We start from the raw sequence: 55,970 nt of genomic DNA, 5'->3' as shown, positions 1-55,970 counted from the left end.
AGCGCGCCAGTGGCCGCACTTCGCAGCACTGGTGCGGGCGGTCGGACGGACCCAGCCTGCTGCGCATCCCGCTCGGCCGGAGGAGACGGACGAGCCGGGGGCGCGGGACGGCATCGTGGACGGGTTCGAGCGCCTGGAGGTGGAGGGGCTCAGCGCTCGGTGGCCCGGGATGCACCGCGAGGCCTTCTCGCGGCTCAGCGGGCAGATCCGTCCGGGACGCTGGTGGGGCATCACGGGGCCGTCGGGCTCCGGCAAGTCCACCGCGCTGGCCGTGCTGCTGGGCTTCCTCCCGCCGAGCTCCGGGACGATCCGCCTCGACGGGCAGCCGGTGCCGTCGCAGCGTCTGCGCGGTGTCTCCGCGTGGTGCCCGCAGGACGCATACATCTTCGACTCCACCCTGCGCGGCAACCTCTCCCTGGCCCGGGAGCGTGCGGAAGCCCCCACCGACGCGCAGATGCTCGAGGCGCTGGAGAGGGTGGGCCTGGGTGGATTCGCGGCCGGTCTGCCCGAGGGCCTCGAGACGAAGGTGGGAGCAGGCGGTCAGCGGCTCTCGGGAGGACAGCGCCAGCGACTGGCCGTGGCCCGCGCCATGCTCACGCGCTCGCCGGTGCTGCTGCTGGACGAGCCCACGGCGCACCTGGACGCGCCCACAGCACGTCAGGTCATGGCCGCCCTGCACGAGGGCGCGCATGCGGCCGACGCCCAAGGCGTGGTAATCATCTCGCACCGGCCGGAGGACGTGCGCCGCTGCGATGCCCTGACCCGGCTGAGCTGAGCAGGGCTCCGCTCGTCCTGGGAGGGGCAGGGCTCAGACGAGGCCGCCTCGGACGGGCTTCAGAGCCGCGCGGCGCGCAGGAAGTCGCTGTGCACCTGAGCACCGAGCTGGAACGTGGCCGTCCCCACCCGCTGCAGCCCGGCGCGCTCGTAGAAGGCGTTGGCGCGCTCGTTGCGGTCGTTGACCTGCAGCCACAGGAAATCGGCGCCGATCCGCCGCCCCAGCTCGAAGCACTCCCGCATCATGGCGGTGGAGGCTCCCGTGCCGCGCGCCTCGGGCAGCAGGTAGAACTTGGACAGGAACAGGCCCCTGCCCTGCACGAGCGGCTGGAAGCGGTCCAGGCCGTCGTCATCGGGCGGGGCCTTGTCGAGCAGCAGCAGGGCGTAGCCGATCGGCGTGCGCTCCTGGCGGGCGATCAGCACCCGGCTGGCCGCAGCGTCCAGGTGGCCGCGGAAGGCCTCCTCGGACAGACTCGTGGCCACGAACTCGTCGATCGCGGCCGGGTCGGCATCCTCGGGCGTGGCGTGCACGAAGGTGCGCCGGGCGATCTCGTGCAGCGCGGCGGCATCATCCAGCTCCGCGCGCTCGATCACGACCTGGGGCTGCTCGGGGCTCATGCCTGCTCCTCGCTCTCGGCATCGCCGTCGGCGCCCTCGGCAGCGGACGCGGCGGAGGACACCGGGCTCCACGCAGGGCCGATCGCGTCCGGCAGCTGCTCCACGCCCACGCCGGAGCCGTCGCGGCGTCCGAACTCGGTGGGCAGGCTGCGGGCCACGCCGGCGGCGGAGACCGCCTTGGCGGGCCCGTGCCCGGCCCAGGCGAGCACGAGGCCGGTCTCTCCGCTGAGCAGCCGCTGGCAGCGCACACCGGCGGTCGCGCGGCCCTTGGACGGGTACTCGGACAGGGGAGTGACCTTCACGGAGTAGCCGCCCATCTCTGGCAGGGCCTCGGAAGAACGCGCGTAGGTGACCACGCGGGCGTCGGGATCCTGCGAGGCCACCGGCCCGAAGAACACGACGGAGTCGTCGTCGGCGAGCTTGATACCCGCCACGCCGCCGGCGGTGCGGCCCTGGGCGCGCACCAGCTCGGCGGAGAACGTCAGCAGCTTGGCCTGCGCGGTGATGAACACGAGCTGGGCCGAGTCGGGAGCCGGGCCCATGCCCACGACCTCGTCGCCGTCCTTGAGGCTGATGACCTCCCAGTCGTCGCGGTTCAGCGGGTGATCCGCGTTCAGCCGCTTGACCACACCCTGACGGGTGCCCATGGCCACGACCTCGTTCAGCGCGGCGAGTCCGATCAGGCGCTCGCCCTTGGCCAGGGACAGGAAGTCCTTGGCGGCGGTGCCCTCCTCGAGCCGGGGCGCGCCGTCGTAGGAGCTCAGCGCCGGAAGGTCCATCACGGGCACGCGGATCATCCGACCGCTCGAGGTCAGCGCGCCGATCTCCCCGCGGGCGGAGGTGGCCACCACGGAGCGGAGGGCATCGTGCTTGAGCCGGCGCCCCGGCTCGGCCAGCGGCGTGCGGTCGTTCGTGCGCGCCATGCGCCCGGTGCTGGAGAGGAAGACCCAGCAGGGGTCGTCGGCGATCTCCAGCGCGGGCCCGGCCGCGGCCTTGGCGGCGGGGGCGGCCAGCAGCGCGGGAGCCTCATCGGCCTCGAGCAGGCGGGTGCGGCGGTCGTCGCCCAGCAGCTCGGCGACGGCGGCGAGCTCGCCGGAGACGACCTCGCGCAGCCGGTCCTCGGAGGCCAGGATGGCCTCGAGCTCTGCGATCTCCCGCTCCAGCTCCTCCCTCTCCCGCTCGAGCTCGATCCGGGAGAACTTCGTGAGCTGGCGCAGGCGCAGCTCGAGGATGTGATCGGCCTGCAGCTGCGTGAGATCGAAGATCGTCATGAGGCGCTCGCGGGCCTCGGCAGTCTGATCCGAGCTGCGGATGATCTGGATGACCTCGTCGATGTCCACGATCGCGATCAGCAGGCCCTCGACCAGGTGCAGCCGGTCGCGGCGCTTGCCCAGGCGGTGCGCGGTGCGACGGCGCACGACCGTGAGCCGGTGCTGGTTGTACACGCGCAGCATCTCGAGCAGCCCCAGCGTCTGGGGGCGGCCGTCGACCAGGGCCACGTTGTTGATGCCGAAGGACTCCTCGAGCGGCGTGTGCTTGTACAGCGCCGCGAGCACCGCCTGCGGGTTGAAGCCGTTCTTGATCTCGATGACCAGGTTCAGTCCCTTGGTCCGGTCGGTCAGATCCACCACGTCCGAGATGCCGGTGAGCTTCTTGGACTGCACCGCGGACTTGATCCGGTCGATGACCTTCTCCGGGCCGACCATGTACGGCAGCTCGGTGACCACGATGCCCTGCTTGCGGGGGGTGACCTGCTCGATCGAGACGGCGGCCCGCGTCTTGAAGGAGCCGCGGCCGGTGCGGTAGGCGTCCCGGATCCCGTCCAGGCCCACGATCTGACCGCCGGAGGGCAGATCGGGTCCGGGGATGTGCTTCATGACGTCCTCGAGGCTCGCCTCGGGGTGCTCGAGCAGGTGGCGCGCGCCGGCGACGGCCTCGCGCAGGTTGTGCGGGGCCATGTTCGTGGCCATGCCGACCGCGATGCCGGTGGTGCCGTTGACCAGCAGGTTCGGGTAGGCGGCCGGCAGCACGGAGGGCTGCATGAACTGGTTGTCGTAGTTGGGCACGAAGTCGACGACGTCCTCGCCGAGATCCGCCGTGAGCTGCAGCGCCGCCGGCGCCAGCCGGGCCTCGGTGTAGCGCGAGGCCGCCGGGCCGTCGTCGAGGGAGCCGAAGTTGCCGTGCCCGTCCACCAGGGGCATGCGCTGGGCGAAGGGCAGGGCCATGCGCACCATGGCGTCGTAGATCGCGGAGTCGCCGTGGGGGTGCAGCTTGCCCATGACCTCGCCGACCACGCGGGCCGACTTCACATGACCGCGATCCGGGCGCAGGCCCATCTCATCCATCATGTAGAGGATGCGCCGCTGGACGGGCTTGAGGCCGTCGCGGGCGTCGGGCAGGGCCCGGGAGTAGATCACGGAGTACGAGTACTCGAGGAACGAGTCCTCCATCTCCCGCGTGACGTCGATGTCGACGACGTTGCCCTCGAAGTCCGCGGGCAGCTCGTCGAGCGCGGACTTCTGGGCCTTGCTCCTGCGTGGGGCCATGGGGTGGTGCTTCTCCTCAGCCGCGGTCCGGCGCCGCGATCGATGCGCGCGGAGACCGCGCGCGGAACTGTTGCCCGAGACCAGTGCTCGGGAGCGCATCCTCTGTAGCCTTCAGTCTATGGTCCCGGATACCGCACCCGCCGACAGCCCCCAGCCCTCCGGCCAGCAGGCCGCGCCCGACCCGGGCTATCCCAAGCACTGGGAGGCGGACGTCGTCCTTCGCGACGGCGCCACCGCGCACCTGCGGCCCATCCGCCCGGAGGATCAGCAGCTGCTGCTGGACATGTTCCACCAGCAGTCCGAGAACACGATCTACCTGCGGTTCTTCTCCCACAAGACCACGCTGACCCGCCGCGAGCTGGCCCGCTACACCACGGTGGATCACCGCGACCGCGTGTGCTTCGTGATCCTGCTGGGCACGCAGCTGATCGGCGTGGGCCGCTACGACCGTGCGGGCAGCGCCCCGGAGGCCGAGGTCGCGTTCCTGATCTCGGATGCGCACCAGGGCCGCGGGATCGGATCCATCCTGCTCGAGCACCTGGCGGCCGCCGCCCGGGAGAACGGCATCGACCGCTTCACGGCGGAGGTGCTGCCCGAGAACCGCTCGATGCTGAACGTGTTCGTGGAGGCCGGCTACGACGTCGCCCGGCGCTTCGACGACGGCGTGGTGGCCCTCGACTTCTCGATCGACCCCACGGAGCGGTCCCTGTCCGTGATGGCCTCGCGCGAGCACCGCGCCGAGGCCCGCTCCACCGCCCGGCTGCTCACCCCGAGCTCGATCGCGGTGGTGGGCGCGTCGTCGGATCCGACGAACGGCGGGCACACGGTCGTGGCGAACCTGGTGGCCGGCGGGTACACGGGCAGGCTCTACGGCGTGAACCCCACGCCCTTCGAGCAGGAGGGCATGACGTACGCTGCGAGCCTCGAGGACATCGACGGCGAGCTGGACCTGGCGATCGTCACGGTGCCCATGGACGCGGTGCTCGAGGTCGTCGAGGCGTGCGGGCGCGCCGGTGCCCACGCGGTCGTGGTGATGACCGGCGGCTGGGCGGAGTCCGGCCGCGAGGGCGCCCAGCGCCAGCAGCGGCTCGTGGCCGTCGCCCGCCGCCACGGCATGCGGGTCGTCGGGCCGGCTTCGCTCGGCGTGGTCAACCACAGCGCGGAGATCTCCATGGACGCCACGGTGCTGCCGGCCGTGCCGGGGGAGGGAACCCTGGGGCTGTTCAGTCAGTCCGGCGCTCTGGGCATGCTGCAGACCTCGGCTGCGCTGCGGCATCGCGTGGGCGTGTCGACCATGGTCTCGGCCGGCAACCGCGGCGACGTCTCCGGCAACGACATGATGCAGTTCTGGGAGGACGACCAGGCCACCGCGGTGTGCGGGCTGACCCTGCAGTCCTTCGGCAACCCCCGCAAGTTCTCGCGCATCGCCCGTCGCCTGGCCCTGACCAAGCCGGTCGTGGTCGCCAAGTCGGACGTCGCCGGGCTGCGCCTGCCGCCCGGGCACACGGGCCGCACCACCGAGGCCCCCGCTGGGGCGCTGGATGCCATGCTCGACCAGGCCGGGGTCATCCGGGTGCCCACCTCCGATCTGCTGATGGACACCGCGGCGGTGGGCACCTCCCAGCCGCTGCCGCGCGGTCAGCGCACCTCCCTGGTCTCCAACGCCATGGCACTGGCCAGGCTCATGGAGGACACCGCCACGGGGCTGCAGATGCCGCTGGCCCGCCTGCGCGACCGCGTGGACACCTCCATGGGCGGCCAGCAGGCCCTGCAGGCCCTGGTGCGCGAGGTCGCCGAGGCCGTGGCGGATCCGCGCAGCGACGCCGTGGTGGTCGCGACCATGCCGATCCGCGGCATCTCCGGCGACGAACTCGCCGACGCCGTGTGCGCCGCGATCGCGCAGCGGGGCGAGGACGACGAGCGCGCCGCCAAGCCCGTGTTGCTGGCCGTCACCGGCGATATCGCCGACGGCGCCTCCTCGCGGGTGCACACGGACCCGCAGGGCCGCACGCTGCCGGTCTTCCAGGCGCCGTCGACGGCCGTCTCCGCGCTGCACGGCCTCCAGCGCTGGGCCCGTTGGCGCGACGAGGAGGACGATCTGGCCACCGTCCCGGAGGACATCGACGCCGAGGGTGCCGAGGCCATGATCGAGCGCTGGTCGCAGGAGGTGCGCGGCGAGATGCTGCTGCGCCTGGACCGGGAGCGGACGGCGCAGCTGCTGGACGCCTACGGCATCTCGGTGCTGCCCACCGCGCGCTTCACGGACATCGACGACGGCCTGGCCGCCGCGGCACGGATGGGCTACCCCGTGGTCCTCAAGGCCGCCGACGAGCATCTGCGCAGGCGCCTGGATCTGGGCGGCGTGCGTCTGAGCATCGACACGCCCGAGCAGCTGCGCGAGGCTGCGACCTCCATGCGCAGGGAGGTCGGCGCGGGCACCGAGCAGCTGGACGTCCAGGCCATGGCACCCACCGGCCAGGCCGTGGTCCTCACGGCCACGGAGGACCCCCTGATCGGCCCCGTGCTCTCCTTCGGCGTCTCAGGAGACGCCGTGTCGCTGCTGGATGACCTGGCCCATCGCGTGCCGCCGCTGACCGATCTGGAGATCCGTCGCATGGTGCGCGAGCCCAAGGCCGCGCGGAAGCTCTTCGGCCACGAGGGACAGCCGCGGCTGGACGTCGCCCGGCTCGAGGAGCTGATCATGCGGGTCTCGCTGCTGAAGGATCGCCACCCGCAGATCGCCCGGCTCGAGCTGAACCCGGTACTGTTGTCCAGTCAGCGGCTGACGGTGCTGGATGCCGCCATCCGACTGGGCAACGCCCAGGACCGAACGGACAGTGCACGACGAGCGATGCGGAGGTGAGCGGGCCATGAGCGATACCATCGCCGGCCGGTACACGCTCATCGATCCCATCGCCCGCGGCGGCTCCGGGACGGTCTGGCGGTCCTGGGACCAGCGGCGCAACCACGTGTGCGCCGCAAAGGTCCTGCGCCAGCGCGACTCCGCCGACCTCCTGCGCTTCGTGCGCGAGCAGTCCGTGAAGATCGATCACCCGCATGTGCTGGCCCCCTACGGCTGGGCGGCCGAGGACGAGCACGTCGTGATCGCCATGGATCTCAGCGACGGCGGCACCCTGGAGAACGCGATCCAGGACCACGGCGCCTTCTCGGACAGGGTGGCCGAGGAGATCCTGCGCCAGCTGATCTCGGCTCTGCAGTTCGTGCACGCGGAGGGCTGGATCCACCGCGACGTCAAGCCCGCCAACCTCATGATGGATGCCACGGGCACGGGGCGGCCCCTGGCTCGACTGGCCGACTTCGGCATCGCCACGCAGGGCGAGGACGCCCGCCTGACCCGCATCGGCACGGTCGTGGGAACACCCGGCTACATCGCCCCCGAGCTTCTCGAGGGAGCGGATCCGGATCCCTCGCAGGACCTCTTCGCCGCCGGCGTGGTGGCCATGCGCATGGTCCGCCCGGACGCCGAGCGCGGCATCACCCCCACCCCCGAGGACGCCCTCGAGGCCTTCGGCGAGGACTCCCTGCTGGGTGCCGAGGTGGCGGCGCTGCTGGACCCCGATCCCGCGGTGCGCCACGACGGCGCCCTGTCGCTGATGGAGCGGCTCGAGTCCTCTGCCGGGGAGGACTTCGGGCAGGCGACCACCCGCGACGGCGAGACCTTCGAGATCTTCCAGACCCTGGACCCGCTGCCGGAGGCCTGGCAGGACATCGTCTCGGGCCACGCCGAGCCGCCCAAGCAGGAGCGCACCGGGGAGGACATCTCGCAGTCCGGTGAGGCCGGAGAGCGCACCCTGAGCACCACGGTCGTCCCGCAGCAGCCCGGCGCCCAGCAGATCGACGCCCCCGCGGGCGGCCGCCTCAGCGGAGGCTTCGGCACGCCTCCGCCCGGTGGCGTGCCGCTCGTCGGCCCCAGCTCAGGCCCGGCCGGCACGGCGCTGAGCGGCATGCCCTCGGGCCTGGGCGGCGATGGCCGCGAAGTCCCGGCGCAGGCCCCGCCCGTGGGCGGCGGGACGGCGAGCGCTGCCGTGCTGGGTCCGCTGCCGCAGGGCCAGCACAGCCGAGCTGCTCTGCTGGGCGCCGTCCCGGTCGCGGATTCGGGCCGTGCGACGGCCCCTCAGCGCAGCATCTCGTGGGCCGGCGCCCACACGCCGGCCTCGGTCCCCGTCCGCCCGCAGGATCAGCCCGCCCACGTGCCGGGCGCTGCGGGAGGAAGCGCCGGGGCGACCCTGCGCGAGCAGCCCTCGAGCCCCAGCACCGCCCCCGGGGCGCAGGTGCCGCTCGGCGGGGCGTCCCAGGGCAGCGCCCCTGCTGGCGGCGCCTCCCGGACCACCGGCTACACGGCGGCGCCGGCCTATTCCGGGGGTGCCTCAGGGAGGCCGGCCGCGGGGTCGTCGCGCTCTGGCGCCAAGAGCGGTCCGCTGTCGTTCATGGGAGTCAACGGCGCCGGCGGTTGGGTCGTCATCGGCTGCGTGGGCGCGGTGCTCCTCGCGGCCGCGATCCTGATCGTGGTGCTGATGAGCCCCGGGGGCAGTGAGGACCCGCCCCCGACCGATCCCACCTCGAGCGGCACGGAGGAGTCCACCGGCGTTCCCACCACGTACGTCACCCAGGACCCCGAGGACGGCGGCATGGGCGGCACGCAGCTCGGCGGCTCCGGCGGCAACTCCTTCGGCGGCTGATCCCCGGCAGGCGGTGACAGGGCGAGGACCCACAGCACGAGCAGCGCCCTTCTCGCAACTCGCAGACACGTCCCTTCAGGAGGGAACCAGGCAGATGACGCAGTCAGGACCGCGCGGCGAGCAGCTGCGCCAAGACATCGAGCGCGCCGGCTACTACCCGCAGCTCGTGATCGACGTGATGGCCGACGCCCTGGACGGGGCGGCCCCGGAGTCGCACCTGGTCCAGCTGGAGACCACCTTCGACCGCGATGAGGTCCACCGCCACATCACAGTGCTCGTGCTCGCAGAGGGCCTGCTGCACATCACGCACGTCGATGATCAGGAGTACGACCAGGAGGGTCAGGAGGTGCTGGCCCTGGCCTCGACCGAGTCCGTGGCCGCCTCCCGGGTGAACTCCGTGACGCTGACCTACGCGTACTACAAGCCGCAGCAGTACCGCACCGGCCACCCGATCAGCGAGGTCAACCTCAACATCGCCTGGACCGGCACCCGGAACATCGATCTGCAGCCGGCCGGCTGCGAGGACCCCCAGTGCGAGGCCGACCACGGCTACACGGGAGTCAGCGCCGTGCAGGACGTCGCTCTGCGGATCAGCGCGGAGGCCGACGGCGTCGAGGCGGTCGAGGGCGCCCGCGAGTTCGCCCGCAGCCTGCGCCGCAGCGCCGTGGAGCGGGTCGGACGATGACCGGCTCCGCCGGCGACTCAGCCGGGGCGGACTTCTGGGCCGTCCCGCCGGAGCAGGAGCCTCAGGCCGCGATCGCGCGCCCTCCTCGCTACGGATCCCGCAGCATCGCCGACGTCATGACCTCGGCGGCCGCAGCGATCGGGGCCGAGGGCTTCGAGGACGTGCTGGGGCTGCCGGCCTCCCAGCGCATGGTGGTCGTGCTGGTGGACGGGCTGGGGCTGGAGCAGCTCGAGGCCCGCAGCTCGTACGCCCCGTTCCTGCGCGGTGCCGAGGACCTCGGCGAGCTCGACGCCGCCTTCCCGTCCACGACCGCCTCGTCGCTGGCGGCGCTGGGCACCGGGCTGCCGGTGGGCGTGCACGGTCTCACCGGCTACGACTCCTATTCCCCGCAGCTGGGGCAGACGGTGAATATGCTCGGCGGCTGGGATCCGCGGGTGGATGCGCTCGGGTGGCAGCCGCGCGACACCGTGCTGCAGCGCCTCGAGGCGCAGGGCCTGGACGCCGTGACGGTCAGTCGCGGCAAGTTCCAGGACTCGGCTCTGACGCGAGCGGCGCTGCGCGGCGGGCGCTTCGTGGCAGCGGACGGCGTGTTCGCCCGTACCAAGGCGGCCCAGGAGAACCTGCGGGCCGGTCAGCGCGCACTCATGTACTTCTACTGGGACGACCTGGACAAGACGGGGCACCGCCACGGCTGGGGCTCCTCAGAGTGGATCCACGAGCTGGAGGAGCTCGACAGCTCCCTGCGCCGCCTGTGCGCGCGCCTTCCCGGGTCCACCTCCGTGGTGCTCACCGCCGATCACGGCATGGTCGACGTCCCCCGAGAGGGCCGCGTGGATCTCACCCAGGTGCCCGGTCTGCTCGACGACGTCCGCACCAGCGCCGGTGAGCCCCGCTGCCTCCAGCTGCACCTGGAGCCCTGCGAGTCCGCGCAGCAGCGTCAGCAGCTGCAGGAGCGGGTCCGTCAGCGCTGGGAGGCCTCGGAGCTGGGGGAGCGGGTGCGTGTTCAGACGCGGGAGGAGCTGCTCGACGGCGGCTGGTTCGGCCCCGTCGAGGACCTGCGCCCCGAGGTCGTGGGACGCATCGGCGACCTGGTGATCACGCCGCTGGAGGATGACCTGGCGCTGCATGATCTCTCCCGCATCGGTCCGCAGACGCTGCAGATGGTCGGTCAGCACGGCGCCGTGACGCCGGCCGAGACCAGGGTCCCGCTGCTGCGCCTGGCCTGAGGCCGCAGACGAGCCTCCGACAGGCGTTCGGCCCCCTTCCTCCTCGAGGAGACAGGGGGCCGATGCGCATCCCGGGAGGGTCCTCAGTCGTTCTTGGCGCCGAAGACGATGTCGTCCCAGCTGGGCACGGACGACCGGGTGCGCTTGGCGCCGCCGACCCGACCGCGCGGGCGAGGACGACGATCGCCGTCCTGCTGGCTGTCCTGCGACTCGTCCTCGGGCTGATCCTGCGGGGAGGCCGCAGCCTGGGTGGGCTGCTCCCGAGAAGCGTCGCGCCGATCGTCGGCAGCGGAGGCGGAGTCCTCGTGATCGTCAGCGGCAGGCTCGGACCGCACGGTGCTCAGGCGAGGCGCTGCGGGTCCGGTGTCCTCGTCGGTGATCTCCACGATGTCGGCGTGGTGCTGCGGGGCACCGGCATCCGCCCGGCCCAGGTGGTGGATCGTGGCCTCGTGGTGGTGCGTGGGATCCGAGTCCTCGACCGGCTCCGACGGCCGGTCCTGATCGACCGGCCGCTGGATGCGCGCGTCCTCCTGGGACTCGGCGGGGGAGGCGCTGCGGTCCTGGTCCGCCGACTCGGCCGGCTCGACGGGGTCGCCGCCGGCGGAGGACTCGGGCTGGGCACGGTGGCCCGGCTGGATCGTCCGGTCGAAGAGCCGAGCATCGTCCGGGGCGGAGATCGGGCGCGGGCGGGAGTCCACGTGGCCCATGGAGCGGCCGAGGATCTCTGCGAGCTGGTCGTCGGAGCCCTCGTCGGCCCCCAGGCGCTGGCCGCGGCGGGTCTCCAGGACCTCGAGCAGCTCCTCGGTGGTGCGGGCCTCGTCCTCGCGGTGCAGGCGATCGGCACCCGGGTGCGATCCGCCCTGCGCCGCCGGGGCGGGCTCGTCGGCGCTTGGAGCTGACGAGGCGTCGCCGTCGGAGGTGCCCGGATGGGCGTCCTCGGTGGAGGAGGCCGTGGGGGCGGCAGTCTGGCTCGAGGCGGACGGACGGGCGGCGTCGTCGCTCGCGGTGCCGACAGCGGCTGCCGAAGCCGCCGGGCGGCGCTGGCCGAAGACATCGTCGCGCGGGGCCTCGGGCTCGTCGTCCCCGGTGAGGTGCTGGGCCCAGCCGGGCTCAGGGCTCACGGAGAGGTTGGCGGGGTTGAAGACCCACTGCGCCAGCGACTGCTGGTCCACGAGGTCCTGCGGCGCTTTGGCGGGATCGACCACCCGGAAGCGCACGGCCACGGTCCACAGCAGATCGGGACGCTGCCAGGCATCCCAGTCGAAGGAGGTGGGGGCGATCCCGAGCTGAGGGGCACGGGACTGCAGCGTCTGGGCCAGGCTCAGCGGCGCGCTGTCGAAGGCGGAGCGGTAGCCCTCGGTGCGGCGCGCTCCGAGCTCGACCTTCTGGGCCTCTCGGGCCATGTGCGAGCGCTCGGCGATGATCGGCCATTCGTAGCGGCGCACGCGCTCCGGCTCCCAGCCGGACTCCTCGACGATCTCCTCGACGGACGCGCCCGAACGGAACCGGGCCTGGATGTCGCGGGGGCCGAAGTCAGCGCCCTGGCGCTGGCGGCGCGCCGGGACGCGGCGTGCTCGCTGGACCGCCTGGCGCAGCTGCTGATCCACTGCCAGGAGGCTGCGGCGTCCGGAGGAGTCGCTGAGCACCAGGTGCTCGCCGTCGTCGTGGACGCCTTCCAGGCGCAGCTCGTCCATGCTCATCCAGCCTTCCGCAGGTCTCTTGCTCCGGGGGACGCCGTGGTCGGCTCCGCCTCTCGGGGGAGCCGGTGCCGGCCCAGCCGGCGGACGCGTCCCGGTCCGCATCTGCGCAGAGTCTAGTGGTCGTGGGCAGACTGCGCGCATCGGTGGCCTGCACGGCGCGCTGCGCCCGGACTCCACGGACCCTTCGGAGCCGGCTGGAAGCCGCACAGAGGCAACCGACCGGCAACAATTCTGTCGTGAGCGGACGCATTGGTCTTTCCGAGGCCCATAGTGAACAATCCTCCTCACGTGAGGCAGGTATGCGCCCGCGAGCCCGCCCTCCACGGACCGCGGCCGGCTGTCGCCGCGCCTCATGTCGACGTCTTCACTGCAAGGATTAGGGATCACATATGGCAACTGATTACGACGCTCCCCGCAAGCAGGAGGAGGAGCTCAAGGAAGACTCGATCGAGGAGCTGAAGACTCGCCGCAACGAGACCCAGCACCCCAATGCGGACGAGGACGATGAGGCCACGGCCGCTGACAGCTACGAGCTGCCCGGTGCCGATCTGTCCCACGAGGAGCTCTCCGTCGTGGTGCTTCCGGCTCAGGAGGACGAGTTCACCTGCGGGTCCTGCTTCCTGGTGCGCCACCGCTCCCAGATCGCCGAGGAGAAGGACGGGATGAAGATCTGCGTGGAGTGCGCAGGCTGAATCCGACGAAGACTGACTGCCGGATCGCAGGCCGCTGAAGCCTGAGACCCGCACAGGACAGAAGAAGCCCTCGACCGCCGCGGCGGTCGAGGGCTGTTTCGTCTGCGCGCCCGTCGGCTCGAGGGCCTCAGCCGACCAGGGCCTGGGCGAGCTCGTGCGGATGGCGAGTGGCGGTGAGCCAGTACGGGGTGGGATCCACGGGGTCGATGATCTCGATGCGGCACATTCCCGAGGCCGAGGCCGAGAAGTTCATGTAGGCCCGGGCATCCAGCTCGGGACCGCGGACGCGGCGGACGTCGTCGGGATCGGTGAAGGCCTCCACCTCACCCACGAATCGGCGCTCGATGCTCGCCCGGCCCACCCGCAGGAGATCCTCGGTGACCACGATCGAGGAGGCCCGGGAGTAGACGATGACGGGGGCCAGGATCAGCGCGATGACACCGCCGAGGATCCCGAGCCAGGTCGCGATGGGGGCCAGGGCGATCACCACGGAGCCGGCCAGGCCCAGGAACAGCAGCCACATCCACCACGCCGGGTTCAGCTTCTCCCGGTAGAGCACCTCGTCGTCAGTCATGGGCACCATCATCCCATGAGCGGATGGCTCGGCCGGACGACCGGGTCCCGTTCCCGAGTGGCTGGAGGCGGCGCGGCGTCTACAGTGGGGCACTGTGCTGACCGACCCCTCACGCCCCCAGGACCACGACGACTCCGCCGCGCTGCGGATGCAGGTGCGCCGGCTGGACGCCGATCTGCCGCTGCCTCGCTATGCCAAGCCCGGCGACGCGGGGCTGGACCTGCGCGCCAGCTCCGATGCCGTGCTCGATCCCGGTGCCCGCGCCCTGATCGGCACCGGGCTGGCCATCGCCGTGCCCGTCGGCTGGGTGGGCCTGGTCCATCCGCGCTCGGGACTTGCCGCCAAGCACGGCATCACCGTCCTCAACGCGCCGGGCACGGTGGACTCCGGGTACCGCGGCGAGATCATGGTCACGCTGCTGAACACCGATCTGCACACGCCCTTCCGCATCGAGCGCGGCGACCGCATCGCCCAGCTGCTGCTGCAGCGCGTCGGCACGGTCGAGCTGGTCGAGGTCGACGAGCTCGAGGACAGCGACCGCGGCGAGACCGGATTCGGGTCCTCCGGGACCCGCTGAGTACGCGCCGCGCCCCGCGCGGCCACTGACAGGCTCCGGGCCGTTCCCGGGCACCGCCGCCCCGACCGGGCGGCGCATGACGCATCGAGGAGGCACCGACGTGTTCGGACGCAAGAAGAAGGACGCCGAGCCCACGGCTCCGGCAGAGGAGCAGGTCGAGCAGGACGGCGCCGAGGCGCAGGACGACGTGCACGCCCGCGGGCCGTGGGACATCTCGGAGATCGAGGACAGCGAGGGGCGCATGGACTTCGGCTCGCTGCTGATCCAGCAGCAGCAGGGGATCGGCATCCGCCTGGAGGTCACGGAGAAGGGCAACCGCCCGCGGGCGGTGAACCTGGATCACAAGGGCTCGACCGTGCAGCTGCAGGCCTTCGCCGCCCCCCGCACGACCGGGATCTGGGCGGAGATCCGCAAGGACCTCGTGGACTCGCTCAAGCGCAGCGACGGCGCCCCGCAGGCCGTCGAGGGCCCGTTCGGCACCGAGCTGCGAGCCCGCTTCCCCGCGACCACCAGCGACGGCACCAAGGGCTACCGGCCGGCGCGCTTCATCGGGATCGACGGCCCCCGCTGGTTCCTGCGCGCCGTGATCTCCGGTCCGGCGGCGATCGAGCCCACGGCCTCCGCCGAGTTCGACGAGCTGATCCGCACCGTGATCGTGCGTCGCGGCGGGGACCCCATGCCTCCGCGCGATCTGCTGCCGCTGCAGGTCCCCGAGGGCGTGGAGCCCAAGGCCGTGGCCAAGCGGCGCGCCGTCCGCAGGCAGGCCTCGGGCCAGGGTCAGTCCCAGGGCACCGGCTCAGCCGCAGGCGGTCCCGCTCCGAAGGCGCCGCCACAGCGCGGGCCGGAGATCACCGAGACGCGATGAGCACCCAAGCCACCGGCGACGCCGACTCCCGGCTCGGCAGCGATCACGAGACCGCTGCCGAGGACTGCCTGCACCCCGGTCCGGCACCGGTCACGGCCTCGCACCCGCGCATCGTGGCGCTGGAGGAGCCTGCGGCCTCGCTGGCCGAGGCTCGGGCGGCATGCGGCGAGGACCGCGCCTCGCGCGGCGGCGCGCGCCGCCGCGTGCGCGCCACGGGGCGGGTCGCCGAGATCCGCGTGGCAGCGGCCACCGAGCGTCCCGCCAGCGAGGCCCTGCTGCTGGTCCAGGACCGCAGCGACCCGGAGGGCCGGCCCACCCTGCTGCGCCTGGTCTGGCAGGGCCAGCGCTCCGTGCCCGGCGTGCGCGCCGGAACGGAGCTGTCGTGCTCCGGGCTGCTGTGCAGCGCCGGGGACCAGCCCACCATCTTCAACCCGCGCTTCGAGATCATCGCCCGGAGGACCTCGTCATGACCACGCCGGCCCCGGGTCCCGAGCAGGACCCGCAGCACGAACCGGAGCAGGCCCGCGATCAGGACCCGACGCCCGAGCAGCGCCCCACGCTGGCGCAGTCCATGACGGCCTACGCCCAGAGATCCCGCGTACGCCGCGGCGAGACGGGTCAGCTCGACGTCCTGCACGCCGTGGGCGGTTGGCGCGGGCTCGCCGAGGCGATCGTGCCCGGTGCCGTCTTCCTGGGCGTCTACATCTTCAGCCAGTCGCTGGCCGCCGCGCTGATCTGCGCGCTGGGCGCTGCCGCGCTGTTCACGATCACCCGCCTGGTGCAGCGCCAGACGCTCATCCAGGCGCTGGCCGGTCTGATCGGGGTGCTGGTCTGCGCCTTCTTCGCCTGGCGCAGCGGCGATGCGATCGACTACTACGTGACCGGACTGTGGATCAACCTGGCGTACTTCCTCGGCCTGGCCCTGTCGATCGTCGTGGGGTGGCCGCTGCTGGGCGTGCTCTTCGGCTTCGTGCGCGGCGAGGGGATGGACTGGCGCCAGGACCCGCACCGGATGCGCGGCTACCGGCTCGCCACCGGCCTGCTCGTGGCCATGTTCGCCGCCCGCCTCATCGTGCAGGTGCCGCTGTACTTGACCGATCACGTGACCGGGCTGGGCATCGCCCGGCTGGCCATGGGCGTGCCGCTGTACGCGGCGGTGCTGTGGATCGCGTGGCTGATCTCGCGCCCGGCGGCAGTGGTTCCCGATGTTCCGGAGGACGCGCTGCAGCGCTCCGATTCCGAGCCCCGCGAGCCGAAGGATCCCGACATCACCCGCTGAGGACGGCGGGCGCGGCCCGCGTCACTGGAGCGCGGGGCCGGAGGGCTCGCCGGGGATCTCCTCCTCGAACGGGTCCTCGGGGGCCCAGGGCAGCTGCTGAGCGCGGGAGTGCGTCGCCGAGCCCAGCAGCTGCCTCAGCTCGTCCTCACCGGTCCCGGAGACCAGGAAGAACAGCTCGTCGTCGGCTTCGATGACGTCGTCGCGGCTGGGGGCCAGCGGCTGGCCGTCGCGCAGGATGGCCACGGGCACGGCCTGGGCCGGCCACGGGACGGTGCCCACGCGGGAGCCGATCGAGGGGTGATCCGAAGGCACCGTGAAGGCGCTGAACGAGGCCGAGGCCTGCTGCATGGTCAGCACGGTCACCACGTCGCCGATCTCCACGGCCTCCTCCACGAGCGCGGTCATCAGCCGCGGCGTGGACACGGCCACGTCGACGCCCCAGGAGTCGTCGAAGAGCCACTCGTTGCGGGGGTTGTTCACGCGCCCGACGGTGCGGGGCACGCCGAACTCCGAGCGCGCCATCAGCGAGACCACCAGGTTCACGCGGTCGTCGCCGGTGGCGGCCACCACGACCTCGGTCTCGTTCAGCCCGGCATCGGCCAGCACGCGCAGGTCGCAGGCATCGCCCACGCTCCAGCTGGCGCCGGGAGCATCGACCCGGCCCACGGCCTCCGGCTTCTCGTCGATGATCAGGACCTCGTGACCGCTGCGCGCCAGCTCGCGGGCGATCGAGGAGCCCACGGCCCCTGCTCCGATGACGGCGACCTTCATCGTCGTGCCTCCGCTGAATCGACGGGTCCGAGCAGGCCCTCCTGGCCGGCATCGCGGATCTCGGGGGAGGGCTCCGCGGCCAGGACGCGCACGATGTCGTCGATCTCATCGACTCGCATCATCGCGTGGACCAGATCGCCCTTCTGATAGGTAGTGCGGGCGCCGGGCAGAACGCCCTCGCCGAAGCGGGTGATGAACGCGACGCGGACGTCTACGGCCTTCTCGATGGCCGACAGCCGCAGCCCGGCCCAGCCCTCGTGCAGGGTCAGCTCGCCGAGCTGCAGGCGGCCCGAGGCCTCCTGGAAGTCCCCGGAGATCGACTGCTCGGGAAGCAGCCGGCGCAGCACCTGATCGGCGGTCCAGCGCACGGCAGCCACCGTGGGCACGCCCAGGCGCTGATAGAACTCGGCGCGGGCGGGGTCGTAGATGCGGGCGACCACGTGGGCCACGTCGAAGGTCTCGCGGGCCACGCGGGCGGCCAGGATGTTCGAGTTGTCCTCCGAGGACACCGCCGCGAAGGCGTAGGCGCGCTCGATCCCGGCCCGGCGCAGGACGTCGCGATCGAAGCCGTGACCGGTGATGGACTCGCCGCCGAAGGAGCCGTGCAGCTTGCGGAACGCCTGCTCGTCCTGGTCGATCAGGGCGACGGTGTGCCCGGAGTCCTCGAGGGCCCGGGCTGTCATCGCACCGACGCGTCCGGCGCCCATGATCACGAAATGCGGCATGGGGCCAAGGGTAGGTCACGCGGGCGGGCCGGGCCTGCCGAGCCACTAACCTGTCCCCGTGACGAAACTGCGCGCGCTGCGGACCGCTCTGGTGGGCAGGCCCTACCACAACGAGCGCTACGAGGACACGGCCCTGTCCAAGCGCGCGGGGCTTCCGGTGTTCTCGGCGGACTCCCTGTCCTCGGTGGCCTACGCCCCGGACGAGATCGTGCTGACGCTGGCCCTGGCCGGGGCCTCCGCCGTGCTGCTCTCGCCGTGGGTCGGCCTGGCCGTCGTCGTCGTGACCGTGATCATCGTGCTGGCCTACCGGCAGAACCTTCGCGCGTACCCGTCCGGACAGGGCGACTACGAGATCGCGACCTCCAACCTGGGCGATCGCGCCGGCGTGGTGGTCGGCGCGTCGCTGATGATCGACTTCACCCTCGTGGTCGCGGTGTCCATGTCCGCCGCGGCGCAGTACCTGGCCGCTGCGTTCCCGGGGCTGATCGATTTCCGGCTCGAGATCGCGCTGGCCGGGATCCTGATCGCCGGGCTCCTGAACCTGCGCGGGCTGCGGTTCATGGGCCGCGCCGCAGCCGTGCCCACGTACCTGTTCGTGGCCGTGCTGCTCGCCATGATCGGCACCGGCCTGTACCAGTCGGCCACCGGCACCCTGGACCGCGCGGCCTCCGCGGACTGGGAGGTCCTGCCGGTGGAGGTCCCCGACGGCGGCTGGACGGGCATGGCCCTGGCGATCCTGGTGCTGCGGGCGTTCTCCTCGGGTGCTGTCGCGGTGACCGGCGTGGAGTCGGTGGCTGGCTCCGTGCCGTTCCTGCGCCGCCCGCGGGCCGCCAACGCCCGGATCATCCTGACCGTCATGGGCGTGCTCTCCGTCGTGCTGCTGCTGGGCACCGTGTACCTCGCACGCGCCACGGGGGTCCAGCTCGTGCTGGATCCCGAGCGCCAGCTGCGCATGGACGGCCACGCCCCGGAGGCGGACTTCTATCAGAACCCCGTGCTCGGGCAGCTCGCCCGGGCGATCTTCGGCCTGGACACGCCGCTGTACTACGTCGTGATCCTGGCAACCGTGCTCGTGCTCGTGCTGGCCGCCTCGACCGCCTTCACGGGCTTCCCGGCGCTGGCCTCGCGGCTGGCACGGGATTCGAGCCTCCCGCGGCAGTTCGCCGCTCGCGGCGATCGCTTCGCGTTCACGAACGGCATCGTGGTGCTGCTGGTGGTGGCGGCGGTGCTGACCGCCGTATTCGGCGCCAACGTCAACGCCCTCGTGCAGCTCTACGTGGTGGGCGTGTTCGTGTCCTTCACGCTCACCCAGTTCGGCATGGTCCGGCACTGGCGGCGCCACCGGCGCGCCGAGCCCACGGTCTCCGGGCGGCGCCGGATCGTGGCCTCGCTGGGGCTGGCCGTGCTGGCCGCGGTGATCTCGGCCGCCGTGCTGGTGGTGGTCATGACCACGCGGTTCACCCAGGGTGCCTGGATCACCGTGGTGTGCATCGTGGCGCTGTCGCTGTTCATGAGCGGCATCCGACGGCACTACGACGCCGTCGACGACGCCCTCCAGCTGGCTCCCGACTCACCCGTGCTGGCGCTGCCCTCGCGGGTGCACGCCATGCTGATCGTGCCGTCGGTGCGCAAGCCGGACATGCGCGCCCTGGCCTACGCCCGGGCCTCGCGGCCCTCCACGCTCGAGGCGCTCGTGGTGGATGTCTCCGCCGCGCGCACCGCCCGGATCCTGGAGCAGTGGCAGCGCCTGGAGATCCCCGTGCCGCTGCGGGTGCTGGATGCGCCCTACCGCAGCTCGACCCAGCCGGTCATCGACCACCTGCGCCGGGTCCGCAGGCGCTCGCCGCGCGATCTGGTGGTGGTCTACCTGCCGGAGTACGTGGTCTCCACCTCCTGGGAGCGCTTCCTGCACAACCAGGCCACAGGAGCGCTGCGCAGCCGCCTGCGCCACGAGCGGGGCGTCATGATCGCCTCCGTGCCCTGGCACCTGAACACCCTGGGCGCGCAGGTCTCCTCCGACGAGGACGCCCCGCACGAGCAGTCATCAGAGGCCCCCGCCCAAGTCACCCGGCGCGCCGCCCGCCGCCGACGCCGGCGCCGGGCCGACCGTGAGGCCCTGGCCGCCCGCTCCCGCACCCCACGACGACGGCGCCGCCGCCCAGCCGACCGCGAGACCCCGGGTGCCAGCTCCCGCACCGCACCGACCGATGGAGACGACGCATGACCGACAGCCCTCAGCACCTCGAGCTCGAGCTGGGACCGCTGGCCCACGGCGGGCACACCGTGGCGCGCACCCAGGAGGGACGCGTGGTGTTCGTGCGCCACGGGGCCCCCGGCGAGCGGGTGCGCGTGCGGCTGAGCGAGGCCCAGGACGAGGCGCGGTTCTGGCGCGGCGATGTGGTCGAGGTGCTCTCCCCGGTGCAGGGGCGCCGGGCGCGGCATCCCTGGGAGCCGGCAGATTCGATGCTGAGCTGGGCCTCCGGGCGCGCTCCCGTCGGCGGGGCCGAGCTCGGGCACCTGGAGCTCGAGCTGCAGCGACGGCTGAAGACCGAGGTCCTGCGGGAGCTGCTCAACGGGATCGGGGGCTTCGAGCCAGAGCAGCTCGAGGCGCTGGACCCGAGGGTCGAAGCCCTGCCGGGGGAGACGGACGACGGACTGGGCTGGCGCACGCGCGCCCATTTCGCGGTCGATGAGCACGGCCGGGCCGCCATGCATCCCCACCGCAGCGACGAGCTCGTGCCAGTCCAGGACTTCCCCCTGATGACTCCCGCGCTGAGCGCTCTGCGGATCGGAGAGATCGACTGGTCCGGGGCGACACGGCTCGATCTGGCGGGTCCCTCGGCAGACGCCCCCACGGTGGTCGTCACCGCCGCGCACCCGTTCGACGAGGACCTCGTCCGGCGTCTGCGCGAGCACGCGCTGCCGGCTCTGCAGGTCGCCCACGCCCGGGCCGGCGGGGAGGGGGAGATCGGACTCGTGCTCAGCGCCGACACCTCCGCCGGCTCCCCGCGCCGCGAGCCCCTGGTGCTCAGCGGGACCGGACGCACCATCGAACGGATCGGGCAGCGCACCTGGGAGGTCTCCGCCGGCGGATTCTGGCAGGTCCACCGCAGTGCGCCCCAGCATCTGCTGGGGCTCGTCGAGCAGGAATCCGGGCTGAGCGCGGGCGAGGACGCCCTCGATCTCTACTCGGGCGCGGGGCTGCTGACGGCTGCCCTGGCCGAGGCCGTGGGGGAGGCCGGCTCGGTGCTCGCCGTCGAGGGCTCCCCGCTGACCTCCACGGATGCGGCCCGCCGCTTCGGCGAGGACCCACAGGTCGAGGCGGTCACCGGCTCCGTCGAGGACGTCCTGGCCCGCCGCTGGCCGGAGCTGGTGCGGATCCCGCAGCGGAGGCGACGCGGCGGCCGTCCGTCGCGGGGCAGGCGCGGCGCAGCGTCGTCGGTGCCTTCGCGGCGACCGGACGTCGTCGTGCTGGATCCGCCGCGCGCCGGTGCCGGCAAGGTCGTGGTGGATGCGATCGCAGCCCTCGAGCCGCGCCGGATCGTGAGCGTGTCCTGCGATCCGGCCACTGCCGCGCGCGATCTGGCTCGGTTCCGCCACCGCGGCTGGCAGGTGCGCAGCCTGCGCGGCCTGGACCTGTATCCGAACACGCATCACCTCGAGACCGTGACCGTCCTCGAGCGCAGCTGAGGGTCGCCTTACTTACCATAGATCGAGCCCGAACGGGAGGTTCGGCGAGAAATCCGTGTCCGGATGGGGATATATTGGCAGGAGTCCGCCGAACCCGCGCTGCAGCTGTCCGGCCCTCGACCGAGGCTCCGACAGCGTTCCGCGCTCGGCGATCCACCACCGCGGCGAGAGGAGTTCCGGGCACATGAGCACCGTGGACAGCTTCGGGGCCAAGGACGTCCTTGACGTCAATGGCACCCAGTACGAGATTTACCGCCTCAAGGCGCTGAAGGGGGCCGAGAACCTTCCCTACAGCCTCAAGATCCTGCTGGAGAACCTGCTGCGCACCGAGGACGGTGCCAACGTCACGCAGGAGCACATCAAGGCCCTGGCCGAGTGGGATCCGGAGGCGCAGCCGAACACCGAGATCCAGTTCACGCCCGGCCGCGTGATCATGCAGGACTTCACCGGCGTCCCCTGCATCGTGGACCTGGCGACCATGCGCGAGGCCATCGAGGACCTCGGCGGCGACGCCGCCCGTGTCAACCCGCTCTCGCCCGCCGAGCTGGTCATCGACCACTCCGTGCAGATCGACTCCTTCGGCAACGCCGATGCGATCGAGCGCAACATGGACATCGAGTATCAGCGCAACGGCGAGCGCTACCAGTTCCTGCGCTGGGGCCAGACCGCGTTCGACGACTTCAAGGTCGTGCCCCCGGGCATGGGCATCGTGCACCAGGTCAACATCGAGAACCTGGCCCGCGTCGTGATGACCCGCGAGGTCGACGGCGTGAATCGCGCCTACCCGGACACCTGCGTGGGCACCGACTCCCACACCACCATGGAGAACGGCATCGGCGTCCTGGGCTGGGGCGTCGGCGGCATCGAGGCCGAGGCCGCCATGCTCGGCCAGCCGATCTCCATGCTGATCCCGCGCGTGGTGGGCTTCAAGCTCACCGGCGAGATCCCCGCCGGCGCCACCGCCACGGACGTCGTGCTCACGATCACCGAGATGCTGCGCAAGCACGGCGTCGTCGGCAAGTTCGTCGAGTTCTACGGCGAGGGCGTGGCGGCCGTGCCGCTGGCCAACCGCGCCACCATCGGCAACATGTCCCCGGAGTTCGGCTCGACCGCCGCGATCTTCCCGATCGACGACGTCACCATGGACTACCTGCGCCTGACCGGCCGCCCCCAGGAGCAGATCGACCTGGTCGAGGCCTACGCCAAGGAGCAGGGCCTGTGGCACGACCCGCAGGAGGAGACCCGCTTCTCCGAGTACCTCGAGCTGGACCTGTCCACCGTCGTGCCGTCGATCTCCGGGCCCAAGCGCCCGCAGGACCGCATCGAGCTGGACAAGGCCAAGGGCACCTTCGAGCGCGACGTGAAGAACTACGTCTCGGACAAGACCCCCGAGTCGGCCGGCGTCTCCATGGAGGACGGCCGCGAGTTCGAGCTGGAGAACGGAGCGGTCTCGATCGCCTCGATCACCTCCTGCACGAACACCTCGAACCCGTCCGTGATGATGGCCGCGGCCGTGCTGGCCCGCAACGCCGTCGACAAGGGCCTGGCCTCCAAGCCCTGGGTCAAGACCTCGATCGCCCCGGGCTCCAAGGTCGTCACCGACTACTACGAGAAGTCCGGCCTGATCCCGTCGCTGGAGGCCCTGGGCTTCTACATCGTCGGCTACGGCTGCACCACCTGCATCGGCAACTCGGGTCCGCTCGAGTCCGAGATCTCGCAGGCGGTCCAGGACAACGACCTGGCCGTGACCTCGGTGCTGTCGGGCAACCGCAACTTCGAGGGCCGCATCAACCCGGACGTCAAGATGAACTACCTGGCCTCCCCGCCGCTGGTGGTCGCCTACGCCCTGGCCGGGACCATGGACTTCGACTTCCAGAACGAGCCGCTGGGCCAGGACTCCGAGGGCAACGACGTCTACCTCAAGGACATCTGGCCGGATCCGACCGAGGTCCAGCAGATCATCGACGACTCCATCGAGACGGAGATGTTCACCGACTCGTACGGCACGATCTTCGACGGCGACGAGCGCTGGCAGTCCCTGGAGACCCCGACCGGCAAGACCTTCGAGTGGGACGCGGAGTCCACCTACGTGCGCAAGCCCCCGTACTTCGAGGGCATGACCATGGAGATCTCCCCGGTCACCGACATCGAGGGCGCGCGCGTGCTGCTCAAGCTGGGCGATTCGGTCACGACCGACCACATCTCCCCGGCCGGCTCCTTCAAGTCGGACACGCCCGCGGGCAAGTACCTCATCGAGAACGGGGTCGAGCGCAAGGACTTCAACTCCTACGGCTCGCGCCGCGGCAACCACGAGGTCATGATCCGCGGCACCTTCGCCAACATCCGCATCAAGAACCAGCTCCTGGACGGCGTGGAGGGCGGCTTCACCCGCGACTTCACCCAGGAGGGCGGCCCGCAGGCCGCCGTCTACGATGCCGCGATGAACTACCAGGAGGCCGGCGTCCCGCTGGTCGTGCTGGGCGGCAAGGAGTACGGCTCGGGATCCTCCCGCGACTGGGCGGCCAAGGGCACCAGCCTGCTGGGCGTCCGCGCGGTCATCACCGAGTCCTACGAGCGCATCCACCGCTCCAACCTGATCGGCATGGGCGTGCTGCCGCTGCAGTTCCCGCAGGGCGAGTCGGCCGACTCGCTGGGCCTGGACGGCACCGAGACCTTCTCGATCTCGGGCGTCACCGAGCTCAACGACGGCCGCACCCCCAAGACCGTGAAGGTCACCGCGGCCAAGGAGGACGGCTCCACCGTCGAGTTCGACGCCGACGTGCGCATCGACACCCCCGGTGAGGCGGACTACTACCGCAACGGCGGCATCCTGCAGTACGTGCTGCGCCAGATGGCCAGCAAGTGATCTGAGGATCCCTCCGCGCGGGAGCGCCCCGTCAGGCTCCGGCCCGGCGGGGCGCTCGTGCGTGCGAACGCCCTCGCGGCAGGTCCCGGCCTGGTGCGTCGGATGCCGGCGGTAGCATCGGCTGATACGAAGATTCGCTGTGCGCGGCCTCGTCGACGAGGCTGCGCTGCAAGGAGAACCATGTCGATCTTGGAGGGCATCCGCGGCCCGGAGGACCTCAAGGGCCTGGCGCCCGAGCAGCTGGGGGAGCTGGCGGAGGAGATCCGCAGGTTCCTGGTCACCAGCGTCTCGGCCACAGGCGGCCATCTGGGCCCGAACCTGGGCGTCGTCGAGCTCACGCTGGCTCTGCACCGCGTCTTCGACTCGCCCCGGGACCCGATCGTCTACGACACCGGGCACCAGTCGTACGTGCACAAGCTGCTGACCGGCCGCCAGGACTTCTCGACCCTGCGCCAGCAGGGCGGTCTGGCCGGCTACCCGGACCGCGGCGAGTCCGAGCACGACGTCGTGGAGTCCTCGCACGCCTCGTCGTCGCTGTCCTGGGCGGACGGCATCTCCCGTGCCTTCGCGCTCACCGGCCAGAACGATCGCACCACCGTGGTGGTGGTCGGCGACGGCGCCATGACCGGCGGCATGACCTGGGAGGCCGCGAACAACATCGCCTCGGATCCCGATCGCCGCGTGGTGATCGTCGTCAACGACAACGGGCGCTCCTACGCCCCCACGGTCGGCGGGCTGGCGCGTCAGCTGCAGGAGCTCAAGGCCGAGGTCCAGCAATCGGTGGACACCGTGCGCACGGACCGGCGCTACGAGCGCGTGCTCACCCAGGTCAAGGAGTCGCTGCAGCACTCCGGGCCGGTGGGCCAGGCGACCTACCGCGGGCTGCACGGCATGAAGGCCGGGCTCAAGGACGTGGTGGTCCACAACGGCCTGTTCGCCGATCTGGGCATGAAGTACGTGGGCCCGATCGACGGCCACGACCAGGACGCCCTGGAGCACGCTCTGCGACGAGCCCGCGACTTCGGCGGACCGGTGCTCGTGCACACGATCACCCAGAAGGGCCACGGCTACGCCCCGGCGATCGCCGACGTCGACGACATGTTCCACGCCGTGGGCACGATCGACCCGGAGACCGGCCAGCCGACCAGCGCCAGCTCGGGCCGGTCCTGGACCTCGGTGTTCGCCGAGGCCATGGCCGAGGCCGCGGATGAGCGCGACGACATCGTGGGCATCACCGGCGCCATGACCATCCCGGTGGGTCTGAACCTCATGCAGGACAAGCACCCGGAGCGGGTCTTCGACGTCGGGATCGCAGAGCAGCACGCTCTGACCATGGCCGCCGGCATGGCCTACGGAGGGCTGCACCCGGTGGTCGCGCTGTACGCCACGTTCCTCAACCGCGGCTTCGATCAGCTGCTGATGGACGTGGCCCTGCACAAGGCGGGGGTCACCCTGGTCCTCGACCGCGCCGGGGTCACCGGTCCGGACGGGCCCAGCCATCACGGCATGTGGGACCTGGCGCTGCTGCAGATCGTGCCCGGGCTGCACCTGGCGGCACCGCGGGACGAGCCCAGCATGCGCGAGGAGTTCCGCGAGGCCCTGCACGTCAGCGACGCCCCCACCGTGCTGCGCTACCCCAAGGGATCCGTCTCCGAGCCGATCCCCGCTCTGGAGCGGCTCGACGACGGCGTGGAGATCCTCCTGCGCACCACCGGAGCGGTGGAGCGGGAGGCCGAGGAGGAGATGGCAGCCGGCCAGGGCTCTGCTGACGAGAAGCGTGCGGAGCGCCGTGCGGGAAGCGATCAGGACACCGACGTCCTGCTGGTCGCCGTGGGCGCCATGGCACCGCTGTGCCTGGAAGTGGCTCGGCGTCTGGGCGATCACGGGATCTCGGCCACCGTCGTGGATCCGCGCTGGGTCCTGCCCGTGCCGGCCTCGCTGTCGGAGCTGGCCGCTCAGCACCGCTTCGTGGTGGTGGTCGAGGACGGCGTGCGCTCCGGCGGCATCGGCAGCCTCATCCGCCAGTCCGTCCGCCGGGCCGGCGTGGACACTGCGCTGAACGAGGTCGGGCTGCCCACCGAGTTCCTCACTCACGGCTCCAGGTCGCAGGTGCTCGAGCGGGTGGGCCTGACCGCCCAGCAGATCACCCGCGACACCGTGGACTCGGTGCTCGGGACGCGGGTGCCCTATGCCCGCCCGGTCGGCGAGGACGCGTCCGCTCTGCGCTTCGAGGACCGCACCGGGGCCTGAGACTGACGCTCGGCGCGCAATGGCGGCAGATCGCGGGGCCGCCGCGCCGAGGGCTTCGTTGTCCGGCCCGTGCCTCCTCAGTAGGCTGAGCAGCAGAACGCGGGCGATGAGGCCCGTGACACGACGAGAGGCAAGAGACATGTTCAAGAAGGCCATCTTCGTGGCGGGTCTGGCCATCGGCTTCGTCGCCGGCTCGGCTGCCGGTCGCGAGCCGTTCGATCAGATCAAGTCCCAGGTCCTGGGCGTGACCAACGACCCGGAGGTCCGCCGCAAGGTCTCCGAGGGCGCCGAGAAGGCCAAGGCCACCGTGCAGGAGCAGGCGCCGGTCGTGGCCGAGAAGGCCAAGGAGACCGCTTCCAACGCCGCCGACAAGGCCACGCAGACGGCCTCCAGCGCCGCCGACAAGGCCAAGGGCTCGTCCCAGAGCGACACCACCGGCAACCTGACGGCCTCCACCAACTCCCCGGAGACCAAGCACATCTGAGCCGGTGAGGCGTCCTCGCCGAGGAAGCCGCCGCGCACACGAGAAGGAGCCGCCGAGACGCGATCTCGGCGGCTCCTTCGTCCGTCTCGGGCCAGCGCCCGGGGACGGATCCTCAGCGAGGAGTCGCTGCCGCAGACCATCGGCCGATGATGGCCTGCCGCTGCGACTCCTCGTGGGCCGGGCTCAGCTCGCGGCTGCGTCGGCGTTGCCGGCGTCGTCGTGCTGCTCGGGGCGGGGCAGGCGCAGCGCCTTCTGGAGGGTCGGGGCCACGTTGTCGATCTGCCACCGACGGGCGCCGATCTCGGCGAGCCGCTCGGCGATCTGCTCGAGCTCGGCCGAGGCCGGGGGATCCCAGCTGAACCGGCGCAGGTGCTCGGGGACCACGAGGTTCTCGGTGGGCATCCCCAGCTCGGCGGCGCGCTCGGCCACCGCGGGCTTCAACGTGCGCAGGCGCTCGGCGGCGGCCGGTCGCTTCACGGTCCAGGACTTCACCGGCGGCAGGGAGTCGGAGGAGACCGACTGGGGGACCAGCTCCTCGGCCTGGCGGGCCTCCGAGAGGGCACGCAGCCAGCGCGGTGCCTCCTTGGAGGCGGCGCGGCCGTGGAAGCCCGGCGTGCGCAGCAGCTGCGGCACGGAGCGGGGCATGGCCTGGGCCACTGCGACCAGGGCGGAGTCGGGCAGCAGCCTCCCTGGAGAGATGTCCTTGTGGCGGGCGAGCTCCTCGCGCTCGGTCCACAGGTTGCGCAGGGCGGTGAGCTGGCGTCGTCCGCGGATCTTGGTGATCCCGGAGGTGCGCCGCCACGGATCCTTGCGCGGGGCGGCGGGCGGTGCTGTGCGCACGGCCTCGAACTCCTCGAGCGCCCATTCGAGCTTGCCCTGGGAGCGCAGCAGCTCCTCCATGGCGTAGCGCAGCTGGACCAGGACCTCGACGTCCAGGGCGGCGTAGGTCAGCCACGGCTCCGGCAGGGGGCGGGTGGACCAGTCCACCGCCGAGTGCTCCTTGGCCATCGTGAAGCCGAGCAGCTCCTCCGTCTCTGCGGCCAGCCCAACACGGCTCAGCCCGGCGATGCGTCCGCCGAGCTCGGTGTCGAACAGGGCGTCGGGGTGCATGTCCAGCTCGCGCAGGCAGGGCAGGTCCTGCGTGGCGGCGTGCAGGACCCATTCGGTGCCGCGCAGCGCCTCGTCGATGATCGCCAGCGATCCGGTGGCCTCGGGGTCGATGAGCACGGTGCCGGTGCCCTCGCGGCGCAGCTGGACCAGGAAGGCGCGCTGGCCGTAGCGGAAGCCGCTGGCCCGCTCGGTGTCCAGGGCCACGGGGCCGGTGCCCTCGCTGAGCTGCTCGGCGGCCAGCTCGAGGCGCCGGGTCGTGTCCACCAGCGGGGGCAGGCCGTCCATGGGCTGATCCAGGAAGACGGAGTCGGGGATCTCGAATTCCTCGAAGCCCTCGACGACGGTGGGGCTCGGATGCTGGGAGGGGCTCGTGCTGCTCACTGCGGCTGTCAGATCCTCTTGCTGCTCGGATGGTTCGGGGGTGGCCGGTGTGCTCGCGGCTGCCGTGGGGGTCAGCGCCGCAGGACGGTGACCGACTCGGTCACCGGCGGCAGGCCGGCGAACGTGCAGACCATGTCCGCCCAGGCCTCCAGGTGCACGGAGAGGTCCTCGCCGCGAGGCGTCCAGGAGGCCCGCAGCTCGACGTCGATGTACTCCTCTGTGTCGGCCAGCTGGCCGAAGCCCTCGGAGAGCACCCGTGAGGCCGTGCCGCCCTCCCGGATGTACTGCGCGCCGCTGCGATCCAGTGCCTCGAGCAGCCAGCTCCAGGCGACCTGGGCGAGCATCTCGTCATGGCCCAGCTCGCGCTCGACCTCCGCCTTCACATAGGTCACGATGCGGAAGGCATCTCCCCACTCGGCGCCGCGGTCCGGGGCGTGGATGAGCAGGAAGCGGCCGGTGGCCAGCTCGCGGGCGTCTTCAGCGGAGCCCTGGGAGCTGGGATGCGCCGACACGGGCTCGAGCACGGTGGCCGAGAAGGCCACCGAATCGGCGGCTCGGGGAGTGGGCGCCGAGATCTCGACGAGCTCGATCTCCGGTCGGCACTGGGCACGACGCAGCGATGCCGCTGCTCGTGGGAACCTTCCGACCAGATCGCTCTGAGCTGTCACGAGGCCCAGCCTAGGCCCGCCTCACCTCGCGATCGGGCCTGCCACGCCGTCCGTTGCGCAGCGATGACGCGCTCCCGACATGAGGCCGGATCCGGCGCGGCCCTGAGCACCCGCGCGACGCAGCCGCGACGGCTGCTCGGCAGGCGTAGGGCCTCACGACTGTGTGCCCGCCTCCCCGGTGCCCTGTGCCGGCTCCAGGCGCATGGACAGCGAGTTGATGCAGTAGCGCAGGTCCGTGGGCGTGGGGTAGCCCTCGCCCGCGAAGAGATGGCCCAGATGGGAGTCGCAGGCCGCGCACCGCACCTCCACGCGCTCCATGCCCAGCGACGAGTCGCGGATGTAGCGCACGCGGTCCTCGGCCAGCGGCGCGAAGAACGACGGCCATCCGCAGTGCGAGCCGAACTTGGTCTCCGAGCGGAACAGCTCCGCGCCGCAGGCCCGGCAGGAGTAGACGCCCTCGGTCTCGGTGTCCCAGTACTCGCCGGTGAAGGGCCGCTCGGTGCCGGCCTCGCGCAGGACGTGGAACTCCTGGGGGCTGAGCACGGCGCGCCACTCGTCCTCGGTGCGCTGCACGCTGGGCGCGCTCTGGCCTTCCTCGGTCTGCGGGTCGGTGCTGCGCGGATCGGTGGTCTGCTCGGACACGGTGTCCTCCTCGCCTCGATGTCGTGGTGACCCGCTGTGCCGCAAGAGCCAGGGGCCTCACGGGTGCAACAGCGCATGTGCCCCGGATATTCACGAAATCGGTTCCGCGCGTGCGGGTAGAGCTCGCGGGGATCGTCGTTCCCGGCCGACGCCGAGGCTCACATGACAGAATGTGACTATGCCCGGTTCCCTGCGCTCATCGACCCACCCCGCCCGATCACGTCCGCTTGCCGCCCTGCGCGGGCAGCCGCGGGAGTCGTCGTCGGTGTGGGCCCGCGGAGCCGTGGCGGGCACGGCGCTGACGGTGGGGGCGGCGTCGCTGTCCTTCGGCGTCTCCTCGGCGATCGCCGCCTACGTGGCGCGTCAGGTCGTCGTGCCGCCCCGGTACCGCTCTGAGGACCTGGCCATCCACCAGTACACCCCGGTGGATCCGGCGCAGCATCCCGAGGCGCTGCCCGGAGCCGGCGAGGTGCGCCTGGCGGCCACGGTGGAGACCACCGTCGACGGCGTCTACAGCCTGCGCTTCGGCGGGGGAGAGGGCCACGCTCGGATCGGCGAGATCCTCTCCTGGTCACCGGCCGCCGGCGAGGTCGTGCGGGAGGTCCAGGAGGTCTACAGCGGCGACCTCTCGGCGGCTTCGCGCGGCTGGTGGGCCGGGACGGTCTACCCGGACCCCGCCGCGGCCGGATACCGCTTCCACGAGGTCGAGCTGCCCATGGAGATGGGCGCGGCACCCTGCTGGGTGGTCCCGGCGGGGCAGAGACGGGATCCGCAGGCGGGCAGCGCGCGCCCGGGGACGGACCGCGGCTTCCGCCCTCGCGGTGCCGGAGGCCACGACGACGACGCGCACCGCGAGGACGACCACCGCGAGAGCGTGTCCCGCGACGACGAGCAGACCGCGGCCGAGGACCCCGCCGCCCAGCAGCTGCCCGGCCCCTGGGCGATCATGGTCCACGGCCGCGGCGCCCAGCGCATGGAGGCCATCCGCGCCCTGGACACCGCCCAGCGCATGGGCCTGAACTCGCTGCTGATCTCCTACCGCAACGACCGAGAGGCTCCGGCCTCCCCGGACGGACGCTACGGGCTGGGGTTCACGGAGTGGAAGGACGTCCAGCTGGCGATCTCCTACGCCAAGCTGCGAGGGGCCACCCGGATCGTGCTGTTCGGCTGGTCCATGGGCGGGGCGATCTGCCTGCAGACCGCGGACCTGTCGATCTACCGGGCGGATATCGCGGGGATGGTCCTCACCGGGCCGGTCGTGGACTGGTTCACGCTGTTCACCCACCACACGGCGTCGCGACACATCCCCTCAGCGATCACCACCATGGCCCAGTCCCTGATCACCTCGCCGCGCGGGCTGTGGCTCACGGGCCTGGCCGCACCGCTGGACCTGGGCTCGCTGGACTGGATCACGCGCGCCGATCAGCTGCAGACCCCCACGCTGATCCTGCACTCCGCCGACGACGAGTTCGTCCCGGACACCGCCTCCAAGCGCTTGGCGGAACTCAGCGACCGGGTCGAGATGGTGGGCTTCCAGCGCGCCCGCCACACCAAGGAGTGGAACGTGGACCCGCAGAGGTGGGAGTCCTCCGTGGAGGAGTGGGCCGCGCGCGTGCTGCCGGACCTGCACGACTGAGGCCGGCTGCGGCGCCGCCCCTGATGAAGACCAGCGCAGCCCCCGTCGGGACGACCCGACGGGGGCTGCTGCGTGTGCCGCCCAGGGACCTGCTCAGCGCGGCAGGTTCGCGATCTGACGACGGATGCGATCCAGCATGGCGGACATGCCGCGCATGCGCAGCGGCGAGACCAGCTGCGTCAGCCCGAAGCGCTCCGTGAGATCGCCGGGCAGATCGCGGATCTGCGCGGCCGGCAGCCCGTCGAGCCCCTCGTGCAGGATCGAGGCGAAGCCGCGGGTCGTCGGCGCCTCCTGGGGAGCGGAGAAGAACAGGCGCACGGGGGTGTCGTCGTCGCCGGTCTGGGCCTGGCCGTCCCATTCGACCGTCAGGAACAGCGGCGACTGGCACTCCACGACCTGCTCGAGCTGCTCGGGATGCTCCCCGTAGCGCTCCGGCAGATCCGGCAGGGAGCGGGAGAACTCGAGCAGCAGCTGGAGGCGATCCGCGTCCGGAACGGCGTGGAAGTCCTCGATCAGCTCCTGCACGGACTCCGGGATGTTCGCGTCCGCCCCGCTCATCGACGGGCCTCCGGAGCCTCGCCGCGCTCCTCGCCCATCACGACGGGCAGACCGACGGAGTTGCCCCACTCGGTCCAGGAGCCGTCGTAGTTGCGCACCTGCGGGTAGCCCAGCAGGTGCTCGAGCACGAACCACGTGTGGGAGGAGCGCTCGCCGATGCGGCAGTAGGCGATGACCGGCTCCTGCGGATCCAGCCCGATCTCGTCGCGGTAGATCGCCTCGAGCTCCGAGCGGGTCTTGAAGGTCGAGTCCTCGGCGGCGGCGCGCGCCCACGGGACGGAGGCCGCGGTGGGGATGTGGCCGCCGCGCAGCACGCCCTCCTGCGGGTAGTCGGCCATGTGCGTGCGCTCGCCCGTGTATTCCGGGGCCGAGCGGACGTCCACCAGGGGAGTGCGCCCGATCTCGTCCAGGACGTCCTGACGGAAGGCGCGGATGCGGGAGTCGTCGCGTTCGACGACGGGGTAGTCGGTGCGCTCGCGCGACGGGGTCTCGGTGGACAGCTCGCGGCCCTCGGCGATCCACTTGTCGCGGCCGCCGTCCATCAGGCGCACGTCCTGGTGGCCGAAGAGGGTGAAGACCCACAGGGCGTAGGCGGCCCACCAGTTGGACTTGTCGCCGTATATCACGATCGTCTGCTCGCGCGAGATGCCCTTGGCGCTCATCAGCTCAGCGAACTGCTGCCCGCCCAGGTAGTCGCGCACGGCCTGCTGGTTGAGCTCGGTGTGCCAGTCGACCTTCACGGCGTCCGGGATGTGACCGGTCTCGTAGAGCAGCACGTCCTCGTCCGACTCCACGATGACGACCTGCGGATCTTCGAGGTGCTGGGCCACCCACTCGGTGGAGACCAGGCGCTCGGGGTGGGCGTATTCGGCGAACTTGGGGTCGGTGGTGTCGGGATCGACAGCCATGTGCGTCCTCCAGAAGGGTCGTTGGGGCTGGCCCCGATCGCTGGGGCCGACCTCGAGGGATCTGGTTCCACTGTACCCACGGGTCTGCGCGGTCGAGCCGGCCCGCGGGCCATGTGCGCGACGGGCGAACCGCAGCGGCTCGCCTGCCGGTAGGCTCGGTCGCGCCCCCACCGGTCGCACCTGAAGAGGTCCTTTGTGAGTCCCAAGATCGAGCGCCTGTCCGAGCGCGCACCGTCCGTCTCCGCGGAGCAGCTGCTCGAGGGCTTCCGCCCCTCGGAGCGCTTCGGCGAGGTCTCCTTCGACACCTACCGCCCGGACCCCTCGCAGCCCTCGCAGGCGGAGGCCGTCGAGGTGCTCAAGCGCTTCGCTGCCTCGATCCAGGCGCCCTCCCAGAAGAAGAGCGGCGGCTTCCTCTCGCGCATGTTCGGCGGCGGGCAGAAGCAGACGGCGGCCCAGGGCATCTACCTCGACGGCGGCTTCGGCGTGGGCAAGACGCACCTGCTGGCCTCGCTGTGGCACGACTCCCCGGGGCCGAAGTCCTTCGGCACCTTCGTGGAGTACACCAACCTGGTCGGCGCTCTGACCTTCCGCAAGACGGTTGAGGCGCTGAGCGGCTATGCGCTGGTGTGCATCGACGAGTTCGAGCTCGACGATCCCGGCGACACCGTCCTGATGTCCCGGCTGATGCGGGAGCTCTCGGATGCTGGGGTGCGCCTGGCCGCGACCTCCAACACGCTGCCCGGCTCGCTGGGGGAGGGCCGCTTCGCCGCGCAGGACTTCCAGCGCGAGATCCAGGTGCTCTCCGATCAGTTCGACGTCCTGCGCATCGACGGCGAGGACTTCCGTCACCGCGGCCTGCCCGAGGCACCCGCGCCGCTGGCGGACGACCAGCTCGAGGCGGCCGCCGCGCAGCGCTTCCCGGACGACGCGACCATCGCGGTCGACGACTTCGAGGACATCCTGGAGCACCTGATCCGCGTGCACCCGTCGCGCTACCGGGCCATGGTCCAGGGCCTCGACGGCATCGTGTGGCGCGGCGTGCGCACGGTCGACGAGCAGGCCCTGGCGCTGCGTCTGGTCGTGCTGGCCGACCGCCTCTATGACCGTGACCTGCCGATCATCAGCTCGGGCGTGGCCTTCGATCAGATCTTCACCCCGGAGATGATGGCCGGCGGCTACCAGAAGAAGTACTCGCGCGCCGTCTCGCGACTGACGGCCCTCGCCCGCGAGGGGCAGATGCCGGAGCAGCCCTCGGTCTGACGCGGCTGAGGGCTCGACCGTCGTCGTCCGGTCCTCCGATGTCGGCCGGAGGACCCCGGCCGGGATGCGAGCATCTGCAGATGCACTGAGGGGCGGCACCGTGATGGTGCCGCCCCTCAGGCGCATGAGGACCGACCCTTGCGGGCCGGTCGACCGCTGATCCGTGGATCAGTTGTCGTCGTTTCCGCCAGTGAGCTTGTCCTTGGCGGAGTTGATCTGGTCCTCGTGCTGGCCGCCGGTCTTGTCGTTGGCCGTGTCAGCAGCCTTGTCGACGGCCTCGGGGTTGTCCGAAGCTGCCTGCTTGGCCTTGTCTGCCATTCCTCCGAGATCCACCATGATGGTCTCCTCTCGTTCGATGTCATCTGACATCGCATACTCTCCACTGCCCGCGGTCCATGTCGCAACATCGGAGGTCCCCGGGCGCGTCGCCCCCTCCCGCCGAGTGGATACCTAGTTGCGCTATCTGGCCCCTTGGCGCAACTAGGTATCCACTCGGCGGGGGGGGGGTACGACGAAGGCCCCGACTGAAGCTTCAGTCGGGGCCTTCTGTGCTGGTGCGCGATACTGGGATCGAACCAGTGACCTCTTCCGTGTCAGGGAAGCGCGCTACCGCTGCGCCAATCGCGCTCGTGCTCCCGGGGGGAGCGAGCTTGGTGGGAACCGAGGTGGAGACGGGATTCGAACCCGCGTAGACGGCTTTGCAGGCCGCTGCCTAACCACTCGGCCACCCCACCGGGACCTGTGTCCTTGCGGACCTGGCCTTCTCATTGATCGCATTCATCCGAAGATGATGCTCTCCGAGCGGTTGACGGGAGTCGAACCCGCGACCCTCACCATGGCAAGGTGATGCTCTACCAGCTGAGCTACAACCGCGAATCATCGGCCTTTCGGCTGACGTTCGATCGGAAACTGTATCACAGCCTCTTCCGTGCTCACGCTCGGCGCCTCGGCTGCGGACAGTGCGTCCAGTCCGATGCGCAGGGCTCTCGCTCCGCGTCCTTCGGGCTGCTCGCCGTTCCGACAGGCGTAGACATTAGGCCACCTGGATCGCGCCACGCAAATCGGCTCCAGTGCCCTGGTCCGACGGGGGTGCAAGACAGCTCGCACGTCACTGGAGGCTTCGGTGTGTGCATGTCTGAGGCCCAGGCCCCGGATCGCTGCTGCTTGCGCGAGCGCGCGAAGGGCGACAGCTGGGGCGCGACCAGGTGCCGGCGAGGCCGAATTGGCGAGCGGCGTCAGGGTGCGCTATGGTTTCCAGGTCGAAAGGCGCGATTAGCGCAGCGGTAGCGCGCTTCGTTCACACCGAAGAGGTCACTGGTTCGATCCCAGTATCGCGCACGGAAGATCGACCAGAAGGCCCCGTCCGGTTCCACCGGCCGGGGCCTTCTGCATGAAGACCGTCGTCCTGCCTCCTCGAGGTCGCCGTGCTCCCGGATCCGCGGGGGGGACAGCCCACCCATGAGGACGCCCAGGAGGGAGCCTCCGCATGACCCAGCCGCGACTGGCGCGCCAGACCGAGCACGGGCGGATGTACGCCCGCTCGGAGTCCGGGCACCCCGAGGTCCCCTCGATCACCACTGTGCTCAGCTGCGCGGCCCTGGACCTGGGCGGCTGGCACGGCTGGTCGGCCGCACAGGCTGTGATCACCGACGATCGTCTCCCGCAGTCCATCGGCTCCGCGCCCAAGCTGCGCCAGATCGCCCGCGACGCCGCCGGAGCCGCCGAACGCCACCGCGACGAAGCGGCCCTGCGCGGAGACCGGGTCCACGACTACGCCGAGCAGACCGCTCTGCGCGCCATGGGTCTGGAGTCCCGGGTCGAGGAGGCGCGGGAGGTCCTGGCCTCGCACGGCGAGCGCGCCTACGCGGATCGCTTCGACGAGTGGTGGCAGCTCTACCGCCCGGAGCCGCTGGCCGCCGAGATCACGGTCTGGAACGCCACGGTCGGCTACGCCGGGACGCTGGATCTGGTCGCGCGCATCGGCGGCAAGGTCTGCCTGATCGACTACAAGACCAAGGGCACCGACCGCTCCGGCCGGGTCAAGCCCATGGATGCCAAGGTCGTGACCCAGCTCGTGGCGGGTCTGAAGGCCGAGGAGCAGCTGCTCGACGCTCAGGCCGGCACCTGGGAGCCCTGGAAGTTCGGTGCGGCCGACCTGCTGCTCGGCGTGGCCGTGGGGGAGACCGAGGTCTCCGCCCAGCAGGCCGCACCCGAGGTCCTCGAGGCGCACTGGCACAAGTTCTGCTCGCTGCGCCGGCTGTGGGCCCATCAGACCAAGCTGGATCGGGGCCCGTCGCAGCTGCGCCCCGTCCCGCCGCCGCCGGCCTGAGCCGGCGTACGTCGTCCGCGGGCCGCGGCCGCCCAGCAAGCACCCCACCCTCTCGTCCCATTTGGAGGAGCCTCCGATGTCCGTCCGTCCGATCCGCACGATCGGGGATCCGATCCTGCGCTCCGCCGCCGACCCGGTCAGGCGCTTCGACGATGATCTGCGCACCCTGGTGGCCGACATGTTCGAGACCATGCGCGATGTGGAGGGAGTGGGCCTGGCCGCCCCGCAGATCGGCGTGGGCCTGCAGATCTTCGTCTACGAGATCGGCGAGGACTCCGGGGTCTTCATCAACCCGAGGATCGAGCTGGGGGATGAGATGCAGGAGGGCGGCGAGGGCTGCCTGTCCGTGCCGGGGCTGGGCTTCGACACCCCGCGCCGGCAGCGGGCGCGCGTGAGCGGGCTCGACGAGCACGGCCAGGAGCACGAGGCCGAGGCCACGGGCCTGCTGGCGCGCTGCTTCCAGCACGAGCACGATCACCTGCAGGGCACCCTGTACGTCAACCGCCTGGAGGGCGAGGCCCGCCGCGAGGCATGGCGGCGGATCCGCGCCGAGGACTACGCCCGCACCGTCGCCGAGGTCCGCCAGGAGCGCGCCGGCACCCTGGGCTCGAGCTTCGGAGGCTGAGGAGGCACCGTGAGAATCATCTACGCAGGAACGCCCGAACCCGCAGTGGCGCCGCTCGAGCACCTGGCTGCTGCCGAGGGGATCGAGATCGCAGCGGTGCTCACCCGCACCGACGCCCCCGTGGGACGCAAGAAGGTGCTGACCCCGTCGCCGGTGGCCGCAGCCGCCGAGCGGCTCGGTCTGCCCGTGCTGAAGGCCAATCGGGTCGACGACGAGGTCGTCGAGCAGCTGCGTGCCACCGGCGCGCAGGCCGGGGCCATCGTGGCCTACGGCGCGCTGCTCAAGCGCCCGGCGCTGGAGGCCCTGCCGCTGGGCTGGGTCAACCTCCACTTCTCCCTGCTGCCGCGCTGGCGCGGAGCCGCACCAGTGCAGCACTCGCTCCTCCACGGCGACGCCGAGCTCGGCGCCTCCGCCTTCCTGCTCGACGAGGGCATGGACACAGGACCGCTGCTGGGCACCGCGCGCACGCAGCTGCACGACGACGACGTGGCCGGCTCGCTGCTCGAGCGAATGTCGCACGAGACCGCACCGCTGCTGCTGGAGGCCCTGCAGCGCCTGGAGCGCGGCGAGCAGCCCGTCCCGCAGCAGGGGGAGGCAACCATGGCGCCCAAGCTGTCCACCGCGGACAGTCGCATCGACTGGCAGCATCCGGCAGCAGAGATCGCGCGCCTGGTGCGCGGCACCACCCCCGAGCCGGGACCGTGGACCGAGCTCGACGGTCAGCGCTTCAAGATCGTGGCCGGTGTGCGCGAGGCCCCCGAGCACACCGATCTGGCCCCGGGACAGGTGCAGCTGCGCGACGGCCGCGTCCTGACCGGCACCGGAACCCACGCCGTCGAGCTGCTGCGCGTGCAGCCGGCGGGCAAGCAGGCCATGGATGCCGGCGACTGGGCCCGCGGCCGGCTCGGCCGCGCCGACGACGAGACCACGAGGACGGTGTTCGCATGAGCCCGGCGGATGAGTCAGGACAGCGCGGCTCGGGCCGCGGAGGAGCGTCGCGCGGCGGAGCCGGCCAGGGCGGGCGCCGTGGCGGCGGGCCCGGTGCCGGCCGCGGTGCCGGAGGTCGTGCAGGCGGCGGCTCGGGCGGTCGGCAGCGCGGCGAGGACCGCCGCGACCAGGCCGGACGCCAGCGCCATCGCCGTTCGATGGATCAGCGCTCGTACTCGGCCTCTGCGCCGTCGCAGCGCTCCCGTCAGGCCGACCCGGCGCGCCTGGCGGCCTACCGGACCCTGCGCGAGGTCTCCGAGAACGACGCCTACGGCAACCTGGTGCTTCCGCAGCAGATCCGGGAGCAGCGCCTGGACCGTCGCGACGCCGGCTTCGCGACCGAGCTCGCCTACGGGGCGCTGCGGCATCAGGGCACGTGGGATGCGATCCTGCAGCGCTGCGTGGACCGGCCCCTCGAGCAGCTCGACGCCCCGGTGGTCGACGTCCTGCGCCTGGGCGTGCACCAGCTGCTGGCCATGCGCGTGCCGGATCACGCGGCGATCGATCAGACGGTCGGGCTGACCCGCGCCGAGATCGGCGCGGGTCCGTCGGGCCTGGTCAACGCGGTGCTGCGGAAGGTCGCGGCAGCCCCGCTGGAGCAGTGGATCGCCGAGCTGAACGAGGGCTCGACTGCCTGGCAGCGCCTGGCCACCGCCCACGCGCATCCCGAGTGGATCGTGCGCGCCATGAGCCAGGCGCTGAGCGCCCACGGGCGCAGCCCGGAGGAGATCGAGGCTCTGCTCGAGGCGGATAACGAGCCGCCCTCCGTCCAGCTAGTGGCGCTTCCGGGACTGGGACACATCCAGGAGGAGCTCGACGACGGCGCCGAGCCCGGTCCGCTGACCCCGGACTCCGCGATCAGCGGCGGCGGCGATCTCCACCGGCGCGCCGGAGTGCGCACCGGCGGGATCCGCGTCCAGGACTCGGGCTCCCAGCTCGTGGCCCGCACCCTCGTCGCGGCACGACCCGTGGAGGAGGGGGAGCACTGGCTCGACCTGTGCGCCGGCCCCGGCGGCAAGGCCGCTCTGCTGGCCGCACTGGCCCAGCAGAACGGGGCCACCCTGCTGGCCAACGAGGTCTCCGAGCACCGCGCCCGTCTGGTCGACGATGCCCTGGCCGTGCTGCCCGAGGAGGCCTGGCAGATCCGCTGGGGCGACGGCCGCGACATCGCCTCGGTGCTGGAGCAGCCCGATCACTACGTGGCCGCCAAGGGCTTCGACCGCATCCTCGTCGACGCCCCCTGCACCGGTCTGGGCGCGCTGCGTCGCCGTCCGGAAGCGCGCTGGCGCCGTCGTCCCTCGGACCTGGCCGATCTGACCCAGCTGCAGGCTCAGCTGCTGCCGGCCGCAGCCGAGGCCCTGCGCCCCGGCGGGCTGCTGCTCTACGCGACCTGCTCTCCGCATGCGGCCGAGACGGTCGTGGCCGTCGACGACCTGCTGCGCGCCCGTCCAGATCTGCGTCTGATCGACGCCGCCGAGCCGGCGCGCGCTGCGGCTCTTCCCGGTGCCCTCGAGGGCCGGGCGGATCCGTCGAACCCACATGCCGCAGGGGACTCCGTGGCCGCGGGGGCTCGGACCGTGCAGCTGTGGCCCCACGTGCATGGAACCGATGCCATGTTCATGGCCCTGTTCACCAAGACCTCCTAAGGTCGTCTGCAGATCCCGATGCCCTCTGGAGGAACCATGTCCCGCTGCTGCATCCACCCGTCCGTGCTCTCGGCGGATTTCGCCAACCTGGACGCCGAGCTGCAGCGGATCTCCACGGCGGACGCCGCGCATATCGACGTCATGGACAACCGCTTCGTGCCGAACCTGACCCTGGGTCTTCCGGTGGTCGAGCGGCTGCAGGCGGTCTCCCCGGTGCCGCTGGACATCCACCTGATGATCGAGGACGCCGACCGCTGGGCTCCCGGCTACGCGGAGGCGGGCTGCGCGTCGGTGACTTTCCACGCCGAGGCCGCTCGCGCCCCCATCCGCCTGGCCCGCGAGCTGCGGGGTGCCGGCTCCAAGGCAGGTCTGGCGCTGCGCCCGGCCACCCCGGTGGAGCCCTACCTGGACATGCTCACCGAGATCGACATGCTCCTGGTGATGACCGTGGAGCCGGGCTTCGGCGGGCAGAGCTTCCTGGATGTGACCCTGCCCAAGATCCGCCGCGCCGCGCAGGCCATCCGCGCCGGCGGCGGGGAAGTGGCCCTGCAGGTCGACGGAGGCGTCTCCCTGGAGACGATCGAGCGCGCCGCCGAGGCCGGGGCGGATGTCTTCGTGGCCGGCTCCGCCGTGTACGGCAAGGACGACCCGCAGGCCGCGATCGCTGCTCTGCGCCAGGCCGCCCGCTCCGCCCAGGGCTGACGCGTCCGCGGACCCGGGCCGCCGCGTGCCATAATCAGGTCCACGACACGACGTGCTCCGAGATCGGTGGAATTCCGAGCCGGCGGTGACAGCCCGCTAACCGGTGGCCGTCGTCGTCGCCGAGAACGCACGGCGCCCTCAAGGGGCCCCGGGCCCTCGACGACGACACGGCCCTGGCCTGACTGGTGAGATTCCAGTGCCGACAGAACAGTCTGGAAGGGAGGAGCACGGTCGATCGCGTCTGAGCCCTCGCGGCCCGCGCACGCCGAAGTCGGCGTGCCGTGCGCCCATGGGCTGAGTCGTCATCGGCCTCACGTCCTCCCGTCCGCCTCCCGGACATCCGTGCCGCGCCGATCCCGCAGGATCGGCCCCGCAGCGGACCGGGACCCCGGCCCGCCAGACCGGCCCGGGAGGCACCACGGTGGAGATCTTCGAGCAGCTGTTCAACGCGCAGCTGCGCATCGGCGACGGCTTCCTGCTGTGGCGGGAGGTCATCGGCAACGTCTTCGGGCTGCTCTCGGCCCTGGGCGGGATGCGCCGGAAGGTCTGGGCCTGGCCCATCGGCATCGTGGGCAATCTGCTGCTGCTCACCGTCTTCCTGGGCGCCGTCTTCGGATCGCCGAACCCCGTGAACCTGCTGGGGCAGGCAGGCCGCCAGGTCATGTTCATCATCGTGGCCGTCTACGGCTGGGTGCAGTGGCGCCGGGCTCGCACCGGCGACGGCGTGGCCGTCTCCCCGGGCTGGGCCTCCGGACGCGAGCGGATCCTGCTCGTGTCCGTGCTCGTGCTGGGCACCGTGGCGCTCACGCCGCTGTTCCGCGCTCTGGGGTCCTATGAGCCCGTGTGGGCCGACGCCTGGATCTTCGTGGGCTCCGTGGTGGCGACCTGGGGCATGGCTCGCGGATGGACCGAGTTCTGGCTCGTGTGGGTGGCCGTGGACGTCGTGGGCGTGCCCCTGCTCGTCTCGGCCGGCTACTACGCCTCGGCGTTCATGTACGTGTTCTACGGCTGCTTCACACTTCTCGGGTTCTTCATCTGGTGGCGGGTCCAGCGTCGCGAGGGATCCGCCCCTGACGGGACGGAATCCTCCGGGGTCGAGATCGAGACCGCCTTCCCCGACGTCACCGTGCGGCTGAGCTCCGCCGACGACGAGGCCCGCCGATGACCGTCGAGCCGTCGTTCACCGAGGCCGAGACCGCCGCCATGCAGCGGGCGCTCGAGGCCGCGCTGGAGGGCCCCCGCGGCGCCAATCCGCTCGTGGGCGCGGCGCTGCTGGATGCGCAGGGACGGATCCTGCACGTGGGGCGGCATCTGGGTGCGGGCACCCCGCACGCCGAGGCCGACGTCCTGACCCAGGCCCGCGCGGCGGGAACCGACCTGCTCGACACCACGATCGTGGTGACGCTCGAGCCCTGCGACCACACCGGACGCACGGGTCCGTGCAGCCAGGCCATCCTGGAAGCCGGGATCCCGCGGGCGATCTTCGCCGTCGAGGACACCCAGGCCGGTGCCGGGGGAGCCAGGCGCCTCCGCGCCGCCGGTGTCCAGGTACGCAGCGGGCTGCTGGCCGAGCAGTCCCGGGCGCTGAACTGCCGGTGGGATCGAGCCGGTCGAGAGAATCGTCCGTTCGTGACGGCCAAGATCGCCCAGTCGCTCGACGGGCGCATCGCCGCCGCCGACGGCACCAGCCAGTGGATCACCGGGGCCGAGGCCCGGCGGCACGGCCATGGCCTGCGAGCCCGCGCGGACGCGATCGCGGTCGGCACCGGCACCGCCCTGGCCGACGACCCGCGCCTGAGCGCCCGACGGGACGACGGCACCCCGGCCGACTCGCAGCCGCTGCGCGTGGTGATCGGGCACCGCGAGATCCCGGCCCGTGCGGCCGTGCGCGGCGAGGACGGCCGCTTCCTCCAGCTGCGCACTCACGACCCTCTCGAGGCGCTGCGCGAGCTGCGCGCCCGCGGTGTCGGACACCTGCTCCTGGAGGGCGGGGCCGGGCTGATCAGCGCATTCCTGGACGCCGATGCCGTCGATGAGCTGCTCGTCTACCAGGCTCCGCTCATTCTGGGCGGCGGTCGACCCTCGGTGGAGCTGCCCGGGCGCACGAGTCTCACCCACGCGCTGGGCTTCGCCCCGGATCCGGCGGGTGGCGGGCCGATCACGAGGCTGGGCACCGACCTGCTGTGGCAGCTGCAGCCGCTCGGGCCGCACGGAGAGGCAGCGGAGCCCCCGTCTGAGAACAGCGGCGGTGGCTGACGGCACCAGCGGCACTCCGCGCCGATCGTCGGCAGCCGACGGCACCAGCACCACCGCAGCAGCCGGGAAGAGCGACAGCGACCCCGGATCAGATGCGCCCCGGCAGGGGCAGAGAAGGAAGAGGCAGATGTTCACCGGAATCGTCGCCGAACGCGGCAGGATCGTGCAGATCGAGCCCGTGGGCACCGGGCGACCGCCCAGCCCGGAGGGCCTCAGCGAGGAAGCAGTCACCGCCGAGCAGACCGCCCAGGGCACCGGCTCGGTGCGCCTGCACCTGGAGGCCGGCTCAGTGCTCGAGGATCTGCCCCTGGGCGGCTCGCTGGCCGTGGACGGCGTGTGCCTCACCGCCACGCCGCTGTCGGCTGCGGACGCTGCGGCGACGGCCGTCGCCGCGGGTGTCGACGCCGACGCGCCCACCGGTTCGGAAGCAGCCGGGACCAATGCCCCAGGGACGCTCGGCACCGCGGACGCCGCACCCCGGCGCCGCTTCGTGGCCGATGTCATGGGCGAGACCCTGCGCCGCACCACCCTGGGCGGTCTGCGAGAGGGCAGCGCGGTGAACCTGGAGCGCTGCACCCCGGCCGACGGCCGCCTGGACGGGCACGTGGTCCAGGGCCATGTGGATGCCGTCGGCACGATCCTGGAGCGCACCGACCACGGCACATGGGAGACGCTGCGCATCGGCGTTCCGGTGGAGATCGCCGAGCTGCTCGCGGAGAAGGGCGCCATCGCCGTGGACGGCGTTTCGCTGACGGTCACCGCCGTGAGCCCCGGGCCGCTCAGCACCGGCCGCGCCGCAGAGCTGGATCAGCACTGGTTCGAGATCGGGCTCATCCCGGCCACCCTGGCGGCCACCGGCCTGGGCGAGAAGCGCCGCGGGGACAGAGTGAACCTCGAGACGGATGTCATGGCCAAGTACGCCGCACGGCTGTCGTCGTTCCGCTCGGTCCCGGCGCCGTGGTCCGATCCGGCCCTCGAACCCCAGACCCCGGATCAGACCCCGATCCCGCTGGACACGGTCGAAGAGGCGGTGCGCCAGGTCCGCGAAGGCGGGGCCGTCGTGGTGGTCGATGACGAGGACCGCGAGAACGAGGGCGATCTGATCTTCGCCGCCGTGCACGCCAAGCCCGAGCTCGTGGGCTTCACCGTGCGGTGGTCCTCGGGCGTGCTGTGCGTCCCGCTGACCGGTGAGCGCGCCGATGAGCTCGGCCTGCCGCCCATGACCGCGGTCAACGAGGACGCGAAGGGCACCGCCTACACCGTGACCTGCGATGCCCGCGAGGTCGCCAGCACCGGCATCAGCGCCGAGGACCGCGCGCTGACCGCCCGCGTGCTGGCCTCCCCGGCCTCGACCGCCGGCGACCTGACCCGCCCGGGGCACGTGCTGCCGCTGCGGGCGGCCAGCGGCGGGGTCCTCGAGCGCCGCGGGCACACCGAGGCGGCCGTCGATCTGTGCGCCCTGGCCGGGCTCCCGCAGGCCGGGGTGATCGCCGAGATCGTCCACGACGACGGCTCCATGCAGCGGCTTCCCGATCTGCGGGCCTTCGCCAGCCGCCACGGGCTGCCCCTGATCAGCATCGAGGACCTGGCCCAGCACCTGCGCGCCGGGCAGACGGCATGACTGGGGCCGCCGAGCAGGCAGGGCCCCCGCCCCGGCCGGTGCTCGCGGCCTCCGAGGCCGTGAGCATCCCCATGGTCGAGGGCCGCTTCAGCGTGCGGGCCTGGCAGATCCCCGATGCCGACGGCACCACCGTCGGTGAGCACCTGAGCCTGACGGCTTCCGGGCAGAGGGAGGACATATCGGAGACGGCCCCGCTGGTCCGGCTGCATTCCGAGTGCCTGACCGGCGACGTCTTCGGCTCCTACCGCTGCGACTGCGGGCCCCAGCTGCACCTGGGCCTGAAGCGGATCGCCGCCGAGGGCGGCACGCTCGTCTACCTGCGCCGTCATGAGGGCCGGGGGATCGGCCTGGTGAACAAGCTGCGCGCGTACCAGCTGCAGGACGGGGGAGCCGACACCGTCGAGGCCAATGAGCTGCTGGGCCTGCCGGCCGAGGCCCGCGACTGGGGTGCTGCCGCCACGATCCTGCACGAGCTGGGCCTGCAGCGGATCCGCCTGCTGAGCAACAACCCCCTCAAGGCCGAGCAGCTGGCAGGCCTGGGCATCGAGGTGACCGACATGGTCCACCACGAGGTCGCCGCCCGCCCCGAGAACCACGACTACCTGGCCACCAAGCGCGACCGCATGGAGCACAGGCTCCTGCACGTCGACGACTGAACGACTGACGGCACCGAATCCACCACACAGGACCATGACGGCCCCGGCAGCGGAGCCGTCGAAGGAGAGGACGAGATCATGAGCGGACACGGAGCACCCACCCTGGCGGCATCCGATCTGGAGGGATCGCAGCTGAGGGTCGCCGTGGTGGCCTCGCGCTGGCACGAGCAGATCATGGACGGGCTGCTCGACGGCGCCCAGCGGGCCCTGGCCGAGGCAGGCGTGCAGGACCCCGCGATCGTGCGGGTGGCCGGGTCCTTCGAGCTGCCGGTCGCCGCTCGGCGCCTGGCCGAGGGCTTCGACGCAGTGATCGCCCTGGGAATCGTGATCCGCGGCGGCACACCGCACTTCGACTACGTCTGCCAGGCCGCGACCATGGGCCTCACCGACGTCTCGACGGCCACGGGGGTGCCGATCGGCTTCGGCGTGCTGACCACCGATGACGAGCAGCAGGGGCTGGACCGAGCGGGTCTCGAGGGCTCGAGTGAGGACAAGGGCTACGACGCGGCCGTCGCCGCAGTCGATGCCGCCCTCACGCTGCGCGGGCTGGGCCTCTGAGCCGGAAGCGCCGTCACCCTCGACGGCGGAGGCCTCCGCGTCAGCGACCGAAACAGGGTGAGGACACCGGCCGAGAGCCGGCAGAGTGCGGCCAAGACCAGGGGCCCGGTCACGGCGATCGCCGTGGCCGGGCCCCTGGTCTGCGAGACGTGAGCCGATCGAAGATCAGATCTCGTCCTCCTCCACGGCCTCCTGCCAGCGGCTGAAGCCCAGGGTCAGGTAGAGCGCGAGAGCGGGGGAGTTGTCCTCCGGGATCCGCAGGCTCAGCCGCTCGTGGCCGGCCTCCGCCAGTGCGGCGGCACTGCTGCGCACGAGCTGCTCGGCCAGACCCTGCCGGCGGTGCGAGGCGTGGGTGAACAGCTCGAAGAGGTAGGGATCCTCCGGGACGCCTCCTCCCGTGCGCTGCTCGACCACCAGGGCGGCGGCCACGATGTCGTCGTCCTCGTCGGCGACTACGGGCGATGCCTCGGGCAGGAGGCGACCGAACTCGCCGTCGAAGAGCTTGGTGAGGATCTCCCGGGCCTCCTCCGGCGAGGTGACATTGGAGTCATCCGGAGTCGAGGACGCCTGATAGGCGGCCGCATAGAGCTCGGCCAGCGCGGGGATGTCTTCAGAGGATGCCGGGCGGGTGTTGAGCAGGCTCTTGCCAGAGCGTGCGACGAGGTCTGCAGTGCGTCCCACGAGGACGATCTTCCCAGTCATCGGTGTCTCCAGATCTTCAGTGCGGTGTGCGGACCGTCGGCCCCGCCTGCCCTAGGGCCTGCGGGGTGCCGGTGCGGCAGTGCGGCTCGGGCAGGAGCGGCCTCTGACGACTCGACGGGACGGGGTCGGGCGGGGGAACCCGGTTGGTTACCGGTCTGGGTCTCAGGGTACCGAACACCCCGGCGGCTGTCGTGAGCACCGACACCGTCCGGTGGCAATACGGTCGTGGATCCCACCTCGACGACAGAGGCCCCCGACTCCGCGGGGGAGTCGGGGGCCTCTGCAGCAGGGACAGCCGATCAGCTGCCGATCTCGCGATCCGAGGTGTTGTGCCCGGCATCGAGGGAGCCCAGGTCCTCCTGGTGCTCGTGATGCGCGGCCTCGAGCTCGGCCGGGGTCACCGGCGCCACGCGATCCTCGTAGAAGAAGCGCGTCAGGCGCGAGCGCAGCTTCTCGGGGCCGGAGATCCGGCCCTTGGCGTTGCGGCGCGGTGCCTGCGGGGTGGGAGCCTCGAAGCTGACCAAGCGGTACTGGGCGTAGGGGCTCAGCGGCTCGTGGACCTCGACGAACTCGCCGTGCGGCAGCTGCTGCACGCGGCCGGTCTCGCGGCCGTGCAGGGCGATCTCGCGATCCTTGCGCTGCAGCGACAGGCAGATCCGCTTGACGATCAGGAACGTGATGATCGGGCCGACGATCCACAGCGTGCGCAGGGCGTAGATGACGTCGTTGAGCGAGAGGTGGAAGTGCGTGGCGATGAGGTCGCCGGTGGCCGCCACCATCATCACGGAGTAGAACACGACCGCAGCTGCACCCAGGCCCGTGCGGGTGGGGGCGTTGCGCGGGCGGTCCAGCACGTGGTGCTCGCGGGAATCGCCGGAGATCCAGCGCTCCAGGAACGGGTAGGCGAAGATCGCACCGATCAGCGCGCCCATGATCATCAGCGGGATGAACACGGCCAGCGGGATCGTCACCAGGCCGAACAGGTTCCACTCCCAGTTCCAGGGCCAGGTGCCCGGGAACAGGCGCAGGGCGCCGTCGCCGAAGAGGATGTACCAGTCCGGCTGCGTGCCTGCCTGCACGGGGGAGGGATCGTACGGGCCGTAGTTCCACAGCGCGTTGATCTGGACCATCCCGGCCAGGGCCGAGAGGAAGCCGAGCACGATGAAGAAGAAGCCGCCGGCCTTGGCCGCGTAGACGGGGCCGACCGGGAAGCCGACCACGTTGTCCTCGGTGCGACCGGGGCCCGGGTACTGGGTGTGCTTGTGGGTCACGACCATGAACAGGTGCACCACGATCAGGCCCAGGATCACGCCCGGGATCAGGAAGACGTGGAGGATGTACAGGCGGGGGATCACCACGTGGCCGGGGAACTCTCCGCCGAAGAGCATCATGGAGATGTAGGTGCCCACCACAGGGATGGACTTGGCCATGCCGTCGGCGATGCGCAGGCCGTTGCCGGAGAGCACGTCATCCGGCAGGGAGTAGCCGGTGAAGCCGGCCGCCATGGCCATGACGAACAGCAGCGCGCCGACGACCCAGTTGAGCTCGCGCGGGCGGCGGAACGCGCCGGTGAAGAACACGCGCATCATGTGCACGCAGATCGCCACCACGAACAGCAGCGCCGACCAGTGGTGCAGCTGGCGCAGGAACAGTCCGCCGGTGATGTCGAACGAGATGTGCAGGGACGAGGCGTAGGCCCCGGACATCTCCACGCCCTGCATGGGGACGTAGGAGCCGGTGTACTCCTGGGAGACCATCGTGGGGTCGAACCACAGGGCCAGGAAGGTTCCCGAGACCAGCAGGATGATGAACGAGTAGAGCGCGACCTCGCCGAACATGAAGGACCAGTGGTCCGGGAAGATCTTGCGTCCGAACTCCTTGACCAGCGGGGAGAGGCCCACGCGGGTGTCGGCGTAGTTCGCGATGAAGCCGACGGCGGTGTCCGGCCGGTAGTCGTCCTGCTGCGGACGGCGCGTGTCTGTGGTCTGTGCGGACATCAGGCGTTCTCCGTCTCGTCCTCAAGCTGGTTGCGGTGCATGATGCGCTGCGAGTAGGCCGGGCCCACGGGCTCGTGGAAGTCGCTGCGCGCCACCAGGTAGCCCTCCGAGTCGACCGTGATGGGCAGCTGCGGCAGCGGGTGGGACGCCGGGCCGAAGATGACCTCGCACTCGTTGGTGAGATCGAACGTCGACTGGTGGCAGGGGCACAGCAGGTGGTGCGTGTGCTGCTCGTAGAGAGCCACCGGGCAGCCGACGTGGGTGCAGACCTTGGAGTAGGCGAAGATGCCGTCCACGTTCCAGTCGGTGCGCTCCTCCGAGACGTTGACCTCCGAGGGGTCCAGGCGCATGACCAGCACGACCGCCTTGGCCTTCTCATTGAGGTAGCCCTCGTCGTGGCCCAGGCCGAGGATGTTCTCCGGCAGCACGTGGTAGGTGGAGCCCAGGGTGATGTCCGAGGCCTTGATCGGCGTGCCCGAGGGGTCGCGGACCAGGCGGACGCCCTCGTCCCACAGGGTGTGCTTCATGGTCTGCAGGTTCCAGGGACCGAGGTCCTTGAGCAGGCCGACGAAGGGCAGGGGAGCCAGGACCATGGCGCCGATGAGGCTGTTGCGGATGAGCGGGCGGCGCTTGATGCCGGACTCGTCGACGATCGTGTCCATGATCTCGGCGGCCTCGGCGCGCTGGGCCTCGGTGCGGATCTCGTGGCGGGACTCGACCATCTCGTGATCGGGCATGAGCGTCTTGGCCCAGTGCACGATGCCCACGCCGATGCCGAGCATGCCCAGGGCGATGCCGGCGCCGAGCAGCAGGTTCTGCAGGCGCAGCTGGGAGGTCGGCTCGGGGTTCATGACGTCGTACATGTCGCCCTCGACGCGGATGCCGAAGTAGCCCACGAAGAACAGGATCGATCCGAGGATCGAGATCACGAACAGGAGCACGACCTGGCGCTCGGCGCGCTTGGCGGCCTGCGGATCGACGTCCGTGGTCCGGGGCGAGTGCGGGGGCATGCCCGGGTTCTCGAAGCGCTGCGGCGCGGCGCTGCGATCGAGCACGTTGCCCTTCTTGCCCTCGGGGAGCTCATCACGATGGCTGGCCATGTGGTCCCTCAAACTTTCTTGAAACGTGGTGCAGGGCCCGGTGATCGGAGGACCGCCGGGGCACGGCGAGCGGATGGATCAGGCGGACCTGGTGGTGAGCCAGACGGTGAAGCCGATGATGATCATCAGACCGATGGTCCAGATGAACAGGCCCTCGGAGACCGGGCCGAGCGAGCCGAGGCCGAAGCCGCCGGGGTCGGTGTTGGTCTCGACCGTCTTCAGGTACGTGATGACGTCGCGCTTCTCCTCGGGGGTGATGTTCGCGTCGTTGAACACGGGCATGTTCTGCGGGCCGGTCTGCATGGCCTCGTAGATGTGGTTCTCCTCGACGCCCATGAGCGACGGGGCGAACTTGCCGCGGGTCAGTGCGCCGCCGGCGCCGGCGGCGTTGTGGCACATGGCGCAGTTGGCCAGGAAGACCTTGGAGCCATTGGCGGCGTCGCCCTCGGAGACGTCCAGGTACTCGTCCTCGGGGACGGCAGGACCGGCGCCGAGCGAAGCGACGTAGGCGGCCAGCTGGCTGGTCTGCTCCTCGTTGAACTGCTGCGGCTTCTTCTGGGCCTGCGGGCCCTGCATCTGCATGGGCATGCGGCCGGTGCCGACCTGGAAGTCCACGGCGGCAGCGCCCACGCCGATCAGCGACGGGCCGGCGTCCGTGCCCTGGGCGTCCAGGCCGTGGCAGGTGGAGCAGTTGGCGAGGAAGAGGGACTCGCCCTGCTCGACGTCCTCGGCCGTGTACTCGTCCGCGGCCTGGGCCTGGTTCGAGGTGGTGGCGACTGCGTAGAGACCACCGGTGAGCAGCAGGGCGCTCAGGAGCAGCGCCAGGATGGCGAGCGGATGGCGACGCTTCTGTGAGAGAGCCTTCACGTCAGGAGTCCTCGATTCGGTGTGGTGCTGAGCTGGCGGTGACGCCGGTGGGCGCGGTGGACCGGAGTCACTGCAGGAAGTAGACGATCGCGAACAGGGCGATCCAGACGACGTCCACGAAATGCCAGTAGTAGGAGACGACGATCGCCGACGTGGCCTCGTAGTGACCGAAGCGCTTGGCCAGGAAGGCGCGCCCGATGATCACCAGGAAGGCCACGAGGCCGCCGGTCACGTGGATGGCGTGGAAGCCGGTCGTGAGGTAGAACGCCGAGCCGTAGGCCGAGGACGCGATGCCGAGGCCGTGCGACCAGAGGGTGGCGTACTCGAAGACCTGCACGGAGACGAAGAACGCGCCCATGAGGAACGTGAGGATGAACCACTCGACCATGCCCCACTTGGCGACGGAGAACAGGCCGCCGGTGCGTCGGGGCTGGAGGCGCTCGGCCGCGAAGACGCCGAACTGGCAGGTCACGGAGGACAGCACCAGCACGATGGTGTTCACGGTGGCCAGGGGGATGTTGAGCAGCGAGGCGCCCTCATCCCAGACCTCGGGAACCGTGGCGCGCAGCGTGAAGTACATCGCGAACAGGCCGGCGAAGAACATGACTTCGGAGGCCAGCCACACGATGGTCCCCACTGCGGTGAGGTTCGGGCGGTTGATGACCGGGGCGGGTCGCGCTGGGGCATGGGTTGCAGTCGTCACGATCGACATTATGTCGCCAAACGGTCCTGCGAACCAACTGAGACACCCCGGTGAGAACCATGGGATTCCGTTCCCTTCCGGGAATGTATGAGCTGGGCAGGACCCTGCCTCGGGGCGGGCTGTGCCGGCTGGGACCCGGGGATAGAGTCGCACCGTGACTTCGAACAGCGAGATCCCCACGCACCCCTCGGCGCCGCTGGACTGGCCCGAGCTCACCACCTCCCTGATCCAGGGCCGCGATCTCAGTGCGGAGCAGGCATGGTCGGCCATGGACGCGGTCATGCGCGGCGACGTCCAGGACATCGCCCTGGCCGGGTTCCTGGTCGCGCTGCGGGCCAAGGGGGAGAGCGTCGACGAGCTCAAGGGGCTGGCCGACGCGATGGTCTCCCACGCCCGCCCGCTCGATGTGCCCGGCCCGGCCGTGGACATCGTGGGCACGGGCGGGGATCGCCTGCGCTCCGTGAACATCTCCACCATGTCCGCGCTCGTGGCCGCCGGCGCCGGCGCCCGGGTGGTCAAGCACGGCAACCGCGCCTCGTCGTCCAAATCCGGCTCGGCGGACTGCCTCGAGGCTCTCGGCGTGCAGCTGGACATGCCCGTGTCCATGGTGGAGTCCTGCGCTCGGGAGGTCGGGATCACCTTCTGCTTCGCCCAGACCTTCCACCCCTCCATGCGCTTCGCCGCCAGCGCCCGCAAGGCGCTGGGCGTGGCCACGGCCTTCAACTTCCTGGGCCCGATCTCCAACCCGGCGCTCGTGGAGGCCTCCGCGATCGGCGTGGCCGACCGCGCGCTGGCGCCCGTGATGGCGGGCGTGTTCCGGGATCGCGGCCACCGCGCCCTGGTCTTCCGCGGCGGCGACGGGCTCGACGAGCTGACCATCACCGAGTCCTCGGAGGTCTGGGAGGTCCGCGACGGCGAGATCACCGAGCACGTGCTCGAGCCCCAGGACTTCGGGATGCCGCGCGGCACGGTCGAGGACCTGCGCGGTCAGGACGCCGAGTACAACGCGGCAGTCGCCCGCCGGATCCTCTCCGGGGAGACCGGCCACGTCCGCAACACGGTCCTGCTCAATGCGGCCTCCGCCCTGATGGCGCTCGACGAGGCTCCGGACGGCTCCTTCCAGGAGCGCATGGCCGCGGCGATCGAGCGCGCCGCGCAGTCCCTGGACACCGGTGCGGCCCAGCGGGTGCTGGATCGCTGGATCGCGCACTCGCGGAGCTGAGCCCAGAGCTGCCCAAGAACCAGCACAGCAGCGCCGGTGCGGCATCAGTCCATGCCCAGGGAGAAGGCCTCCTCGAGGTCGTGGCTGCTGTAGGTGCGGAAGGCGATCTGGGTGACCGTCTCCTGGATGCCCCGGACCTTGGAGAGCCGATCGGCGATGACGTCCGAGAGCTCCTCGTGGCGACGCACGCGCACCAGGGCGATGAGGTCCCACTCGCCGGTGACCGAGTAGACCTCGGAGACGCCGCGCAGATCCGAGACCTCCTGGGCGATCTCGGGGATCCGCTGCGGATCGGTGCTGATCATGACGATGGCGGTGAACATGCTGCCTCCTGGCGAACGTGGGGCTCGGGCCCGCGAAGGGCCTGGAAGACTCGTGGTCTCCACTGTATCCGCGGGCCCATGCCGGCTCGTGGGTGGAGCGCTTCAGCGGCGCACGCGCACCACGACGGACGCGATCAGGCGCCAGCCCAGCAGGAAGACCAGCAGCACCGAGGCCGTCACGAGCAGGAACGACACCGGGGCGCCGTCGCCTGCGGCCACGCGCAGCAGGGCGCCGACCACGACCGTCAGAGCCCAGATGATCAGCCCGGAGACCAGCTCGCGGCCAGGGCGGCGCAGGAAGGCCACGGCCAGCCAGCCGACGCCGAGCCCCACCAGGAACGGCCATGCCGCATCGAAGAACAGCCAGGCGCTGCCGTCGTGCGAGGACTTGCCGATCGCGCCGAAGAGGCAGACGAGGATCGCATCGAGGACGACCCAGAGGATCACGAAGGGCTGGATGCGCTTGGCCGGCTCGCGACTGACTTCGACTTCAGGTACAGGTCCAGTCATTTTCTCTCTACTTTCACGTTCATGTTGACTCTCCGTGGCCGCTCGTCGGATCTTGTGAACGACCCGATCAGGGTGCTTCCATCATCCCCCATCGGCTCGTCCTCGGCATGAGCGACCCCGTGACCCGAGACCGGTTCGGCGGCTAAGGTCGTCCTCATGGAAACCGCATTCAAGGCAGAACTCGTCCACACCGTCGGAGAGCTCCCGCAGGTCGCTCAGTCCGCTCCGGACTTCGAGCTCGTGAGCTCCGAGCTGGCTCCGGTCCGCACCGCGGACTTCAGCGGGCGTCGGCTCGTGCTCAACATCTTTCCGAGCGTCGACACCGGGACCTGCGCGGCCTCGGTCCGCCGCTTCAACGAGCTCGCCGTGGGCTTCGAGGGCACCGATGTCCTGTGCGTGTCCAAGGACCTCCCGTTCGCCCAGGCCCGCTTCTGCGGAGCCGAGGGCATCGAGAACGTCTCCGTGGCCTCGGCCTTCCGCTCGAGCTTCGGCGAGGACTACGGCGTGACCATGGTCGACGGCCCCCTGGCCGGTCTGCTGGCGCGCAGCATCGTGGTGCTCGATGCCGAGTCCAACGTCATCTACACCCAGCTCGTCCCGGAGATCGCTGATGAGCCGGACTACGACGCCGTGATCAACCTGCTGTCCTGATCACAGCCGCCCCGCACGATGAGGGGCCGGCAGCCGCGACAGCGGCTGCCGGCCCCTCTGTCATTCCGACCTGCCCGACTTCAGCGCACGTCCCGGCGCGTCGAGCCTCCGATGCGCCCGCCATCCGGATCGGTGAGGGCGTCGGCGACCGCGACGATCAGCGCGATCACGACGATGCCTCCGATGATCAGGTAGGCGGCGTCTGCGGCGCGGTCCGCGCCCTGGGGCAGCAGGAAGAAGTAGATGCCGGTGACGCCCGCCGAGCCCACGGCCGTGCCGATGCGCTGACCGGTCTGCATGATGGCCGAGGCGGTGCCGCCCTCGGCCACGGGGACCTCGCGCAGCGTGAGCGTCTGGTTGGGGCTGGTGACCATGCCTGCGCCGAAGCCGATGGGCGACATGACCGCGCCGAGCAGCCACAGGGGCACATCTCCCGCGACGATGTGCGGAGTGGTCAACAGGGTGCCGATGATGCCCGTGAGGACCACGACCAGGCCGATCACGACCGTCCAGCGTCCGATCCGGGTGACCAGCCGCCCGCCGAGCTGCGCCGACAGTGCCGTGAGCACCGCGCCGGGCAGACCCAGGAGGCTGGCGACCAGGGCGGATTGGCCCAGGCCCTGCTGGACCAGCTGAGCCTGGATCACCCAGATGGTGGTGCCGCCGGTGAAGTAGATCCCGATCATCAGGGTCCCCAGCGAGTAGCTGCGGATGCGGAACAGGCGCAAATCGACCATGGGGGCCTTGCCGCGGGCCTGATAGCGCCGCTCCCACACGACCCACGCAGCAGTGAGGATCAGTCCGACGGGCAGCAGCGCCCAGGCCGCTGTGTACTGCTCGGCCAGCATGAACGGCAGCATGACGGTCAGCACGGCCACCGCCAGCATGACGGCGCCGATCGGGTCCAGGTCGTGCGAGCGCCGCTGGGTCGTGGTGCGGCTGGGTCCGAGGTCGAGCCACCGGGTGGACAGCGCCAGGATGATCAGGCCCAGCGGCACGTTGATGCCGATCGTGGAGCGCCAGCCGAGTCCCGGGGGCAGCATGCCGATCAGAAGCCCGCCCATGACGGGCCCGATCGCCACGGCCACGCCCACGATCCCGCCGAAGTAGCCGAAGGCCCGGGCTCGCTCGCTGCCCCGGTAGTGCTGCTGGATCAGCCCGGAGACCTGGGGATTGATCAGGCCGGAGCCGATCCCCATGAACACGCGCGAGAGGTTGAGCATCAGCGGGGTCGGAGACAGGGCCGCCGCGAGCGAGGCGATGGTGAACAGGGCCATGCCCGCCACGAACAGCCGCTCCCGGCCGAACAGGTCCCCGGCTCGTCCGGCGGCGACCAGCACGACTCCGAAGGACAGGGCGTATCCGGAGAGCACCCACTGCAGGTCGCTCGAGCTGGCTCCCAGATCGCGCTGGATGGACGGCAGCGCCACGTTGATGATGCTGACGGCCACCAGCGCCATGAACAGCGAGGCCAGCAGCACGGCCAGGATGCGGCCGCGGCGGGGATCGGGCACGAACTCGGAGTCGTCGTCCGGGGCCCGCGGCGGGGGCGCCGAGCCCTCCGCGTAGACGTCTCCGGTGAAGGGGTGAGGGTCGTGGGATCCACGGCGGTCGTCGGATTCGGGCATTCAGCGGATTCTACTCCGGGGAGCCGACTCCTGCGGTGGGCGCTCAGCCGTCCCAGCCCGGACGGCCGCGATCGGCCTTGATCCGTCCGCGGTGCTTCTTGGCCTGGAGCCGCCGGCGCTGGGAGCCCCGCGTGGGCTTGGTCGGTCGACGCGGGACCGGTGGAGCCATGGCCCCGCGCAGCAGCTCGGCCATCCGCTCGCGGGCGGCCTTGCGGTTGCGGAACTGCGAGCGGTGCTCGGCGGCCTCGATGATCAGCTCGGTGCCGGCCAGCCGCGGCTCGAGGGCAGACAGCGCGCGGCGGCGCTGGTCGTCGCTGAGCGCCGAGCACGAGCCGAGGTCAAGGCGCAGCTGCACCCGAGAGTCGGTCGTGTTCACGGACTGCCCGCCGGGTCCCGAGGAGCGCACGAACTGCTCGTGCAGCTCGGCGGCGGGGATGACGAGACCCCGCGGGAGGCCGGGGCCCGTGCGGATCCTCAGATCCTCCATGGGGTCACCGTCCTCTCCGCGGGGTCTCATGACGCCGCAGGCGGTGCGGCGTCAGGGCCGCTTCAGATGCTTCAGCCGGCCGATCAGTTCTCGTAACGGTAGAGGAAGGCGGCCATGGCGTCGCGGTGGGTCTGGTCCAGGGGTCGGAAGGTGCCGTCGTTCCAGCCGGTCGTGATGCCCTGGGCGCTCATCCAGTGGATCTCCTTGTAGAAGGC

Annotated in this window: 51 protein-coding genes and 4 tRNA genes (1 of these 55 running past the window's edge); 30 read left to right on the top strand and 25 right to left on the bottom strand. The window is 71.3% G+C overall.

Going from position 1 to position 55,970, the window contains the following annotated elements; all coding sequences use genetic code 11:
* A protein-coding gene (gene cydC, locus RF645_RS09520; protein ID WP_024290323.1) for a thiol reductant ABC exporter subunit CydC crosses the window boundary here: on the top strand, positions 1 to 775 show its final stretch. The gene continues 3,131 nt to the left of window position 1, outside the view; 775 of the gene's 3,906 nt are visible here — the last part of the coding sequence; its start codon lies off the left edge, out of view; the stop codon is at positions 773 to 775.
* Between the two features lie 59 nt (positions 776 to 834).
* Here cydC and RF645_RS09515 read toward each other — a convergent pair whose 3' ends face one another.
* Positions 835 to 1,392, bottom strand: coding sequence for a GNAT family N-acetyltransferase (locus RF645_RS09515; protein ID WP_024290324.1), 558 nt, complete (start codon positions 1,390 to 1,392; stop codon positions 835 to 837).
* Positions 1,389 to 3,938, bottom strand: coding sequence for a DNA topoisomerase (ATP-hydrolyzing) subunit A (locus RF645_RS09510; protein WP_024290325.1), 2,550 nt, complete (start codon positions 3,936 to 3,938; stop codon positions 1,389 to 1,391). The genes RF645_RS09515 and RF645_RS09510 overlap by 4 nt, the downstream gene beginning before the upstream one ends.
* A 118-nt stretch (positions 3,939 to 4,056) precedes the next feature.
* On the opposite strand from RF645_RS09510, the gene RF645_RS09505 reads away from it, so the two are divergent.
* The 4 genes from RF645_RS09505 (at position 4,057) to RF645_RS09490 (ending at position 10,549) form a co-directional block, all read left to right on the top strand.
* Entirely contained in the window at positions 4,057 to 6,801 is a 2,745-nt protein-coding gene (locus RF645_RS09505; RefSeq protein ID WP_368818969.1) for a GNAT family N-acetyltransferase, read from the top strand.
* A 7-nt stretch (positions 6,802 to 6,808) separates the two neighbouring features.
* On the top strand, positions 6,809 to 8,638 hold the full coding sequence (locus RF645_RS09500; protein WP_368818968.1) for a protein kinase: 1,830 nt from the start codon (positions 6,809 to 6,811) through the stop codon (positions 8,636 to 8,638).
* 94 nt (positions 8,639 to 8,732) lie between these two features.
* Entirely contained in the window at positions 8,733 to 9,323 is a 591-nt protein-coding gene (locus tag RF645_RS09495; protein ID WP_204781852.1) for a DUF5998 family protein, read from the top strand.
* Positions 9,320 to 10,549 (top strand): alkaline phosphatase family protein, encoded by a 1,230-nt coding sequence (locus RF645_RS09490; RefSeq protein ID WP_368818967.1) that lies wholly within the window; start codon positions 9,320 to 9,322, stop codon positions 10,547 to 10,549. The genes RF645_RS09495 and RF645_RS09490 overlap by 4 nt, the downstream gene beginning before the upstream one ends.
* Before the next feature lie 83 nt (positions 10,550 to 10,632).
* On the opposite strand, the gene sepH is transcribed toward RF645_RS09490, so the two are convergent.
* The gene (gene sepH / locus RF645_RS09485) at positions 10,633 to 12,249 is read right to left on the bottom strand and encodes a septation protein SepH (protein WP_368818966.1); all 1,617 of its coding nucleotides are present in this window, start codon (positions 12,247 to 12,249) and stop codon (positions 10,633 to 10,635) included.
* 389 nt (positions 12,250 to 12,638) lie between these two features.
* On the opposite strand from sepH, the gene RF645_RS09480 reads away from it, so the two are divergent.
* Complete coding sequence (locus tag RF645_RS09480) at positions 12,639 to 12,941, top strand: DUF4193 domain-containing protein (protein WP_006214887.1); 303 nt, start codon at positions 12,639 to 12,641, stop codon at positions 12,939 to 12,941.
* 127 nt (positions 12,942 to 13,068) lie between these two features.
* Here RF645_RS09480 and RF645_RS09475 read toward each other — a convergent pair whose 3' ends face one another.
* On the bottom strand, positions 13,069 to 13,515 hold the full coding sequence (locus RF645_RS09475; RefSeq protein WP_006214888.1) for a DUF3093 domain-containing protein: 447 nt from the start codon (positions 13,513 to 13,515) through the stop codon (positions 13,069 to 13,071).
* 148 nt (positions 13,516 to 13,663) lie between these two features.
* Between RF645_RS09475 and dut the strand changes: the two genes are divergently transcribed.
* The 4 genes from dut to RF645_RS09455 all read left to right on the top strand — a co-directional run bounded on the left by dut (position 13,664) and on the right by RF645_RS09455 (position 16,236).
* Positions 13,664 to 14,092, top strand: coding sequence for a dUTP diphosphatase (dut, locus tag RF645_RS09470; RefSeq protein ID WP_036307953.1), 429 nt, complete (start codon positions 13,664 to 13,666; stop codon positions 14,090 to 14,092).
* Positions 14,093 to 14,192: 100 nt separating this feature from the next.
* Positions 14,193 to 14,957, top strand: coding sequence for a DUF3710 domain-containing protein (locus tag RF645_RS09465; RefSeq protein ID WP_368818965.1), 765 nt, complete (start codon positions 14,193 to 14,195; stop codon positions 14,955 to 14,957).
* A complete protein-coding gene (locus RF645_RS09460) occupies positions 14,954 to 15,427 on the top strand; it encodes a hypothetical protein (RefSeq protein ID WP_006214891.1) in 474 nt (157 codons plus the stop codon). The genes RF645_RS09465 and RF645_RS09460 overlap by 4 nt, the downstream gene beginning before the upstream one ends.
* Complete coding sequence (locus RF645_RS09455) at positions 15,424 to 16,236, top strand: DUF3159 domain-containing protein (protein ID WP_206390645.1); 813 nt, start codon at positions 15,424 to 15,426, stop codon at positions 16,234 to 16,236. Before RF645_RS09460 ends, RF645_RS09455 begins: the two co-directional genes overlap by 4 nt.
* A 21-nt stretch (positions 16,237 to 16,257) precedes the next feature.
* On the opposite strand, the gene RF645_RS09450 is transcribed toward RF645_RS09455, so the two are convergent.
* The gene (locus RF645_RS09450; RefSeq protein WP_368818964.1) at positions 16,258 to 17,007 is read right to left on the bottom strand and encodes a TrkA family potassium uptake protein; all 750 of its coding nucleotides are present in this window, start codon (positions 17,005 to 17,007) and stop codon (positions 16,258 to 16,260) included.
* Positions 17,004 to 17,732, bottom strand: coding sequence for a TrkA family potassium uptake protein (locus RF645_RS09445; RefSeq protein ID WP_024290333.1), 729 nt, complete (start codon positions 17,730 to 17,732; stop codon positions 17,004 to 17,006). Before RF645_RS09445 ends, RF645_RS09450 begins: the two co-directional genes overlap by 4 nt.
* Positions 17,733 to 17,790: 58 nt before the next feature.
* Between RF645_RS09445 and RF645_RS09440 the strand changes: the two genes are divergently transcribed.
* The 5 genes from RF645_RS09440 (at position 17,791) to RF645_RS09420 (ending at position 27,022) form a co-directional block, all read left to right on the top strand.
* Positions 17,791 to 19,956: an APC family permease gene (locus tag RF645_RS09440; protein ID WP_235586834.1), complete on the top strand. Its 2,166-nt coding sequence runs from the start codon at positions 17,791 to 17,793 to the stop codon at positions 19,954 to 19,956.
* On the top strand, positions 19,953 to 21,422 hold the full coding sequence (locus RF645_RS09435; protein WP_314302022.1) for a TRAM domain-containing protein: 1,470 nt from the start codon (positions 19,953 to 19,955) through the stop codon (positions 21,420 to 21,422). The genes RF645_RS09440 and RF645_RS09435 overlap by 4 nt, the downstream gene beginning before the upstream one ends.
* A gap of 184 nt (positions 21,423 to 21,606) precedes the next feature.
* The gene (gene acnA, locus RF645_RS09430; RefSeq protein WP_251715241.1) at positions 21,607 to 24,288 is read left to right on the top strand and encodes an aconitate hydratase AcnA; all 2,682 of its coding nucleotides are present in this window, start codon (positions 21,607 to 21,609) and stop codon (positions 24,286 to 24,288) included.
* Between the two features lie 180 nt (positions 24,289 to 24,468).
* Positions 24,469 to 26,538, top strand: a complete 2,070-nt coding sequence (gene dxs / locus RF645_RS09425; protein WP_368818963.1) for a 1-deoxy-D-xylulose-5-phosphate synthase — start codon at positions 24,469 to 24,471, stop codon at positions 26,536 to 26,538.
* Positions 26,539 to 26,677: 139 nt separating this feature from the next.
* Positions 26,678 to 27,022, top strand: coding sequence for a hypothetical protein (locus RF645_RS09420; protein WP_368818962.1), 345 nt, complete (start codon positions 26,678 to 26,680; stop codon positions 27,020 to 27,022).
* A 183-nt stretch (positions 27,023 to 27,205) separates the two neighbouring features.
* Here RF645_RS09420 and RF645_RS09415 read toward each other — a convergent pair whose 3' ends face one another.
* The 3 genes from RF645_RS09415 to msrB form a co-directional block, all read right to left on the bottom strand.
* Positions 27,206 to 28,513, bottom strand: coding sequence for an HRDC domain-containing protein (locus RF645_RS09415; protein ID WP_053447468.1), 1,308 nt, complete (start codon positions 28,511 to 28,513; stop codon positions 27,206 to 27,208).
* Positions 28,514 to 28,584: 71 nt separating this feature from the next.
* Complete coding sequence (locus tag RF645_RS09410) at positions 28,585 to 29,181, bottom strand: DUF3000 domain-containing protein (RefSeq protein WP_006214901.1); 597 nt, start codon at positions 29,179 to 29,181, stop codon at positions 28,585 to 28,587.
* Positions 29,182 to 29,334: 153 nt separating this feature from the next.
* Positions 29,335 to 29,823, bottom strand: a complete 489-nt coding sequence (gene msrB, locus RF645_RS09405; protein ID WP_082330941.1) for a peptide-methionine (R)-S-oxide reductase MsrB — start codon at positions 29,821 to 29,823, stop codon at positions 29,335 to 29,337.
* A gap of 178 nt (positions 29,824 to 30,001) precedes the next feature.
* Here msrB and RF645_RS09400 point away from each other — a divergent pair, with 178 nt between their 5' ends.
* Positions 30,002 to 31,459, top strand: a complete 1,458-nt coding sequence (locus RF645_RS09400) for a S9 family peptidase (RefSeq protein WP_137802855.1) — start codon at positions 30,002 to 30,004, stop codon at positions 31,457 to 31,459.
* Between the two features lie 93 nt (positions 31,460 to 31,552).
* Here RF645_RS09400 and RF645_RS09395 read toward each other — a convergent pair whose 3' ends face one another.
* Both RF645_RS09395 and RF645_RS09390 read right to left on the bottom strand, forming a co-directional pair.
* Positions 31,553 to 32,017: a SufE family protein gene (locus tag RF645_RS09395; protein WP_137802856.1), complete on the bottom strand. Its 465-nt coding sequence runs from the start codon at positions 32,015 to 32,017 to the stop codon at positions 31,553 to 31,555.
* Complete coding sequence (locus tag RF645_RS09390; RefSeq protein ID WP_368818961.1) at positions 32,014 to 32,925, bottom strand: sulfurtransferase; 912 nt, start codon at positions 32,923 to 32,925, stop codon at positions 32,014 to 32,016. Before RF645_RS09390 ends, RF645_RS09395 begins: the two co-directional genes overlap by 4 nt.
* Positions 32,926 to 33,120: 195 nt before the next feature.
* On the opposite strand from RF645_RS09390, the gene zapE reads away from it, so the two are divergent.
* Complete coding sequence (gene zapE, locus RF645_RS09385; protein ID WP_137802858.1) at positions 33,121 to 34,185, top strand: cell division protein ZapE; 1,065 nt, start codon at positions 33,121 to 33,123, stop codon at positions 34,183 to 34,185.
* Positions 34,186 to 34,353: 168 nt separating this feature from the next.
* Here zapE and RF645_RS09380 read toward each other — a convergent pair whose 3' ends face one another.
* The 4 genes from RF645_RS09380 to RF645_RS09365 all read right to left on the bottom strand — a co-directional run bounded on the left by RF645_RS09380 (position 34,354) and on the right by RF645_RS09365 (position 35,058).
* The gene (locus tag RF645_RS09380) at positions 34,354 to 34,554 is read right to left on the bottom strand and encodes an antitoxin (RefSeq protein WP_249933862.1); all 201 of its coding nucleotides are present in this window, start codon (positions 34,552 to 34,554) and stop codon (positions 34,354 to 34,356) included.
* A 183-nt stretch (positions 34,555 to 34,737) separates the two neighbouring features.
* Positions 34,738 to 34,812, bottom strand: a tRNA-Val gene (locus tag RF645_RS09375).
* A 36-nt stretch (positions 34,813 to 34,848) separates the two neighbouring features.
* Positions 34,849 to 34,919 (bottom strand) — tRNA-Cys (locus RF645_RS09370).
* Positions 34,920 to 34,985: 66 nt separating this feature from the next.
* A tRNA-Gly gene (locus RF645_RS09365) sits at positions 34,986 to 35,058 on the bottom strand.
* Between the two features lie 393 nt (positions 35,059 to 35,451).
* On the opposite strand from RF645_RS09365, the gene RF645_RS09360 reads away from it, so the two are divergent.
* The 11 genes from RF645_RS09360 to ribH all read left to right on the top strand — a co-directional run bounded on the left by RF645_RS09360 (position 35,452) and on the right by ribH (position 45,565).
* Positions 35,452 to 35,523: transfer RNA gene (locus RF645_RS09360), tRNA-Val, on the top strand.
* Positions 35,524 to 35,671: 148 nt separating this feature from the next.
* Positions 35,672 to 36,514, top strand: coding sequence for a cytochrome (locus tag RF645_RS09355; RefSeq protein ID WP_259903029.1), 843 nt, complete (start codon positions 35,672 to 35,674; stop codon positions 36,512 to 36,514).
* A 76-nt stretch (positions 36,515 to 36,590) separates the two neighbouring features.
* Positions 36,591 to 37,139 (top strand): peptide deformylase, encoded by a 549-nt coding sequence (gene def / locus RF645_RS09350; RefSeq protein WP_061712282.1) that lies wholly within the window; start codon positions 36,591 to 36,593, stop codon positions 37,137 to 37,139.
* Between the two features lie 9 nt (positions 37,140 to 37,148).
* On the top strand, positions 37,149 to 38,087 hold the full coding sequence (gene fmt, locus RF645_RS09345; RefSeq protein ID WP_137803159.1) for a methionyl-tRNA formyltransferase: 939 nt from the start codon (positions 37,149 to 37,151) through the stop codon (positions 38,085 to 38,087).
* Positions 38,084 to 39,772, top strand: a complete 1,689-nt coding sequence (locus tag RF645_RS09340; protein WP_249933900.1) for an RsmB/NOP family class I SAM-dependent RNA methyltransferase — start codon at positions 38,084 to 38,086, stop codon at positions 39,770 to 39,772. The genes fmt and RF645_RS09340 overlap by 4 nt, the downstream gene beginning before the upstream one ends.
* A 36-nt stretch (positions 39,773 to 39,808) precedes the next feature.
* Complete coding sequence (gene rpe / locus RF645_RS09335) at positions 39,809 to 40,474, top strand: ribulose-phosphate 3-epimerase (RefSeq protein WP_137803161.1); 666 nt, start codon at positions 39,809 to 39,811, stop codon at positions 40,472 to 40,474.
* 421 nt (positions 40,475 to 40,895) lie between these two features.
* Complete coding sequence (gene pnuC, locus RF645_RS09330) at positions 40,896 to 41,639, top strand: nicotinamide riboside transporter PnuC (protein ID WP_137803162.1); 744 nt, start codon at positions 40,896 to 40,898, stop codon at positions 41,637 to 41,639.
* Positions 41,636 to 42,730, top strand: a complete 1,095-nt coding sequence (gene ribD / locus RF645_RS09325; RefSeq protein ID WP_259903027.1) for a bifunctional diaminohydroxyphosphoribosylaminopyrimidine deaminase/5-amino-6-(5-phosphoribosylamino)uracil reductase RibD — start codon at positions 41,636 to 41,638, stop codon at positions 42,728 to 42,730. The genes pnuC and ribD overlap by 4 nt, the downstream gene beginning before the upstream one ends.
* Before the next feature lie 127 nt (positions 42,731 to 42,857).
* On the top strand, positions 42,858 to 44,351 hold the full coding sequence (gene ribB / locus RF645_RS09320; protein ID WP_259903026.1) for a 3,4-dihydroxy-2-butanone-4-phosphate synthase: 1,494 nt from the start codon (positions 42,858 to 42,860) through the stop codon (positions 44,349 to 44,351).
* Complete coding sequence (locus RF645_RS09315; RefSeq protein WP_259903025.1) at positions 44,348 to 45,007, top strand: GTP cyclohydrolase II; 660 nt, start codon at positions 44,348 to 44,350, stop codon at positions 45,005 to 45,007. The genes ribB and RF645_RS09315 overlap by 4 nt, the downstream gene beginning before the upstream one ends.
* Before the next feature lie 78 nt (positions 45,008 to 45,085).
* A complete protein-coding gene (ribH, locus tag RF645_RS09310) occupies positions 45,086 to 45,565 on the top strand; it encodes a 6,7-dimethyl-8-ribityllumazine synthase (RefSeq protein ID WP_137803166.1) in 480 nt (159 codons plus the stop codon).
* A gap of 165 nt (positions 45,566 to 45,730) precedes the next feature.
* On the opposite strand, the gene RF645_RS09305 is transcribed toward ribH, so the two are convergent.
* From RF645_RS09305 to RF645_RS09285, 5 genes are all read right to left on the bottom strand, one after another.
* Positions 45,731 to 46,267 carry a GNAT family N-acetyltransferase gene (locus RF645_RS09305; RefSeq protein ID WP_259903024.1) on the bottom strand — a complete coding sequence of 179 codons (537 nt, stop codon included), beginning with the start codon at positions 46,265 to 46,267 and terminating at the stop codon, positions 45,731 to 45,733.
* 299 nt (positions 46,268 to 46,566) lie between these two features.
* Positions 46,567 to 48,264 (bottom strand): cytochrome bc complex cytochrome b subunit, encoded by a 1,698-nt coding sequence (locus RF645_RS09300; protein ID WP_204781836.1) that lies wholly within the window; start codon positions 48,262 to 48,264, stop codon positions 46,567 to 46,569.
* The gene (locus RF645_RS09295) at positions 48,264 to 49,274 is read right to left on the bottom strand and encodes a ubiquinol-cytochrome c reductase iron-sulfur subunit (RefSeq protein WP_235044788.1); all 1,011 of its coding nucleotides are present in this window, start codon (positions 49,272 to 49,274) and stop codon (positions 48,264 to 48,266) included. The genes RF645_RS09300 and RF645_RS09295 overlap by 1 nt, the downstream gene beginning before the upstream one ends.
* 168 nt (positions 49,275 to 49,442) lie before the next feature.
* On the bottom strand, positions 49,443 to 50,231 hold the full coding sequence (locus tag RF645_RS09290) for a c-type cytochrome (RefSeq protein ID WP_006215859.1): 789 nt from the start codon (positions 50,229 to 50,231) through the stop codon (positions 49,443 to 49,445).
* 67 nt (positions 50,232 to 50,298) lie between these two features.
* Positions 50,299 to 50,934 (bottom strand): heme-copper oxidase subunit III, encoded by a 636-nt coding sequence (locus RF645_RS09285; protein ID WP_024290355.1) that lies wholly within the window; start codon positions 50,932 to 50,934, stop codon positions 50,299 to 50,301.
* A gap of 154 nt (positions 50,935 to 51,088) precedes the next feature.
* Between RF645_RS09285 and trpD the strand changes: the two genes are divergently transcribed.
* A complete protein-coding gene (gene trpD / locus RF645_RS09280; RefSeq protein WP_368818960.1) occupies positions 51,089 to 52,156 on the top strand; it encodes an anthranilate phosphoribosyltransferase in 1,068 nt (355 codons plus the stop codon).
* Between the two features lie 44 nt (positions 52,157 to 52,200).
* On the opposite strand, the gene RF645_RS09275 is transcribed toward trpD, so the two are convergent.
* Complete coding sequence (locus RF645_RS09275) at positions 52,201 to 52,479, bottom strand: Lrp/AsnC family transcriptional regulator (protein WP_006215862.1); 279 nt, start codon at positions 52,477 to 52,479, stop codon at positions 52,201 to 52,203.
* A 102-nt stretch (positions 52,480 to 52,581) separates the two neighbouring features.
* On the bottom strand, positions 52,582 to 52,989 hold the full coding sequence (locus RF645_RS09270) for a DUF3054 domain-containing protein (protein WP_081749255.1): 408 nt from the start codon (positions 52,987 to 52,989) through the stop codon (positions 52,582 to 52,584).
* A gap of 156 nt (positions 52,990 to 53,145) precedes the next feature.
* Here RF645_RS09270 and tpx point away from each other — a divergent pair, with 156 nt between their 5' ends.
* On the top strand, positions 53,146 to 53,640 hold the full coding sequence (gene tpx / locus RF645_RS09265) for a thiol peroxidase (RefSeq protein ID WP_006215864.1): 495 nt from the start codon (positions 53,146 to 53,148) through the stop codon (positions 53,638 to 53,640).
* Positions 53,641 to 53,720: 80 nt separating this feature from the next.
* On the opposite strand, the gene RF645_RS09260 is transcribed toward tpx, so the two are convergent.
* The 3 genes from RF645_RS09260 to RF645_RS09250 all read right to left on the bottom strand — a co-directional run bounded on the left by RF645_RS09260 (position 53,721) and on the right by RF645_RS09250 (position 55,955).
* Positions 53,721 to 55,268 carry an MFS transporter gene (locus RF645_RS09260; protein ID WP_368818959.1) on the bottom strand — a complete coding sequence of 516 codons (1,548 nt, stop codon included), beginning with the start codon at positions 55,266 to 55,268 and terminating at the stop codon, positions 53,721 to 53,723.
* 43 nt (positions 55,269 to 55,311) lie between these two features.
* The gene (gene arfB / locus RF645_RS09255; protein WP_058872237.1) at positions 55,312 to 55,755 is read right to left on the bottom strand and encodes an alternative ribosome rescue aminoacyl-tRNA hydrolase ArfB; all 444 of its coding nucleotides are present in this window, start codon (positions 55,753 to 55,755) and stop codon (positions 55,312 to 55,314) included.
* Between the two features lie 83 nt (positions 55,756 to 55,838).
* Positions 55,839 to 55,955 (bottom strand): hypothetical protein, encoded by a 117-nt coding sequence (locus tag RF645_RS09250; RefSeq protein WP_368819021.1) that lies wholly within the window; start codon positions 55,953 to 55,955, stop codon positions 55,839 to 55,841.
* Positions 55,956 to 55,970: the final 15 nt, after the last annotated feature.

The sequence above is a fragment of the Kocuria sp. CPCC 205260 genome (genome assembly GCF_040981045.1).
GTDB classification, from domain to species: Bacteria; Actinomycetota; Actinomycetes; order Actinomycetales; family Micrococcaceae; genus Kocuria; species Kocuria palustris.
This window is presented reverse-complemented; position numbering and strand designations above follow the sequence as displayed.

Excerpts from the sequence above, each read along its gene's own strand:
- RF645_RS09395 (WP_137802856.1), bottom strand. The coding sequence starts at position 32,017 with ATGAGCGGGGCGGACGCGAACATCCCGGAGTCCGTGCAGGAGCTGATC.
- RF645_RS09460 (WP_006214891.1), top strand. The coding sequence starts at position 14,954 with ATGAGCACCCAAGCCACCGGCGACGCCGACTCCCGGCTCGGCAGCGAT.
- ribH (WP_137803166.1), top strand. The coding sequence starts at position 45,086 with ATGAGCGGACACGGAGCACCCACCCTGGCGGCATCCGATCTGGAGGGA.
- RF645_RS09445 (WP_024290333.1), bottom strand. The coding sequence starts at position 17,732 with ATGCCGCATTTCGTGATCATGGGCGCCGGACGCGTCGGTGCGATGACA.
- dxs (WP_368818963.1), top strand. The coding sequence starts at position 24,469 with ATGTCGATCTTGGAGGGCATCCGCGGCCCGGAGGACCTCAAGGGCCTG.
- RF645_RS09275 (WP_006215862.1), bottom strand. The coding sequence starts at position 52,479 with ATGTTCACCGCCATCGTCATGATCAGCACCGATCCGCAGCGGATCCCC.
- RF645_RS09380 (WP_249933862.1), bottom strand. The coding sequence starts at position 34,554 with ATGTCAGATGACATCGAACGAGAGGAGACCATCATGGTGGATCTCGGA.
- RF645_RS09315 (WP_259903025.1), top strand. The coding sequence starts at position 44,348 with ATGACTGGGGCCGCCGAGCAGGCAGGGCCCCCGCCCCGGCCGGTGCTC.
- rpe (WP_137803161.1), top strand. The coding sequence starts at position 39,809 with ATGTCCCGCTGCTGCATCCACCCGTCCGTGCTCTCGGCGGATTTCGCC.
- RF645_RS09270 (WP_081749255.1), bottom strand. The coding sequence starts at position 52,989 with ATGACTGGACCTGTACCTGAAGTCGAAGTCAGTCGCGAGCCGGCCAAG.
- RF645_RS09260 (WP_368818959.1), bottom strand. The coding sequence starts at position 55,268 with ATGCCCGAATCCGACGACCGCCGTGGATCCCACGACCCTCACCCCTTC.
- RF645_RS09515 (WP_024290324.1), bottom strand. The coding sequence starts at position 1,392 with ATGAGCCCCGAGCAGCCCCAGGTCGTGATCGAGCGCGCGGAGCTGGAT.
- tpx (WP_006215864.1), top strand. The coding sequence starts at position 53,146 with ATGGAAACCGCATTCAAGGCAGAACTCGTCCACACCGTCGGAGAGCTC.
- RF645_RS09355 (WP_259903029.1), top strand. The coding sequence starts at position 35,672 with ATGACCCAGCCGCGACTGGCGCGCCAGACCGAGCACGGGCGGATGTAC.
- RF645_RS09510 (WP_024290325.1), bottom strand. The coding sequence starts at position 3,938 with ATGGCCCCACGCAGGAGCAAGGCCCAGAAGTCCGCGCTCGACGAGCTG.
- RF645_RS09505 (WP_368818969.1), top strand. The coding sequence starts at position 4,057 with ATGGTCCCGGATACCGCACCCGCCGACAGCCCCCAGCCCTCCGGCCAG.
- arfB (WP_058872237.1), bottom strand. The coding sequence starts at position 55,755 with ATGGAGGATCTGAGGATCCGCACGGGCCCCGGCCTCCCGCGGGGTCTC.
- def (WP_061712282.1), top strand. The coding sequence starts at position 36,591 with ATGTCCGTCCGTCCGATCCGCACGATCGGGGATCCGATCCTGCGCTCC.
- RF645_RS09390 (WP_368818961.1), bottom strand. The coding sequence starts at position 32,925 with ATGGCTGTCGATCCCGACACCACCGACCCCAAGTTCGCCGAATACGCC.
- RF645_RS09495 (WP_204781852.1), top strand. The coding sequence starts at position 8,733 with ATGACGCAGTCAGGACCGCGCGGCGAGCAGCTGCGCCAAGACATCGAG.
- RF645_RS09420 (WP_368818962.1), top strand. The coding sequence starts at position 26,678 with ATGTTCAAGAAGGCCATCTTCGTGGCGGGTCTGGCCATCGGCTTCGTC.
- ribD (WP_259903027.1), top strand. The coding sequence starts at position 41,636 with ATGACCGTCGAGCCGTCGTTCACCGAGGCCGAGACCGCCGCCATGCAG.
- RF645_RS09400 (WP_137802855.1), top strand. The coding sequence starts at position 30,002 with ATGCCCGGTTCCCTGCGCTCATCGACCCACCCCGCCCGATCACGTCCG.
- RF645_RS09305 (WP_259903024.1), bottom strand. The coding sequence starts at position 46,267 with ATGACTGGGAAGATCGTCCTCGTGGGACGCACTGCAGACCTCGTCGCA.
- RF645_RS09500 (WP_368818968.1), top strand. The coding sequence starts at position 6,809 with ATGAGCGATACCATCGCCGGCCGGTACACGCTCATCGATCCCATCGCC.
- ribB (WP_259903026.1), top strand. The coding sequence starts at position 42,858 with ATGTTCACCGGAATCGTCGCCGAACGCGGCAGGATCGTGCAGATCGAG.
- dut (WP_036307953.1), top strand. The coding sequence starts at position 13,664 with ATGCAGGTGCGCCGGCTGGACGCCGATCTGCCGCTGCCTCGCTATGCC.
- sepH (WP_368818966.1), bottom strand. The coding sequence starts at position 12,249 with ATGAGCATGGACGAGCTGCGCCTGGAAGGCGTCCACGACGACGGCGAG.
- RF645_RS09295 (WP_235044788.1), bottom strand. The coding sequence starts at position 49,274 with ATGCCCCCGCACTCGCCCCGGACCACGGACGTCGATCCGCAGGCCGCC.
- RF645_RS09435 (WP_314302022.1), top strand. The coding sequence starts at position 19,953 with ATGACCGACAGCCCTCAGCACCTCGAGCTCGAGCTGGGACCGCTGGCC.
- RF645_RS09490 (WP_368818967.1), top strand. The coding sequence starts at position 9,320 with ATGACCGGCTCCGCCGGCGACTCAGCCGGGGCGGACTTCTGGGCCGTC.
- RF645_RS09475 (WP_006214888.1), bottom strand. The coding sequence starts at position 13,515 with ATGACTGACGACGAGGTGCTCTACCGGGAGAAGCTGAACCCGGCGTGG.
- RF645_RS09340 (WP_249933900.1), top strand. The coding sequence starts at position 38,084 with ATGAGCCCGGCGGATGAGTCAGGACAGCGCGGCTCGGGCCGCGGAGGA.
- RF645_RS09450 (WP_368818964.1), bottom strand. The coding sequence starts at position 17,007 with ATGAAGGTCGCCGTCATCGGAGCAGGGGCCGTGGGCTCCTCGATCGCC.
- RF645_RS09480 (WP_006214887.1), top strand. The coding sequence starts at position 12,639 with ATGGCAACTGATTACGACGCTCCCCGCAAGCAGGAGGAGGAGCTCAAG.
- RF645_RS09455 (WP_206390645.1), top strand. The coding sequence starts at position 15,424 with ATGACCACGCCGGCCCCGGGTCCCGAGCAGGACCCGCAGCACGAACCG.
- RF645_RS09300 (WP_204781836.1), bottom strand. The coding sequence starts at position 48,264 with ATGTCCGCACAGACCACAGACACGCGCCGTCCGCAGCAGGACGACTAC.
- acnA (WP_251715241.1), top strand. The coding sequence starts at position 21,607 with ATGAGCACCGTGGACAGCTTCGGGGCCAAGGACGTCCTTGACGTCAAT.